The 55,258-nt window shown below is 69.7% G+C and carries 61 protein-coding genes and 1 tRNA gene (2 of these 62 only partly in view); 35 read left to right on the top strand and 27 right to left on the bottom strand.

The window, feature by feature from the left end:
• Positions 1–523, bottom strand: the 5' end (the start) of a protein-coding gene (locus OG259_RS28775; protein WP_328944890.1) for a helix-turn-helix domain-containing protein. It extends 533 nt beyond the left edge of the window; 523 of the gene's 1,056 nt are visible here — the first part of the coding sequence; its start codon is at positions 521–523; the stop codon falls past the left edge of the window.
• A 159-nt stretch (positions 524–682) separates the two neighbouring features.
• Positions 683–1,840 carry a serpin family protein gene (locus tag OG259_RS28770; protein WP_328944889.1) on the bottom strand — a complete coding sequence of 386 codons (1,158 nt, stop codon included), beginning with the start codon at positions 1,838–1,840 and terminating at the stop codon, positions 683–685.
• A 12-nt stretch (positions 1,841–1,852) separates the two neighbouring features.
• On the opposite strand from OG259_RS28770, the gene OG259_RS28765 reads away from it, so the two are divergent.
• Both OG259_RS28765 and OG259_RS28760 read left to right on the top strand, forming a co-directional pair.
• Complete coding sequence (locus OG259_RS28765; RefSeq protein WP_328944888.1) at positions 1,853–2,179, top strand: antibiotic biosynthesis monooxygenase family protein; 327 nt, start codon at positions 1,853–1,855, stop codon at positions 2,177–2,179.
• Between the two features lie 98 nt (positions 2,180–2,277).
• Entirely contained in the window at positions 2,278–2,763 is a 486-nt protein-coding gene (locus OG259_RS28760) for a GNAT family N-acetyltransferase (protein ID WP_443052034.1), read from the top strand.
• Between the two features lie 32 nt (positions 2,764–2,795).
• On the opposite strand, the gene OG259_RS28755 is transcribed toward OG259_RS28760, so the two are convergent.
• Both OG259_RS28755 and OG259_RS28750 read right to left on the bottom strand, forming a co-directional pair.
• Positions 2,796–3,605, bottom strand: coding sequence for a hypothetical protein (locus tag OG259_RS28755; protein WP_328944886.1), 810 nt, complete (start codon positions 3,603–3,605; stop codon positions 2,796–2,798).
• Positions 3,606–3,694: 89 nt separating this feature from the next.
• Positions 3,695–5,800, bottom strand: a complete 2,106-nt coding sequence (locus tag OG259_RS28750) for an MFS transporter (protein ID WP_328944885.1) — start codon at positions 5,798–5,800, stop codon at positions 3,695–3,697.
• A 172-nt stretch (positions 5,801–5,972) separates the two neighbouring features.
• Between OG259_RS28750 and OG259_RS28745 the strand changes: the two genes are divergently transcribed.
• The 5 genes from OG259_RS28745 (at position 5,973) to OG259_RS28725 (ending at position 10,586) form a co-directional block, all read left to right on the top strand.
• Entirely contained in the window at positions 5,973–7,124 is a 1,152-nt protein-coding gene (locus OG259_RS28745; protein ID WP_328944884.1) for a peptidoglycan-binding domain-containing protein, read from the top strand.
• Positions 7,125–7,292: 168 nt separating this feature from the next.
• Positions 7,293–7,961: an HAD-IA family hydrolase gene (locus OG259_RS28740; RefSeq protein ID WP_328944883.1), complete on the top strand. Its 669-nt coding sequence runs from the start codon at positions 7,293–7,295 to the stop codon at positions 7,959–7,961.
• A gap of 289 nt (positions 7,962–8,250) precedes the next feature.
• On the top strand, positions 8,251–8,901 hold the full coding sequence (locus OG259_RS28735) for an HNH endonuclease family protein (protein WP_328944882.1): 651 nt from the start codon (positions 8,251–8,253) through the stop codon (positions 8,899–8,901).
• 313 nt (positions 8,902–9,214) lie between these two features.
• Complete coding sequence (locus OG259_RS28730) at positions 9,215–9,625, top strand: DoxX family protein (RefSeq protein WP_328947204.1); 411 nt, start codon at positions 9,215–9,217, stop codon at positions 9,623–9,625.
• Between the two features lie 331 nt (positions 9,626–9,956).
• Positions 9,957–10,586 carry a DedA family protein gene (locus tag OG259_RS28725; protein ID WP_443052033.1) on the top strand — a complete coding sequence of 210 codons (630 nt, stop codon included), beginning with the start codon at positions 9,957–9,959 and terminating at the stop codon, positions 10,584–10,586.
• On the opposite strand, the gene OG259_RS28720 is transcribed toward OG259_RS28725, so the two are convergent.
• Together OG259_RS28720 and OG259_RS28715 are read right to left on the bottom strand one after the other, a co-directional pair.
• Positions 10,546–10,806 carry a DUF2277 domain-containing protein gene (locus OG259_RS28720; RefSeq protein ID WP_328944881.1) on the bottom strand — a complete coding sequence of 87 codons (261 nt, stop codon included), beginning with the start codon at positions 10,804–10,806 and terminating at the stop codon, positions 10,546–10,548. The two genes, OG259_RS28725 and OG259_RS28720, sit on opposite strands and share 41 nt — an antisense overlap.
• A 380-nt stretch (positions 10,807–11,186) precedes the next feature.
• Positions 11,187–11,411 (bottom strand): hypothetical protein, encoded by a 225-nt coding sequence (locus OG259_RS28715; protein WP_328944880.1) that lies wholly within the window; start codon positions 11,409–11,411, stop codon positions 11,187–11,189.
• A gap of 210 nt (positions 11,412–11,621) precedes the next feature.
• Between OG259_RS28715 and OG259_RS28710 the strand changes: the two genes are divergently transcribed.
• A complete protein-coding gene (locus OG259_RS28710) occupies positions 11,622–12,380 on the top strand; it encodes a GntR family transcriptional regulator (RefSeq protein WP_328944879.1) in 759 nt (252 codons plus the stop codon).
• Here the strand turns inward: OG259_RS28710 and OG259_RS28705 are convergent.
• Positions 12,322–13,128 carry an MBL fold metallo-hydrolase gene (locus OG259_RS28705; protein ID WP_328944878.1) on the bottom strand — a complete coding sequence of 269 codons (807 nt, stop codon included), beginning with the start codon at positions 13,126–13,128 and terminating at the stop codon, positions 12,322–12,324. The genes OG259_RS28710 and OG259_RS28705 overlap by 59 nt on opposite strands.
• Before the next feature lie 126 nt (positions 13,129–13,254).
• Here OG259_RS28705 and OG259_RS28700 point away from each other — a divergent pair, with 126 nt between their 5' ends.
• Positions 13,255–13,704, top strand: coding sequence for a lamin tail domain-containing protein (locus OG259_RS28700; RefSeq protein ID WP_328944877.1), 450 nt, complete (start codon positions 13,255–13,257; stop codon positions 13,702–13,704).
• A 54-nt stretch (positions 13,705–13,758) separates the two neighbouring features.
• On the opposite strand, the gene OG259_RS28695 is transcribed toward OG259_RS28700, so the two are convergent.
• Entirely contained in the window at positions 13,759–14,358 is a 600-nt protein-coding gene (locus OG259_RS28695; RefSeq protein ID WP_328944876.1) for a DUF4231 domain-containing protein, read from the bottom strand.
• A 125-nt stretch (positions 14,359–14,483) separates the two neighbouring features.
• Here OG259_RS28695 and OG259_RS28690 point away from each other — a divergent pair, with 125 nt between their 5' ends.
• On the top strand, positions 14,484–14,678 hold the full coding sequence (locus OG259_RS28690) for a hypothetical protein (RefSeq protein ID WP_328944875.1): 195 nt from the start codon (positions 14,484–14,486) through the stop codon (positions 14,676–14,678).
• An 84-nt stretch (positions 14,679–14,762) separates the two neighbouring features.
• Here OG259_RS28690 and OG259_RS28685 read toward each other — a convergent pair whose 3' ends face one another.
• Positions 14,763–15,563 carry a hypothetical protein gene (locus tag OG259_RS28685; RefSeq protein WP_328944874.1) on the bottom strand — a complete coding sequence of 267 codons (801 nt, stop codon included), beginning with the start codon at positions 15,561–15,563 and terminating at the stop codon, positions 14,763–14,765.
• Positions 15,564–16,356: 793 nt separating this feature from the next.
• Between OG259_RS28685 and OG259_RS28680 the strand changes: the two genes are divergently transcribed.
• Positions 16,357–16,668: a hypothetical protein gene (locus OG259_RS28680; RefSeq protein WP_328944873.1), complete on the top strand. Its 312-nt coding sequence runs from the start codon at positions 16,357–16,359 to the stop codon at positions 16,666–16,668.
• A gap of 526 nt (positions 16,669–17,194) precedes the next feature.
• Here OG259_RS28680 and OG259_RS28670 read toward each other — a convergent pair.
• From OG259_RS28670 to OG259_RS28655, 4 genes are all read right to left on the bottom strand, one after another.
• Positions 17,195–17,683, bottom strand: a complete 489-nt coding sequence (locus OG259_RS28670) for a hypothetical protein (RefSeq protein ID WP_328944872.1) — start codon at positions 17,681–17,683, stop codon at positions 17,195–17,197.
• Positions 17,684–17,811: 128 nt separating this feature from the next.
• The gene (fxsT, locus tag OG259_RS28665; protein WP_328944871.1) at positions 17,812–20,601 is read right to left on the bottom strand and encodes an FxSxx-COOH system tetratricopeptide repeat protein; all 2,790 of its coding nucleotides are present in this window, start codon (positions 20,599–20,601) and stop codon (positions 17,812–17,814) included.
• A complete protein-coding gene (locus OG259_RS28660; RefSeq protein ID WP_328944870.1) occupies positions 20,598–20,834 on the bottom strand; it encodes a hypothetical protein in 237 nt (78 codons plus the stop codon). The genes fxsT and OG259_RS28660 overlap by 4 nt, the downstream gene beginning before the upstream one ends.
• 405 nt (positions 20,835–21,239) lie before the next feature.
• Complete coding sequence (locus tag OG259_RS28655; protein ID WP_328944869.1) at positions 21,240–22,001, bottom strand: GntR family transcriptional regulator; 762 nt, start codon at positions 21,999–22,001, stop codon at positions 21,240–21,242.
• A gap of 79 nt (positions 22,002–22,080) precedes the next feature.
• Between OG259_RS28655 and OG259_RS28650 the strand changes: the two genes are divergently transcribed.
• From OG259_RS28650 to OG259_RS28625, 6 genes are all read left to right on the top strand, one after another.
• Positions 22,081–22,359 carry a hypothetical protein gene (locus OG259_RS28650; protein ID WP_328944868.1) on the top strand — a complete coding sequence of 93 codons (279 nt, stop codon included), beginning with the start codon at positions 22,081–22,083 and terminating at the stop codon, positions 22,357–22,359.
• A gap of 271 nt (positions 22,360–22,630) precedes the next feature.
• Positions 22,631–22,894 (top strand): hypothetical protein, encoded by a 264-nt coding sequence (locus OG259_RS28645; protein ID WP_328944867.1) that lies wholly within the window; start codon positions 22,631–22,633, stop codon positions 22,892–22,894.
• Positions 22,863–23,558 (top strand): GntR family transcriptional regulator, encoded by a 696-nt coding sequence (locus tag OG259_RS28640; RefSeq protein ID WP_328944866.1) that lies wholly within the window; start codon positions 22,863–22,865, stop codon positions 23,556–23,558. The genes OG259_RS28645 and OG259_RS28640 overlap by 32 nt, the downstream gene beginning before the upstream one ends.
• A complete protein-coding gene (locus OG259_RS28635) occupies positions 23,555–23,902 on the top strand; it encodes a hypothetical protein (protein ID WP_328944865.1) in 348 nt (115 codons plus the stop codon). The genes OG259_RS28640 and OG259_RS28635 overlap by 4 nt, the downstream gene beginning before the upstream one ends.
• Positions 23,903–24,376: 474 nt before the next feature.
• Entirely contained in the window at positions 24,377–24,730 is a 354-nt protein-coding gene (locus OG259_RS28630) for a hypothetical protein (RefSeq protein ID WP_328947202.1), read from the top strand.
• A gap of 267 nt (positions 24,731–24,997) precedes the next feature.
• Positions 24,998–25,336: a hypothetical protein gene (locus OG259_RS28625; RefSeq protein ID WP_328944864.1), complete on the top strand. Its 339-nt coding sequence runs from the start codon at positions 24,998–25,000 to the stop codon at positions 25,334–25,336.
• A 1,138-nt stretch (positions 25,337–26,474) separates the two neighbouring features.
• On the opposite strand, the gene OG259_RS28620 is transcribed toward OG259_RS28625, so the two are convergent.
• Together OG259_RS28620 and OG259_RS28615 are read right to left on the bottom strand one after the other, a co-directional pair.
• The gene (locus OG259_RS28620) at positions 26,475–26,642 is read right to left on the bottom strand and encodes an e9imm peptide (RefSeq protein ID WP_328944863.1); all 168 of its coding nucleotides are present in this window, start codon (positions 26,640–26,642) and stop codon (positions 26,475–26,477) included.
• Between the two features lie 59 nt (positions 26,643–26,701).
• Positions 26,702–27,169: an NUDIX hydrolase gene (locus OG259_RS28615; protein WP_328944862.1), complete on the bottom strand. Its 468-nt coding sequence runs from the start codon at positions 27,167–27,169 to the stop codon at positions 26,702–26,704.
• Positions 27,170–27,229: 60 nt separating this feature from the next.
• On the opposite strand from OG259_RS28615, the gene OG259_RS28610 reads away from it, so the two are divergent.
• The 10 genes from OG259_RS28610 to OG259_RS28565 all read left to right on the top strand — a co-directional run bounded on the left by OG259_RS28610 (position 27,230) and on the right by OG259_RS28565 (position 34,152).
• A complete protein-coding gene (locus OG259_RS28610) occupies positions 27,230–27,967 on the top strand; it encodes a GntR family transcriptional regulator (protein ID WP_443052145.1) in 738 nt (245 codons plus the stop codon).
• A 138-nt stretch (positions 27,968–28,105) separates the two neighbouring features.
• Positions 28,106–28,450, top strand: a complete 345-nt coding sequence (locus OG259_RS28605; RefSeq protein WP_030688073.1) for an SCO3933 family regulatory protein — start codon at positions 28,106–28,108, stop codon at positions 28,448–28,450.
• A gap of 3 nt (positions 28,451–28,453) precedes the next feature.
• The gene (locus OG259_RS28600) at positions 28,454–29,809 is read left to right on the top strand and encodes an FtsK/SpoIIIE domain-containing protein (protein ID WP_328944860.1); all 1,356 of its coding nucleotides are present in this window, start codon (positions 28,454–28,456) and stop codon (positions 29,807–29,809) included.
• 82 nt (positions 29,810–29,891) lie between these two features.
• Positions 29,892–30,593 (top strand): DUF2637 domain-containing protein, encoded by a 702-nt coding sequence (locus OG259_RS28595; protein WP_328944859.1) that lies wholly within the window; start codon positions 29,892–29,894, stop codon positions 30,591–30,593.
• Between the two features lie 13 nt (positions 30,594–30,606).
• Positions 30,607–30,798 (top strand): mobile element transfer protein, encoded by a 192-nt coding sequence (locus OG259_RS28590; RefSeq protein ID WP_328944858.1) that lies wholly within the window; start codon positions 30,607–30,609, stop codon positions 30,796–30,798.
• A gap of 20 nt (positions 30,799–30,818) precedes the next feature.
• Complete coding sequence (locus OG259_RS28585; protein ID WP_189835534.1) at positions 30,819–30,977, top strand: hypothetical protein; 159 nt, start codon at positions 30,819–30,821, stop codon at positions 30,975–30,977.
• A gap of 11 nt (positions 30,978–30,988) precedes the next feature.
• Entirely contained in the window at positions 30,989–31,324 is a 336-nt protein-coding gene (locus tag OG259_RS28580) for a SpdD-like protein (protein WP_328944857.1), read from the top strand.
• 88 nt (positions 31,325–31,412) lie between these two features.
• Positions 31,413–32,810, top strand: coding sequence for a replication initiator protein RepSA (repSA, locus tag OG259_RS28575; RefSeq protein WP_328944856.1), 1,398 nt, complete (start codon positions 31,413–31,415; stop codon positions 32,808–32,810).
• Positions 32,807–33,016 carry an excisionase family DNA-binding protein gene (locus tag OG259_RS28570; protein WP_328944855.1) on the top strand — a complete coding sequence of 70 codons (210 nt, stop codon included), beginning with the start codon at positions 32,807–32,809 and terminating at the stop codon, positions 33,014–33,016. Before repSA ends, OG259_RS28570 begins: the two co-directional genes overlap by 4 nt.
• Positions 33,016–34,152: a tyrosine-type recombinase/integrase gene (locus OG259_RS28565; RefSeq protein WP_328944854.1), complete on the top strand. Its 1,137-nt coding sequence runs from the start codon at positions 33,016–33,018 to the stop codon at positions 34,150–34,152. Before OG259_RS28570 ends, OG259_RS28565 begins: the two co-directional genes overlap by 1 nt.
• Positions 34,153–34,252: 100 nt before the next feature.
• Here the strand turns inward: OG259_RS28565 and OG259_RS28560 are convergent.
• Positions 34,253–34,327 (bottom strand) — tRNA-Val (locus tag OG259_RS28560).
• A 285-nt stretch (positions 34,328–34,612) separates the two neighbouring features.
• Here OG259_RS28560 and OG259_RS28555 point away from each other — a divergent pair.
• From OG259_RS28555 to OG259_RS28545, 3 genes are all read left to right on the top strand, one after another.
• Positions 34,613–35,275, top strand: a complete 663-nt coding sequence (locus OG259_RS28555) for a DUF4097 family beta strand repeat-containing protein (RefSeq protein ID WP_328944853.1) — start codon at positions 34,613–34,615, stop codon at positions 35,273–35,275.
• A gap of 173 nt (positions 35,276–35,448) precedes the next feature.
• Positions 35,449–36,762, top strand: a complete 1,314-nt coding sequence (locus OG259_RS28550; RefSeq protein ID WP_328947201.1) for a hypothetical protein — start codon at positions 35,449–35,451, stop codon at positions 36,760–36,762.
• Positions 36,763–36,953: 191 nt separating this feature from the next.
• Positions 36,954–37,175 (top strand): FmdB family zinc ribbon protein, encoded by a 222-nt coding sequence (locus OG259_RS28545; protein WP_266891432.1) that lies wholly within the window; start codon positions 36,954–36,956, stop codon positions 37,173–37,175.
• 6 nt (positions 37,176–37,181) lie between these two features.
• On the opposite strand, the gene OG259_RS28540 is transcribed toward OG259_RS28545, so the two are convergent.
• From OG259_RS28540 to OG259_RS28530, 3 genes are read right to left on the bottom strand one after another with little or no spacing between them, the layout of a single operon-like run.
• Positions 37,182–38,039 carry an HAD family hydrolase gene (locus OG259_RS28540; RefSeq protein ID WP_328944852.1) on the bottom strand — a complete coding sequence of 286 codons (858 nt, stop codon included), beginning with the start codon at positions 38,037–38,039 and terminating at the stop codon, positions 37,182–37,184.
• Positions 38,036–40,768, bottom strand: a complete 2,733-nt coding sequence (locus tag OG259_RS28535) for a phosphoribosyltransferase (protein ID WP_328944851.1) — start codon at positions 40,766–40,768, stop codon at positions 38,036–38,038. Before OG259_RS28535 ends, OG259_RS28540 begins: the two co-directional genes overlap by 4 nt.
• Before the next feature lie 18 nt (positions 40,769–40,786).
• A complete protein-coding gene (locus tag OG259_RS28530) occupies positions 40,787–41,983 on the bottom strand; it encodes an HpcH/HpaI aldolase/citrate lyase family protein (RefSeq protein ID WP_328944850.1) in 1,197 nt (398 codons plus the stop codon).
• A 177-nt stretch (positions 41,984–42,160) separates the two neighbouring features.
• On the opposite strand from OG259_RS28530, the gene OG259_RS28525 reads away from it, so the two are divergent.
• On the top strand, positions 42,161–43,072 hold the full coding sequence (locus tag OG259_RS28525) for a TerD family protein (protein ID WP_328947200.1): 912 nt from the start codon (positions 42,161–42,163) through the stop codon (positions 43,070–43,072).
• A gap of 51 nt (positions 43,073–43,123) precedes the next feature.
• On the opposite strand, the gene OG259_RS28520 is transcribed toward OG259_RS28525, so the two are convergent.
• The 6 genes from OG259_RS28520 to OG259_RS28495 form a co-directional block, all read right to left on the bottom strand.
• A complete protein-coding gene (locus OG259_RS28520) occupies positions 43,124–43,864 on the bottom strand; it encodes a TerD family protein (protein ID WP_266891437.1) in 741 nt (246 codons plus the stop codon).
• Between the two features lie 132 nt (positions 43,865–43,996).
• Positions 43,997–45,145, bottom strand: coding sequence for a DUF475 domain-containing protein (locus OG259_RS28515; protein WP_328944849.1), 1,149 nt, complete (start codon positions 45,143–45,145; stop codon positions 43,997–43,999).
• Between the two features lie 29 nt (positions 45,146–45,174).
• On the bottom strand, positions 45,175–45,750 hold the full coding sequence (locus OG259_RS28510; protein ID WP_266965648.1) for a TerD family protein: 576 nt from the start codon (positions 45,748–45,750) through the stop codon (positions 45,175–45,177).
• 84 nt (positions 45,751–45,834) lie between these two features.
• Positions 45,835–46,410 (bottom strand): TerD family protein, encoded by a 576-nt coding sequence (locus tag OG259_RS28505; RefSeq protein WP_015033386.1) that lies wholly within the window; start codon positions 46,408–46,410, stop codon positions 45,835–45,837.
• 127 nt (positions 46,411–46,537) lie between these two features.
• A complete protein-coding gene (locus tag OG259_RS28500) occupies positions 46,538–47,032 on the bottom strand; it encodes a peroxiredoxin (RefSeq protein ID WP_328944848.1) in 495 nt (164 codons plus the stop codon).
• Between the two features lie 155 nt (positions 47,033–47,187).
• Positions 47,188–47,610, bottom strand: a complete 423-nt coding sequence (locus OG259_RS28495; protein ID WP_266891447.1) for a DUF3052 domain-containing protein — start codon at positions 47,608–47,610, stop codon at positions 47,188–47,190.
• 419 nt (positions 47,611–48,029) lie between these two features.
• Between OG259_RS28495 and aceE the strand changes: the two genes are divergently transcribed.
• Positions 48,030–50,762: a pyruvate dehydrogenase (acetyl-transferring), homodimeric type gene (aceE, locus tag OG259_RS28490; RefSeq protein WP_328944847.1), complete on the top strand. Its 2,733-nt coding sequence runs from the start codon at positions 48,030–48,032 to the stop codon at positions 50,760–50,762.
• 101 nt (positions 50,763–50,863) lie between these two features.
• Positions 50,864–51,709: a potassium channel family protein gene (locus OG259_RS28485; protein ID WP_328944846.1), complete on the top strand. Its 846-nt coding sequence runs from the start codon at positions 50,864–50,866 to the stop codon at positions 51,707–51,709.
• Here OG259_RS28485 and OG259_RS28480 read toward each other — a convergent pair.
• Together OG259_RS28480 and OG259_RS28475 are read right to left on the bottom strand one after the other, a co-directional pair.
• Positions 51,690–52,082, bottom strand: coding sequence for a peptidase inhibitor family I36 protein (locus OG259_RS28480; protein ID WP_328944845.1), 393 nt, complete (start codon positions 52,080–52,082; stop codon positions 51,690–51,692). The genes OG259_RS28485 and OG259_RS28480 overlap by 20 nt on opposite strands.
• A 128-nt stretch (positions 52,083–52,210) precedes the next feature.
• Positions 52,211–53,704, bottom strand: a complete 1,494-nt coding sequence (locus OG259_RS28475) for an MFS transporter (RefSeq protein ID WP_443052144.1) — start codon at positions 53,702–53,704, stop codon at positions 52,211–52,213.
• Positions 53,705–53,950: 246 nt separating this feature from the next.
• Here OG259_RS28475 and OG259_RS28470 point away from each other — a divergent pair, with 246 nt between their 5' ends.
• Positions 53,951–54,610, top strand: a complete 660-nt coding sequence (locus OG259_RS28470) for a TetR/AcrR family transcriptional regulator (RefSeq protein ID WP_328944843.1) — start codon at positions 53,951–53,953, stop codon at positions 54,608–54,610.
• Positions 54,611–54,762: 152 nt separating this feature from the next.
• On the top strand, positions 54,763–55,258 hold the 5' portion of the coding sequence (locus tag OG259_RS28465; RefSeq protein WP_328944842.1) for an alpha/beta hydrolase. Its footprint extends 728 nt past the window's final position; the window shows 496 of its 1,224 coding nt (coding positions 1–496); the start codon lies at positions 54,763–54,765; its stop codon lies beyond the right edge, outside the window.

The following is a 55,258-nucleotide window of genomic DNA, read 5'->3' as shown; positions in this document are numbered from 1 at the left end:
GGCAGTGCGGGCCGCGCGCGCGGAGGGTCCTCAGGAAGTCGGCGAAGATCGCCCCGGCCCCCGCGTCCGCGGCCAGGCCCCGTGCGAGGAGCCGGTCCACCCGGTCCGGGCCCAGTGCCAGGGCCTGACGGGGAATCTGCAGGACCACCGACTCGACCTGCCCGCCTATGCATTCCCCCTCGCTCGGCCGTGAGGTGTCCGTGAGTACGAGTCCCCCGGCGACCACCGCGTCATTGCCCCGCTGGGAGATCCTGACGGCACCTTGTGTGACGAGTGCCAGCTGCAGATGCTCGGGGTCGCCCCGCCGGACATGAACCGAGGTGCGACGCGAGACCACCGGTGAGCAGGCCAGCGCGGACAGCCGCACGACGCCGAGATCCAGGTCCGTGACACTCGCCCGGAAGTCGGCCGCATGCCGGGTGCTGAGCATGACGGGCATGACCTCGTTGTCCACGGTCTGGCAGAACCAGGCGAACGTGTCCTCACGCGCCCCGACAGCCTCCGACTCGACCAGCGATCCCATGCGGCCCCCCACACCTCGACGCGGCAGCGATCCAGCCCCGTAACTGGTTGCCGCACGGCCGTGCGTCACGCCCCCTGCCGCATGGTCGATTATTTCAGGCATGCATTTTCGGCCACCGACCGGCACGTTCGAAGCCACTCCCCGGCGTCGTACCCCGGATCAGGTCGTCGGCGCGCTCTGCCGCCAGCCGGTGAAGAGGGGGACCTCGCCCGTGGTGTCCATGACGGCCACGCCGAAGGGCCGGTCGAAGGCGATGCGTTCCACCACCTTGTGGCGGAACGGGGCCGCACCCCGGGTCATCGTCACCGCGGTGGCAGAAGCCGCCTCCACTCCCTCCTCGGCGACCTCGACCCTCACCTCCTGCACCACCTTGGAGAGGACGAGGTCGGCAGCGGAGAGGCCGAGGAAGTCGGCCTCGTGACGGCTCATCGCCCGGCGGACGCCGAGCGTCGGCAGGTGGTCGTGGACATCGGTCCTCGTACGGAGGGTGAAACGCGGCAGGAGGAGTTCGGCCGAGTCCGCGACGAGCCCCGTACGCGCACCGGGCCCCGCCCAGGCGGCGGGCAGCACCTCGGCCGGCCCGGCGCCCTCGGGGCCGAGCAGGAACCGCACCCGGGCGCCCGCGTCCCCCTCGCAGGGCAGTTCGACGACGGTGACCCCGCCCGCGTACCAGACCCAGGCCGCCGGAATCCGCTGCCGCATCGTCGGTACGGGCAGGGTGACGCCGTAGCCGTCGGTGAAGGGCTCGTCGTGGGTGAGGTGCCCGGGGAAGGCGGTCAGCCAGGAGGCCTTCAGGGCGAGGGCGTCGACCAGAACGAGGTCCTCGGAACCGTCGAGTCGGAGCGGCAACCGCTGGATCCGTCCGCCGGTCGACTCCCGTACCCAGGCGTCGATTTCGTCCTGGGCGTCGGGGATCTCACCCAGGGACATGTCGTCCGTCGCCCCGAACACCTCGTCGGGCAGAGCGAACCAGGCCGCTCCGGGCAGCACCCCGAACCGCACCCCGGGCAGCCCGCGCCGGAAGGCGTCGAGCACCGGCATCGTGCTCCACACACCGGTCGCCAGCGCCACCCCGCCCGTCGCCCCGAGCCGCCGCCCGGCGCCCGTCACCGCCTCGGCGGCCGCGTCCCCGTCGACCCCGAGCAGCTCCCGCAACTCCTCGGCGGTCCGCCCCCGCGCCCCGGAGGCCACGGCGCCGAGCGCCAGCCACAGCCCGGCCGGAGAGCAGACGAAGTCGTCGTCACCGAGAAGGGGCAACCAACGCACGGCGAGGGCCTGTACGGCGTCCGCCTCGAAGGCGGTGGGACCGGGAGTCATATCCTGCCTTTCATGAGCATCGTGAAGATCAACGTCCTGACCGTGCCGGCCGAGCAGCGTGAGGTCCTGGAGCAGCGGTTCGCCTCCCGGGCCGGGGCGGTGGAGGGCTCCGACGGCTTCGAGTGGTTCGAGCTGCTGCGTCCCGTCGAGGGCACCGACCAGTACCTGGTGTACACGCGGTGGCGCAGCGAGGAAGACTTCCAGGCCTGGATGAACGGTTCCATGAAGGCCGCCCACGGAGGCGGCGGCGAGGGCGGCGGCGAGCGGCCGAAGCCCGCGGCCTCCGGCTCCACGCTCTGGTCCTTCGAGGTCGTCCAGCAGGCGTCCCCGAAGAACTGACCGTCCGAGTCGGGCACCGGAAGCCAGGGCGGCCTCAAGGTCCGGGCGCCGCCAGGCGCCGAAAACCCGGCTGCGTCCCAGGTCGTGCGCGCCGCACAATGGCACGCATGACCTGGACCTTCTCCCCGGAGCGCGTCGACACCCCGGACGCCACCACCCTGCGCCGCGACTACTACGGCGACGTCGCCGGCCGCTACTGGAAGCGCCCCGCGACGAAGGCGGAGATCGACCAGGGCCTGACCGACGACGGGGTCGAACTGCTGACCCCGCCGACCGGACAGTTCCTCGTCGCGCGGTACGAGGGCGAGCCGGCCGGCTGCGGCGGGGTCCTCCTCCTCGACGAGGACCGCGCCGAACTGACCCGCGTCTTCCTCCGCCACGCCTTCCGCGGCCTGGGCGGCGCGTCCGAGCTCCTGACGAACCTGGAGAACGCGGCACGCGAGCTCGGCGCCCGCCGCATGGTCCTCAACACCCGCCTGGACCTGGTCGAGGCCCGCGCCCTGTACACCCGGCACGGGTACGCGGAGATCCCGGCGTACTGCACGGGCCCTTACATGGACATCTGGTACGGCAAGGGCCTCTGAGCCGTCCCGGGGCGGGGCCGTGGCGGCTCCGGTCAGCGGCTCCAGACGACGACGTCGAAGATGACGCGCGTGTCGGAGGACAGGCCGGCCAGTTCCTTGACGGTCAGGCGGGCGAGGCGGCCGTCGTTCGTGGCGGCGCAGACGACCATGCCGGTCTTCAGCTCCGTCGCCGTCGAGGTGCCCAGGGTGTCGATGTCACGCGCGCAGTCCTCGTACGCGGGCGTCTTGTTCGTCGAGTCCTTCCACACCAGCGCCTTGACCTCGTCCCCGGGCTGCAGCATGTGCCCGCCGAACGGGTAGACGGAGAAGTCGTTCTCGTCGCGGATCTCGGACTCCGCGGGGGGTGCGGAGTCCAGGTCCTTGTCCTCCGCGAACGTGATCACCAGAGGGCCCTGCCACTCGACCGTGCCGGCCGGCTTCGCGGGCGGGGTCGGCGTGGCCGCCGTCTCCGGGGGCGCCGAGGACTCCCCGCTCTCGGTGGCCCCGTCGCTCTGCGTGGTCTCCGGGCTCTGCGAGGAGTCCGAGGGGGCGTCGTCGCCGCCCCGGCTCTCCCCTCCGGACGGGGTCGCCGAGGTCGTCGCCGAGCTCTGCGCCGCGGGCGGGGTGCCGTTCCCGTCGTTGTTGCTGCTCACCAGGTACGTGCCGACGACGCCGATCACCGCCGCCACCAGAGTGGCTCCCGCACCGATCCAGGCGCCCCGGTGCGAGGACGTACGCGCCACGACGATCGGCGCCGGGGCGCCGTAGCCACCGCCGTACCCGTCGTATCCGCCGTTCGCCGGACCGGTCGGCGGGTGTCCCGGAGGTGCCGGCCAGCCCTGACGTGGCTCTTCGCTGTTCATGCTGCCCATCCCCCTGTGATGCGATCTTGAAGGGGACAGCGTACTGACGGGTCCTGAGTGATGGTCATACAGGGCGTACGGCCGCCCAGTCATGCCTGCCGACCGCGAGGCGGATCCGGATCGTGGGGCGGATCCGGATCGTGGGGCGGATCCGGATCGTGGGGGCGCTCCGCGTCCGATCCGCTCAGTTCGGCGGTCAGTTCCTCCACCAGCTTCACCAGGTCGGTCGGCCGGTCCGGCCCCCACCAGCCGCCGAGCAGCTCGGCGAGCGACTCCTCGCGCGCCGTGGCGAGCCGGGTCGCCGCCTGTACGCCCTCCTCGGTGAGGATCAGCTGGAGCCCCTCCCGGGCGACCAGGCGCCGTTCCTCCACCTGCCGGGAGGCCTCCGTGATCACCCGCAGCGGCACGGGCACGTGCTCGGCGAGCCGGGTGGGCTCGACGGTGCCGTGGCGGCGGATGCGGAGCAGCAGCCAGCTCGAAGCGGGCAGCAGGTCGAGCCCGGCGCGGGCGGTGATCTTCTCGTAGATCGCCTTGCGGCCCGCACGGGACCCGAGGACGGGCAGGGCGCGGGCGCATTCCTCGTACGAGGAACGCTCGACGGGGTCGGAGGCGAGCGTCCGGCTGGTGTCGGGTGCGGTGACCGAGGACCGCAGCTTGTCCTCCTTGAGGAACCAGGCGAAGACGAAGGCGACGAGGACGACGGGCGCCGCGTACAGGAAGACGTCGGCGATGGACGTGGCGTACGCGTGCAGGACGTCGGGGCGCAGGTCGGCCGGGAGCGAGGCGACGGTGCGCGGGTCGGCGGCGACCTGCTCGGGGCCGATGCCGGGCGGGAGGTCCTGTCCTGAGGCGGTGGCGGCGGCGAACACCTCGTCGAGCGAGTGGGTGAGCCGGGTGGTGAAGATCGTGCCGAAGACGGCGACGCCGAAGGAGGCCCCGATGGAGCGGAAGAAGGTGGCTCCGGAGGTGGCGACGCCGAGGTCCCCGTACGGGACGGCGTTCTGCACGACCAGGACGAGGACCTGCATGACCAGGCCGAGGCCGACACCGAAGACGAAGAAGTAGACACTCATCTCGCCGGTGGAGCTGGTCTCCGTCAGCCCGTGGAGCAGGAGCAGTCCGAGGCAGGTGACGGCGGTGCCGGCGATCGGGAAGACCTTCCAGCGGCCCGTACGGGAGACGATCTGGCCGGTGACCGTCGAGGTGATCAGGATGCCGGCGACCATCGGCAGCATGTGCACGCCGGACTTGGTCGGAGTGACGCCCTGCACGACCTGGAGGAAGGTCGGCAGATAGGTCATCGCGCCGAACATCGCGAAGCCGATGACGAAGCTGATGACCACGACCAGGCTGAACGTCCGGACCCTGAACAGCTTGAGCGGCAGCACGGGTTCGGCCGCCCGCCGCTCGACCTGTACGAACAGGACGAGGAGTACGGTTCCGAGGACGGCGAGGCCGATGATCTGCGCCGAACCCCACGCCCAGGTGGTGCCGCCGAGCGAGGCCACGAGGACCAGACAGGTGGCGACGGAGGCGATGAGAAGGGTGCCGAGGTAGTCGATGGTGTGCCGGGTGGAACGCACCGGGACGTGCAGGACGGCGGCGATCACGAAGAGGGCGACGATGCCGATCGGCAGGTTGATGTAGAAGACCCAGCGCCAGGAGAGCTGCTGGGTGACGACCCCGCCGAGCAGCGGACCGAGGACGCTGGTGGTGGCGAAGACGGCGCCGAAGAGCCCCTGGTACCTGCCGCGCTCCCGCGGCGGCACGAGGTCGCCGACGATCGCCATCGACAGCACGATGAGACCGCCGCCGCCGAGGCCCTGGATCGCGCGGAAGGCGATGAGCTGCGGCATGTTCTGGGCGATGCCGCAGAGCGCGGAGCCGATGAGGAAGAGGACGATCGCCGCCTGGAAGAGCCTTTTGCGCCCGTACTGGTCGCCGAGCTTGCCCCAGAGGGGGGTCCCGGCGGTGGACGCCAGCATGTAGGCGGTGACCACCCAGGACAGGTGCTCCATGCCGCCGAGCTCGCTGACGATGGTCGGCAGGGCGGTGGAGACGATGGTCTGGTCGAGGGCGGCCAGCAGCATGCCGAGCAGGAGCGCACCGATCGCGACGAGCACGGTGCGGCGGCTCTGCCCCTCCCCGGGCACGGGGGCGCCACCGAGCTCGGAGGGGCTGACTTCCTGGGCCATGGGCGTCTCCTCGGGGCGTCTCGTCGGGCGTCCCGCCGGACGGCCCATGGGACGGCTTCTCCATCCTGGTCCGAATGTCCGGATATGGCCTGCGGAGGGGCACGCCTGTTCGCCCACCGGAAGGGGGTGGGCTGCATAATCGCCAGCAGTTGTCTCGGGGAGGGGACCCATCATGACCGGACACGTCTGTCCTGAATGCGGTGTACAGAGACCTGGCTGCGCCTGCGCCCAGGCGGAGCTGGCGGCGGCCGAGGACTTCGATCCGCTCCGGATCAGGCCGTACGTGACGCTGGACGCGGCGGAGGGCGGGGCGGGGGGCCCCGGCGCGTACGCGACGGACGTTCCGTACGAGTCCCCCGGCGCGTACGCGACGGACGACCCGCCGACGGCCCGGCTGGCGGCGATCCGGGACGACGGGGGGCCGAGCGGGGGGCCGGGCGGGGATGCCGTCACGGTGCAGGCGCCGGGTGCTGGGGCTGGAGCAGGTGCTGGGGCTGGGGCCTACGGGACCGAGACGTACGGAACTGAGGCGTACGGGACCGAGGCCTACCGGACCGAGGTCCTTCCGGCCGTGTCGCACGCGGGCGGCGACCTCTCCGAGACCATGCCGCTCCGGCTGCACGGCGTCGGTGACATTCCCCCGCCGCCCGGCCACGAGCGAGGGCACGGGCGGGGGCAGGGGCGCAGGCGCGGCATGGTCGTCGCGGCCGTGGCCGCCGTCGCCGTGGCGGGTACCGCCGCCCTGGCGGCGGCCGTGCTCGGCGGCGGGGACGAGCCCGTCGACCGGGCGGCCGTACCCGAGGTGACCACGAGCGCGTCCCTGAACCTCGCCGTGTCGGAAGCTCCGTCCCCTTCCTCCTCGTCGGAGAGTCCCGAGCCGACGTCGTCCTCCCCGACCCCGCGCAAGACGTCCGCGTCCCCGTCGGCCACCCCTTCCGCGAGCAGCACGGCCACGCCGCCGAGCGCCTCGGCGAGCACGACCGGCGCGGCGCCGCCCCCGGCCGCCACCTCCTCGGCAACACCGGCCACCGCCTCGCCGACGACGGCACCGGCCACGACGTCACCCCCGACGGAGTCGCCGGGGAAGGGCGAGGAGGAGCCGGAGACCCTGAGCTTCGGCTCCAGCGGGCACGAGGTGCGGGAGCTCCAGCGACGGCTGACCGACGTGGGGGTCTACGAGGGCCGGATCAACGGCAGGTACGACGACGAGGTCTGGGAGGCGGTCTCCCTCTACCAGTCGTACATGTACATCCAGGACGACCCCGAGGGCGTGTACGGCCCGAACACCCGCGAGGTCCTGGAGCGGTACACCCCTCACATCTGACCTCCCCGGTCCGTGCGCCCCGCGAGTCCCGTGAGTCCCGGCATACGGACCGGTTGGCCAAGACGGCCCCCGGTTTTGTATCGTAGAAAAACAAAGTGGCCCCGCCCGCAATCCCTGACCGGTGGGCGGGACCGCTTCGTTCTCCGCACCACCCCCTCTGGAGACCCGATGCCTGCCACCACCCCGGCAACGCTCACCGCCCGCGCCCTCCTCCTCGACATGGACGGCACCCTCGTCAACTCGGACGCCGTCGTCGAGCGCTGCTGGCGACGCTGGGCGGAACGGCAGGGCCTCGACGGGGAAGCCGTGCTCAAGGTGGTCCACGGCCGCCAGGGGTACGCGACGATGGCCGTCCTCCTCCCGGACCGCCCGATGGACGAGAACTACGCCGACAACCGGGTCATGCTCGCCGAGGAGACCGCGGACCTCGACGGTGTCGTGCCCGTCCCCGGCGCCCCCGCCTTCATGGCCGCGCTCGCGCAGCTGCCGCACGCCCTGGTGACCTCGGCGGACGAGGCCCTCGCGCAGGCCCGGATGGGGGCCGCGGCGCTCCCGATGCCGGAGACCCGGGTCACGGCCGAGGGCGTCGGGGCCAGCAAGCCGGACCCCGAGGGCTTCCTGAAGGGCGCGGCCGAGCTGGGCTTCGACCCGGCGGACTGCATCGTCTTCGAGGACTCCGAGGCCGGCATCCAGGCGGGCCGCGCGGCCGGCATGCGGATCGTGGGCGTGGGCCCGCGCGCGGCGGCCTTCGCGCCGGACGTACACATCGCCGACCTCACCCAGCTGCGGGTCGAGGCCGCGGCCGACGGTTCGATCACGCTGACCGTCCTTCCGTAGGCCCCACCACCCCAGACTCCACACCTCACCCTCAGCGGAACGAGACCCCGGACCGAACACGGTCCGGGGTCTCGTTCCGTCCGCGCGCACCCACCCCCGTGACACCGGGCGGAACCTGGCGCTCCATCAGAACACGTCCCACCCCTTGATGTGACGTGTTCATGTCGCAACCCTGTTACCTGGCGCACCCCCCACCGAAACCTGGCGCCGCCACGATGACCGGGCCATCGCCCGGCACCCCCACGGGGACGGCACCCAGCCACGGTCCCCCCATCCCAAGGGAGCTCACATGCCCGTCGGCAACGTCTACGCGCGTCGACTCGCTGTACTCGCCACCTCCGCCGCCCTCACCGTCACCGGTCTCCTCGCCACGGCCCCGGCCGCCCAGGCCGCCATGCCCACCCCGGTCAGCGCCGCCACCGCCCGCACCTACCTGGCCGCCCTCACCGTGAAGGCGGAAGGTTCCTCCTCGGGCTACAGCCGGGACCTCTTCCCGCACTGGATCACCCAGTCCGGTGCCTGCAACACGCGCGAGACCGTCCTCAAGCGCGACGGCGTGAACGTCGTGACGGACTCCAGCTGTGCCTCGATCAGCGGCAGTTGGTACTCGCAGTACGACGGCGCCACCTGGACCGTGGCCTCCGACCTCGACATCGACCACATGGTCCCGCTCGCCGAGGCCTGGCGCTCGGGCGCCAACGCGTGGACCACCTCGCAGCGCCAGTCGTTCGCGAACGACCTCACCCGGCCGCAGCTGATAGCCGTGACGGACAACGTCAACCAGTCGAAGGGCGACCAGGACCCGGCGGAGTGGCTGCCCTCGCGGACCGCCTACCGCTGCACGTACGCCCGCGCGTGGGTGCACGTGAAGTACCACTGGAACCTCAGCGTCGACTCCGCCGAGAAGAGCGCCCTCCAGTCCGTCCTCAACGGCTGCTGACCGCCCCACCGCTGACATCACATCAACAACGGACACCGGGAAGTGAACCTCACCACACACTTCCCGGTGGCCGAATGTTGAACTTGCAAGCACTACTGAGGGGTGCCTAACCTTACGGCCTCATCGGTTTCCGTCCCCCCGCTCCCCGTCCACCCCACGGACGAGGCCAGGCCGAAGGAGTCCCCCCATGAACACCCCGAACACCCTGAACACCCCACGCAATTCGAACGACGCGAAGAGCCCCGGCGGCGGCGCGAGCACCCTCTCGGGCCGCCTCGACCAGGCCCAGCCGTACGCGCTCGGCCTCTTCCGCATGGTCGTCGGCCTGCTCTTCGCCTGCCACGGCGCGGCCTCGCTCTTCGGAGTCCTCGGCGGCGCGATGGGCGGCGGCACGGTCCCGGCCGGCACCTGGCCGAGCTGGTACGCGGCCGTGATCCAGCTCGGCGCCGGTGGCCTGGTCCTGGCGGGTCTGGGCACCCGGAGCGCCGCGTTCCTCGCCTCGGGCTCGATGGCGTACGCGTACTTCAAGGTCCACCAGCCGGAGTCCCTCTTCCCGCTGCAGAACGGCGGCGAGACCGCGGCCCTGTTCTGCTGGGCCTTCGCACTGCTCGTCTTCACCGGCCCGGGCGCGCTCGCTCTCGACCGGCTCTTCGGCAGCCGGGTCGGCGCGGGCTCCACGACCCGCAGGACGAGCGAGGAGCAGGCCGCCCCGGTCACGGCCTGAGCGACGACGCCGGCCGGGGTGAGGCCCAGCGGCCCCACGGCCGGCGTCACCGCCGTACAGAAAGGGCCGTACAGAACTGCCGTACAGGAAAGGGCCGGGATACGCAGCACGCGTTCCGGCCCTTTCCCGTGCCCCGACCGCCCGGAACCGGCCCCTCGGGTCGGCCGCTTTCCCGCAGAGCCGCACAGGTTCGAACGGGGAGGGCCGGGCCCTCGGCCCTCCCCGGGCCGGGCCCTCGGCACCACCCGGGCGGGCCCCGGCACCCACCCAGGCTGGACCCCCGGCACCCACCCGGCAGACGGCCTCACGCCCCCGCGTAGGCTCTGCCCCTGTGAATCTGCTCGACAGCCTGGGCTCGCTGCGGTCGCTCACCGCCGGTCCATGGATCTACCCGGTGGTGGCGACGTCGATCCTGCTCGACGTCTTCCTGCCCGTGCTGCCGAGCGGCTTCCTGGTGATCACCGCAGCCACGGCGGCGGCATCGGCCACCGCGGCCACCCCCGACGTACCGTCCCTCATCCCGCTGCTCCTGTGCGCGGCCACGGCCTCGGTGCTCGGCGACTTCCTCGCGTACCGGCTGGCCCTGCGGGGCGGCGCCCGCCTGGACCGTACGATCGCCCGGTCGAGGCGCCTGTCCATGGCGCAGGAACGTCTCGGCACCGCACTGGCCCGGGGCGGCGGACTGCTCGTGGTCCTCGCGCGCTTCGCGCCCGCGGGCCGCTCGGTGGTCTCGCTCGGCGCGGGCGCGGCGAAGCGGCGCGTCGAGGAGTTCCTGCCGTGGTCGGCCCTGGCGGGCATCACCTGGGCCTCGTACAGCGTGGGACTCGGCTGGCTCGGCGGACAGTGGCTGGGCGCGACCTGGTTCAGCGCGGGGGTGTCGACCCTCGCGCTCTTCCTGGTCGGCGGGCTCGCCGCCTATCTCATACGGCGTCCGCCTGAGGCTCCCGCGCCTGCCTCCTGACGGCGGGATGCGCCCCGCGCACCTCCAGGCCGTCGAGAAGTCTCGCGGTCGCGTCGGCGATCTCGTCCACGGCCCGCTCGAAGACCTCACGGTTGTGGGCGGCGGGGTGGTGGAAGCCGGAGACCTTGCGGACGTACTGCAGGGCGGCGGCCCGGATGTCGGCCTCGGTCGCCTCCTCGGGCAGCGCGGGCGGTCGGAGCGTCTTGATGCTGCGGCACATGCCTCCAGTGTGGCGCGCCCCACTGACAACCGCCGCGAACAGGGCACCGGGCCCCCGGCCGGGGAACATGAGGAGCGGTCCGGCACAGGCCACGAGGCAGCCCGGCACAACCCAGCCCGTCCAGCGAAGCAGCCCGGCACAACCCAGCCCGTCCAGCGAAGCAGCCCGGCACAACCCAGCCCGTCCAGCGAAGCAGCCCGGCACAACCCAGCCCGTCCAGCGAAGCAGCCCGGCACAACCCAGCCCGTCCAGCGAAGCAGCCCGGCACAGCCCGGCCCGTCCAGCGAAGCAGCCCATCAGGAACCGGGAGCGGCCCGGCGCAGCCCGCAAGGCAGCCCATCAGGGACCGGAGCGGCCCGGCACGGCCGGGAGCGGGGTGCTCAGGCCCCGAGACCCCGTCGGCTGCGCGCGTTGATCTCGGCGGCTCGGGCGCGCAGCTCCCGCAGGGGCGTGGCGAGCTGGACGTCGGCGGGCTCGGCCTCCCACTCGGCGCCGCCGTGGACGGCCCGGATGAGAAAGCGCCCGGAGACGCTCTCCACATAGAAACCGACCCGCCCGGTGGCGGTGTCGCGGACGAGGTCACCGACCTCGGGCAGTGGCTGCACGCATCCCCTCCGTCCCGATTCCTGAAGCATTCCCGGAGTACTCCTGAAGCATGGGGACACCCAGAGAAGCGGCGCGGACCCGCCCTGTCAACGTATCTCTAGAGATGTCCCCCGATGGATGGATCGACCGGGCGGGACGGCGTACAGGTGTGCACCCTGGCCGCGGGGTGCGCCGTAGGGTGTCCCGCAGATGAAGGGAGTGGTCCACCCGTGACTGACCAGGACAGCGCTCGTCGGCCCAAGTACCAGCGCATCGCCGACGAGTTGAGAACCGCGATCCAGTCAGGCGCCTTCGCGCCGGGTGACCGGCTCCCCGGCGAGAACGACCTCATGACGACCTACGCCGTGGCCCGGATGACGGCCCGCCAGGCCCTCTCCGTGCTGCGCACCGAGGGGCTCGCCGAGGCCCGCAAGGGCGCCGGGGTCTTCGTCCGCGTCTTCCGCCCGTTGCGCCGCCGGGGCATCCCGCGCCTGTCGGGCGAGCAGTGGGGCAACGGTCGTTCGGTCTGGTCGGCGGACGTGGAGGACCGGGAGCTGGTGGTCGACCAGATCGAGGTCGGCGAGACGGAGGCCGGCGCGCGGGTGGCCGGTGCGCTGAACCTGACGCCGGGCGCACCCGTGTGCGTCCGCAGCCGCCGGTTCGTGCTCGACGCGAAGCCGGTGCTGCTCTCGGTCTCGTACCTCTCGGCGGAGCTGGTCCGCGGTACGCCGATCGCCGAGCCGGACACGGGGCCGGGCGGGACCTACGCCCGGCTGACCGAGCTGGGCCACCGGCCGGTGCGGTTCCGCGAGGAGATCCGCTGCCGGATGCCGACGGCGGACGAGTCGGACCGGCTGGCCCTGGAGTTCGGGACGCCGGTGGTCCTCATCGGTCGTACGGCGTTCACCGGGCCGGGGATGGCGGTGGAGCTCAACGAGATGACGCTGGACTCGTCGTCGTACGTCCTGGAGTACGACTTCGACGCGTGACGTCGCACCGCAGTCCCGGGTCGGCGTGGACGACCTCCCCTTCGTACGCGGCGGCGGCCAGCGCGACGGCCTCCGCGGCCGTCACCGCCGCCCCCACATGGGTCACGACGAGCCGCCCTGCACCGGCCTCGGCGGCGCTCCGGCCGGCCTGCGCGGCCGAGTGGTGCCCGGGTGCGCCTCCGTCCGCCTCGCACACGAACAGGTCGCAGTCGCGGGCGAGTTCGACGAGGGAGGGGCAGGGCTCGCAGTCGCCGGAGTAGACGAGCGAGCGTCCGCGCTCGTCCTCCACGCGCAGCGCGAAGGCGGGGAGCCCGTGCTCGACGGCCCGGGACGTCAGGGTCAGCCCACCGATCCGAGCGACATGCCCGTCGTGCAACTCCTCGACGGCGAAAGCCCTTCCGACGGGACTGCGCTCGCTCCCGTTGGTGAGGAACCCGGCGAGCCGATCCGCGATGCCGGCGGGTCCGAACAGCGGTACGGGCAACGGGAGCTCACGTCCCGAGTAGAGCAAGGCGTAGTAGTAGGTGAGCAGGTCGGCGGAGTGGTCGGCGTGGAGATGGGAGATCCAGACGGCGTCGACGTCGCCGAGAGCGACGTACCGCTGGAGCTCGGCGAGGGTGCCGCTCCCGGCGTCCACCCAGACCCGGACACCACCGCCCTCGACGAGATAGCCGGAACAGGCGTTGCCCGGCCGGGCGAAGGGGGTGGCGGACCCGAGCACGGTGATCCGCAAGGACGCGTCGAACATGAGCCAAGATTAAATTACCTCGACGCCAACTCACGCGAAGTTGTGCGGATGAGGTGAAGAGCGTGCGTATTCTGTGTGCTCGTCGGGACCCATCGGCGGGCTTCCGGCAGAAACTGAGGGACATTCATGCTTCGCGCACGCACGTTCGCGGCCGTGACCGCGGCCGCCGCCTCCGGCATCCTGCTGCTGCCCACGCAGGCACAGGCCGCCGGATCCGTCCACCTGTACAAGATCTACTACGACAGCCCGGGCACGGACCGTCGCTCGAACACGAGCCTCAACGCCGAGTACGTGCAGATACGCAACACGACCGGCGCGGCGGTCAACCTGCGCGGCTGGACGCTGACGGACACGGCGAACCACAAGTACACGTTCGGCAACTTCACCCTCGGCAAGGGCAAGATCGTGACGGTCCGCACGGGCCGCGGCACGAACTCGGCGGCGAACGTCTACCAGAACCGCGGCGCGTACGTCTGGAACAACGACCGCGACACCGCGACGCTGAAGAAGTCGAACGGCACGCGGGTCGACACGTGCTCGTACAACTCGACGCGGGTCGACTACAAGTGGTGCTGACCCCGCACCGCACGTGACGAAGGACGGGCCCCGGGAATCCCCCGGGGCCCGTGCTCACTTCCGGCCCGACTCCCCCGCCTCGGCGGCCTTGGAGGACTCCGAGGACCCTGAGGACTCCGAGGGCTCCGGGGACTCGGCCGCTCGGGCGGCCGGGATCCCGTGCTGCTGCACGTCGGAGTTGACCTGCCCGCCGAGGGTCATGACGTTCAGGGTCGCGGAGTTCTCGTTGGCGATGGCCTTCTCGACCCGGGCGACGAGCGTCGAGAACGCCTCCCGCTTGGGCAGGTGGTGGTACGGCCCGACCTTGGCCTCGAAGTAGACCCGCTCGTGCCCGAGCAGTTGCTCGGTGGACCGGTAGTTCTTCCACTGCTCGCGGTACCGGTACACGCTCTCCAGCGAGACGGCGGCGACGACCACGACGCTCAACACGGTGGCGGTGACCCGCGCGAAGACCAGATCCAGGTTCACGAACACGGGCACGAGCGCGCCACCGACGACGGAGACGGTCCGCATCCGCAGATGCATCGCCTTCATCCGGGTCGCCTTGGAGTCGTACCACTCCTGGTACTGCGAGAGCCTCGTCTCGATGTACCGCTGCGGCGTCATCTCGCCGCCCTGCACCACGGGTTCGGGCGCGTCTCCCACCTCAGCCATACGGCGAGTACATCCGTCCTGCCAGGTCCCCGTCAACTCTCCGCCCATTCCCCCACAGCCCGCCACAAGGTACTTTCAACCGACCGTCAACACCCCTTCGGCCACCGAAACTTCAGGGAGGAACCGTGGCGCAGCACCACCTCACCCACCCGACCACCGCCACCAAGGTCGGCATCACCCTCGGCATCCTCGCCGCCGCTCTGATAGCCCTGGCGGGCCACACGACCACCGGCACGACCGAGGCCAGCAACCGCGAGACGGGCACGGTCAAGGTGGAGGCGAGCGCGGGCGACAAGAAGGTCGAAGTGATCAAGGCCTGACGCCACCACGGACCGTGAAAGCCCCCTCGCCATGACGGCGAGGGGGCTGTCACGCTCATGCTGTGCTCCAACGGCGAAGGGAATTCAACCTGTACAGCCGGGGACGGGAACGGCCCCGCCGCAGTTGTTCGGGCGGTTGTCGCGCACCGCGGAGCCGATCAGCGTGACCGTGCTGCCGGCGTGGTTGTAGACGCCGCCGCCGTCGTTGCCCGCCGTGTTGCCGTGCACCGAGGAACCGGCCAGGGTCACGGTGGAGTCGAGGTCGTTCCAGATGCCGCCGCCGTCGGCACCCGCCGTGTTGCCACGCACCGAGGAACCGACCAGCGCCACCGCGCTGTCGAAGATGTTGTAGACGCCGCCACCGGACCTTGCCGCCGTGTTGTCGCGCACCGTGGAGGCGGTCAGCGTGAGCGTGGCGTCGAAGTTGTTGTAGAGGCCGCCGCCGTCGATCGTCGACGTGTTGCGCTCCACGGTGGAGCCGGTCAGCCTCACGGTGCCGAAGTTGATGAGGCCGCCGCCGGAGTGACCGGTGTTGTCGCTCACCGTGGAGCCGGTCAGCCTCACCGTGCTGCCGGCGTGGTTGTAGATGCCGCCGCCACCGCCCGCGGTGTTGTGCTCCACCGAGGAGCCGGTCAGTTCCAGCGTGCCGCCGTCGTTGCGGATGCCGCCACCGTTGCCTCCCGCGCCGTTGGTGACGGTCAGCTCATGCAGCCGCACCCGGACGGCCCCGGTCACCGTCACCACGGAACCGGCCTGGTTGCCGTCGAGCACAGCACCCCCGAGGCCGATCAGGGTCAGGTCCTCGTCGATCGCGAAGGGCCCGGTGCAGGTCCCCCTCACCAGGAGCGTCGCCCCCGGGGCGGCACCACCGATGGCGGTCTGCAAGGCCGCAGGGTTGCCGCGACAGTCCACCGAAGCGACCGCCGCGGCCACAGCCGTCACGGCCCCGCCCAACCCGACCGCCCCCGATGTCGCCACCAGCACCGTCGCCGACAGCAGTGCACGAGCAGATCCCTTGAGCATCCGGCTTCTCCGTTCTCCACACGAGGCACACCGGAGACCCGGCCCCGCTGCCGTAGACGGGCATGGACACCCCACGCACCCGCACCCGCACCCGAGAACAACCGATCCCCCACCCACCCGCAAGCCACGCCGCAACCAGCCCGAACACCGCCCGAACGGCCCGCGAGAACACCCCGTGTGGCCGACGACCCACCCAGGCCACGGAGGGAACTTCGAACGAAGGACGCCACGGGAGCGAGAGACCAAGCCCCATGAGGCACCCGTCCTCGGACGGCCTACCGACCTCCCCACGACGACCGAGGCCCCGCGCCAAGATCGACTGGGGGTCCTCACACCGATGGGAGCGGACGCTTTCGAACCGCCGACATCGCCTGTGCAAGTTCGGTTGTGCGGTCACGGCCACGGGTCGGCCGCTGGTGACGGCTGCTACGGACAGCCGGGCAGGACCGCTGACATCCACCGTCGTCGATGCCAGCCGTGGATGTCAGATCCGCTGGGGCGGAGAAGGAGTCGGTACGGGCGCAAGCAGTGGGAACTCCCGGTGAACCACTGCCCGATCGCCCGTCTTTGCAGCACCGGGATCGCAGCCGGGACGGACGATACCCGAGCCGAAAGGCACCGGCGACTCCCGGCTCGTCGGGGCTACCGTGCGGACATGACGAGTAAGCGGAAGCACTGGCGGGACGACTTGGGGTCCCCGGCAACGATCGCCCTGTTCCGCACACCCGACCGCTGGCGCTACGCCCTGTACTTCTCGGAACCCCGCGGTGCCGCGGACGGCTACCTAGCCCGTCCCGGTGCCGAAGGCGAACCCGGCGAAGCTCAGACAGCCGCGCACGCCAAGGCCGAGGAGATAGCCGGCCAATCGCTGACGATCTCCTGGCAGGCGAGCGAGGAACCGGGTTGGTGGACGGGAGCCATCACGACCGGCACGTCGGAGCCGACGCCTATCCCTGCTGCCGGTTGACGGGGATCTCGTAGACGATCTCGCACAGGGCAGCCGGGACGACGATGTCCGCCGCCTCCACGGGCCGCCCTTCGGTGCTGTAGTACGTCCGCCGGATGCGCGTTCCGCCCCACGGCCTCCGTGTCCGCCGGGAACCGCGACCCCTCGGGCTGCTCGCGCGCCGCGGACCGAACCATCCACACCCGATGCCGCGGCTTCGACGGAACCGCAGCCCTGACGCTCATCATGATCAGCCGAGCAGGCCCCAGAGCCCAGGTGGCCATGGACGTTGATGTCAGATGTAGATGTCAAAGGCCCCCAGATGATCAACTGGGAGCCTTTGCACTGGTGGGCGCGGACGGTTTCGAACCGCCGACATCTGCTTTGTAAGCCTGGCACCACGCGTGGATACGTCCTCGCTGGTCGTCGCGCGTGCCACGCGACGAGTCTCTCGACGGGCGTTCACCCCGCGACGGGCTCCGGGTGTCCGTGGTTGACCGCTCGATCTGGCACGGATCTGGCACGAGAGCGCGCCGAGGCCAGGGGGTCAGTCGTGCCGCGAAGCTGGTACGCGGATGCCGGAACCAAGGTCGGTAGAAGCCGCCAACAACTGGGCTGCCGCTTGCAGCTCGCGTTCCCATGCCGGAAGATCATCCGGTCCGATCCATTCGCTGTACTCCGCCGCGATGGAGAGGAACTGTGTCTCCTCCTCAGTGTGTGCCGCGACGGTCATCGAGAGGCTGTTGCCCACTTCCTTGGGACTCAGATCGCCTTGCACAAGACCGAACGCGAGGCTCACGAGGAGACGTCGGCCAGCCGTCTCCTCATCAGGCAAAGGCACGCCGAGTTCGCTCAGCGCCTGGACGTACAGCTCGCGGACCTCGGTCACATCGCTCCGGCGCGGCAGGCCGGCCAGCTCACGCAGGGCAGGAGAGTCGTGCCCGTCAACTAGCGCGTGCGCAGCGAGCATCGGGAGATCCTCTGGGCGGAGTACCTCCGCCACGTACTGCCAAGCACTGTCCTGCAACCGGTCCATGACGGCCATCGTGAAGGGCGCGAGGCGTTTTGACCAGCAGATTGCCATTGGTTCAGAGGCCTCAGCGGCTTGCCTGCAAACGGCTCTGGAGGCCTCGTGCGTCTCGCCTATTTCAGCAGCTCAAAGGTTCATTCCTCCCTCGCTACAGGCTCTATTTCCACGAATAGGCCGCGAGCCGCGAAGACCGCCTTGTAGGCCTGGGTCAAGTTGTGGTGGAGGATCAGGGTGTTTGGGTGACTGTCACCCAGCACTTGCTGGCACTGAGTAAGGGTCAGCTCAAGCAGGGGTACGGCTCGGTTCAGGTCTCCCGCAGCGAACAACGCGCCGGCGAGGTTGTGGCGGGTGGTCAGAGTATCGGGGTGGGACTCCCCAAGGGCCTTCTCGCGCTGAGCAAGGGTGGCCTCGTATACGGGAATGGCCCGCTCGAAGTCTCCTGCTGAGTCGTATGCGTGGGCGAGGTTGTGCTGGCTGGTCAGTGTGGACGGGTGGTTGTCCCCAAGGATCTGCCTACTCTGGTTAACGGTCATCTCGAGCAACGAGGCAGCGCGTAGGGGGTCGCCCACCGAGTAAGCGCTAGCGAGGTTGTTGCGGCTGGTCAGGGTGTCAGGATGAGTTTCTCCGAGAACCTGCTCGCGCTGGGTGAAGGTGGCCTCATACAAGGGGATGGAAAGCTCGATGTTTCCGGCCCCTTGATACGCGAAGGCGAGGTTGTTGCGGCTGTTCAGCGTTTCGGGGTGGTTTTCACCAAGAATCTGTTCACGCTCGGCAAGGGTGGCCTTGAGCATGGGAATGGCACGCGTGAAATCTCCGACCTCTTGATAGGCGAAGGCAAGGTTGTTGCGGCTAATCAGAGTATCGGGGTGGGTTTCGCCAAGGACCTGCTCACGTTGGGCAAGAGTGGCCTCAAAAATAAGGATGGCGCGCGCCAGGTCGCCCGCCTTCTGATATGCGCGGGCGAGGTGGTTTCGGCCTTGCAGAGTCTCGGGGTGCATGTCCCCCAGGATCCGTTCGCGATCGACCAGATTGGTTTCGTACAAGGCGGTCGCTCGCGCCAGATCCCCGGCGGACTCGTAGGCATGGGCGAGGTTGTTGCGACTGTAGAGCGTCTGGCGATGAGTGTCGCCCAGGGCCTGCTCATGCTGGGCAAGGGTGGTCTCGAAGAGGGGAATGGCATGCCTGAGGTCCCCTACGGCCTCGTAGGCGTACGCCAGATTGTTGCGGCTGGTCAACGTGTCGGGGTGGGTTTCACCGAGGACCTGCTCGCGCTGAGCGAGGGTGGCTTCGAATAGGGGCATGGCGCGCCTCCAGTCGCCTGCAGCCGCGTATGCGCCGGCGAGGTTGTTGCAGGTGACCAAGGTGTCAGGATGTGTGGCGCGCATAGCGCGCTTGCGCTGATCGAGGGTGGTTTCGTACAGCTTGATGGCCCGATGTAGGTCTCCGGCAGCCTGGTAGGCATAGGCGAGGTTGCTGCGGCTGGCCAGTGTGGATGGGTGCGTGTCGCCCAGGAGACGTTCGCATTGGGCCACGGTGGCTTCGCGGAGAGGGATTGCGCGTGCGTCCTGACCCTGCTCATACAGGTAGGTCATCACAGGCTCGTAAAAGTCAGGAGGTAGGTCGCTGTTGTGGTTAATGGGGCTGCTGGCAGCAAGAGCAGACACATGGTCGATGTGTGGTATCCAGTGGTTTTCGGGTGCCGCTTCCTCGGCTCCGTCCGGGTACAGGACCTGTGCCACGACTTGCTCAGCCTCACCTCTCCCTGCAGGCGAACCCTGCTCCGTCAGTGCGGCGTTGCGCAGCACAGTTTGTACCAAGCGGTGGATGGCTAGCTCACCTGGGGAGGAGAAAGCGATCATGCTGTAGGCGTGCAGCATGCCCAGCGCCTCATCCAAAGCGAGAGGATCGGGTGATATGTGGCTCAGTATGGTGCGTGAGATGCCTTCGGGAGCGAGCCAAGCAAGCGTGTTCAGCACGGTGACGGCAAATGGGTTGCGGATGGTCAATGTGGCAAGCGTCTGATCCCAAATGCGCGCGATCGTGCGTTCGGGGTCGACGCTGTCAGGAGCGCGGTCTAGCAGCAGCCCAAGCTTCTGTCGATAAACGTTTATGGCAATGCCGGTCTGCTGGAGATACGCGCCAGCCTGTTCCAGGGCCAAGGGCAGGTAGCCCAGATCACGAGCCAGCCCTTCGGCCTGGCGGCGCTGTTCATTGGATGGAGCGCGGCCTTCGAGCGCGATCGCGCACAGTAGGTCGGCAGCGGCGACTTGGTCGAGCAGCCCCAGTGGCAGGGTCGGGGCGATGGAGTGCCATCCAGTGGCTCTGCGGCTGGTGGCGACATGGTGCCCATTGGGCAAAGCTCCCAGATACCGGCGCAGATCCCGAGGATCTTCGACGTTGTCGAAGATCAGAAGCCATCCGGGGTGCCACTGCAGCCATTGGATCGCCCAGGCGGTTCGTTCTTCCAGTTGGGCGGATGCCGCCCACTGCGGACACAGGCGTAGGGCGAGGGCGGCCAACTCTGCGCTGATTTGATCAGGTGACTCTGCAGTGATCCACCAGACGAGGGTGTACTCCGCACGGTAGCGGTGGGCGTAATGCAGCGCCAGTGCGGATTTGCCGATGCCTCCCAGGCCGTGAATGGCATGCGTCTGTGTCACCGCGGCCTCGCGCCGACCCGTCAGCAGTCGCCGTAACTGCAGCAACTCGTCTTCCCTGCCCAGGAACACCCCTGTTGCTGGCGCGGGGAGATTCCCCAGTCCGGTTGGTGCGGCAACATTCATAGCCCAGTCGATTGCGTCAGGAGGCAGCGTCACTACGTTGGCGCCATCCCCGGAGATTGCCACTCCGATCCTGCCTGCCGCGATCGCTCGGTCTCCTGAGGCGGTTGCCTTCGAGGGCGTCAGCGGGTCGTTGGTGGTCACGGCTGGGTGGTCGCGTTGTCCCCGGTCACCGCGGTGGTGATCGTCTGTGCCGCGATCGCACGCTGACCCGACGCAATCACAGTCATCGGGGCGTGCACAGCTGGCAGCAACCTGGTGAGCTCCAGCAGTAGTTCTCGGTCCTCGCGCAATGCGCGCTTGATTTGCTGACGCAGTGCCGCTGCGGCATCGTCGTCTTCTGGCTCACTGGACGCATCATGTACCGCAGCCTCCAATGCTGCGCGACCCTCCTCGTTGCGGCGTCGCCACACTGCTTGTAGCAGGCGCCGGCCCACGTTCGCCGTAGCCTCGACGGCTGCACCTTCGGTCCGAGTAAGTACTCCTGCTCCGTAAGCTCCCAGAGCAGCCGTCAGGTACGGGGCCGCTTGGCCCAAGAACTGAACGATCTCCGCACTCATCCTCAACCTCGCTTCTAGAGCGCAACTGACGCCCGCCTTCCAGCCTAGGAACCAATTACGCCTCGGGGAGCGCAGAATGAAGAATCCCCATGTTTGGTCCTCGGAACGGCTGAGAGGAGGCGGGCGCTCCTTACTCGCCGTTCGTAGATGCGAAACAGCCTATTTCGTGGCGAGATAGGAGGATCCGACGCCTGACAGCACTGAAGGCGCGACGCTGCTGCCTCAGCGTCGACTGATGGGTACCTCGTAGACGATCTCGCAGAGAGCGGCGGGGATGATGATGTCCGCAGTCTCCACGGGGCGACCCTCGCTGCTGTAGTACGTCCGCCGGATGTGGGTGACGAGGGCGGCCTTCTGGATCCCGAGCAGTGACGCCTCTTCGGCAGTCGCCAGCCGCGGCTCCGGCTGCTCGACGGAGTGGCTGACGGTGATGCCGATCGCGGCCATTCGGATGACGACGCCCGCCCCGGCGTGCGGACCGCCCTCGGGGAGCACGATTAGGGTGCCAGCAGTAAGGTCGTACGGCTCCCAGCTCGTCGAGAGCTGTACGGGCCTGCCATTGGCGAGGAACTCGTACACCGTGCGGACGCACAAGTCACCCTCGGCGATACCGAGCCGCGTCGCGATCTCCGCCAGCGCCGGAACCTTGGCCTCGGTCCGGCTCTCCCAGTCCCCCTGCTTACCCAAGGCCCTCATGTCGGCCCGGAACGGCGAACCGCCACCCTGCTCGCGCGCTGACGAACGAACAACGCGCACACGCTGACGCGGCTCCGCGACGTACGTACCGGATCCCGCCCGCCCCTCCAGGACTCCTTGCGAGATCAGCAGCTCCTGCGCTCGACGGACGACGTTCTCGCCGACACCGCACTCCTGGCCGATCTGGGCACGCGAAGGGAGACGGTCTCCGGGCTCCCACTCGTGCTCCGCGATCCTCCGCCGGAGTTCGTCAGCGATGCGGAGATACGGCGGCTGCTGCTCAAGCATATGGAAAATCTAGTCCACTAGCTCTAATCTAGTTAACTAGCTTCACGCAAAGTGACCCCATGGCGACGGAGGCTCTCCTGTGCCCGCTTCGGCAGCAAGCGCAGAGGACATCGCCGCCCGGCTGTCCGCCCTAGGACTCACCACACGCATGGAGGAGAACGCCCGTCACACATCGATCGAAGCGGAGGTACCGGAGTCACTCCCCGCCGAGACATGGCGGGAGGCCTTGGAAGTGGTGGCGGAGGCCGATCGATTCGGACTCCAGGCCAGCAGCCTGAACGGCCGCACCTTATGGGCCGCCGTACACAGAAGGGTCCACGCGACGGGCGACGTCCGGGGACCTGGCCATCAGCGATAGGAGCTGATCAGCATGTTGAACCGTATCCGCCGCGCAGTTGGACGCACCAGAGTCCACCCTTTAAGGCCGACGCGCTTCGTGCCGCCTGAGGTCAACTGATGCCCCCGCAAGCCACCCCGTACCGGTCGAGCTCGTGCCGGATCGGCACGCACAACGAGTGCGCGCAGTCCTCACCTTCGCTGGCGCCGGTCGGCGTCCCCGTGATCTACGAGGCGTGTGACTGCCCCTGCCACCCGGCGGCCGGCCGGAAAGCGCCAAAGGAGGCAACGCCATGAGGAGCTGGACGCCCAGCGGCGCGCTGGCCTCCAACGTCGAGATCACCTCCGCCAATGTCCAGCGGGGCGACGTCATCCAGATCGGCGGCCAGGCATGCCGCGTAGCCGATCTCATCCAACTCCCAGGCGGGGCAAAGCGCCTCCTCTTCGAGTCGGGCGAACTGCTCACCATGCACTCCCGAACCCGGCTCATCGCCCTGCGGATGCAGAGAGTTGGTGATCAGCTCCGTGGCTTCTCGCCGTCACGTCATCGCCGATGACCTCAGGGCCCAGATCTCGACCGGCCGCATCAAGGCCGGCGAGCGGCTCCCCTCCGAAACCCAACTCGCCGCCCGCTACACGGTCAGCACACCGACCCTGCGGAGCGCCCTCGCACTCCTCCAGGCCGAAGGGCTCGTCGAAAAGGTCCACGGCAAGGGCAACTTCGTCCGTCGCCCTGTTCAGAGGATCACGTACCGCGGCGGCAGCCCGACACCGCCGACTCCCGCCCTGCAGAGCAGCATCCGCGTCACCAGGATCCGGGCGCGCGGCCACCTGTGCACCTTGCTGCGAGTACCGGTCGGGACTCCCCTCACCGAATTCCATTGCCTGAGCCACGACGGCACCTCGCCCTACGGCCTGGCCCGCGTCTACATCCCGCGCGATCTGGCGCCGGCCGTCACACCCGACGAGTCGCCCTGGCCCGCAAAAGAGGCGACGCCACTGGCCGAGATTGAGGAAACGCTCTGCGCTCGCCTCCCAACCGCATTGGAGGCGGCAACTCTCCGCATCAGCCCGACTCTCGCCGTCCTGGCCATCACCCGCGTAGCGACCGACACCGCCGGCCGCGTCGTGGAGGCAGCAGTGCTGGCCATCCCCGGCGACCGTGCGGAAGCCATCTTCACCACCCACCACACGGCCGACGACAGGAGAACCGAAGGATGACACCCCACAACGAACTCCGCCTTCTGCCGTGGTCGGGACCCGACGGCAAGCCCTGCTTCCTGAGCACCGACACCGCTGGCGGCCCCCTGTCCCGTCTGGCCAACCACGCCGAATCCGCTCAACTCTCCGCCGGCGCGGAGCTCCTGGAGCACGCCCATGAAGTGCTCGTCGACGAGACGTCGGATCCGGAGGAGCTCCGCCTCCTGGCGGCGGACCTCGCCGGCGCCCTGCGAGACGCACTCCGCGTAGCAACAAGCCGCGGCCACCGTCTCCCGCGCCCTGACTCCTCCGGCCACGGAGGCAGCAACGAGGACCCCCGCCTGCCGGCAGGCGCCTTCGGCTAGCAACCGCTCGACGCAGCGACACGAAGCCCCGGACCAAAGTCCGGGGCTTCGTGCACACGGCTCCGGAGGCCGCGTGTGCCCAGCGCGCATCTGCTGGTCAGAGGCTTGAGCCGTGGCGCCAGGGAAGCCCCCGTCCACAAATAGGCCGCGGGCTCGACGCCAGTTCCGGAACGTGGTGAGGGCGCCCCTTAACGGGGCCACCCCCACTACTCCGCTCCTGGCGCTACGGGAGCAGGCCCGTATCCGTCGCGGCTGGCTGCTGCCGACCTTCTGCGCAGCCATGGCAAGCAGGTGCCTGAGTGAGCCCGGCACCCACGCCGTCGGGCATGCCTTCTGATCCGTAGCTCTAGCCGGATCGGTCAGTGACGGCCATTCCGGCCGCTACCAGGCTCCGGAAGGACGCTACCGGACGGGGGCAGTTGCTGGGGTTGCGGTACCTGGCTGCTGTACCGCAGGATCCCGGCGGGGGTGACCATGGAACGGCATTCGCTGGAGAAGCTGTTGGCCGGTGACGACGAGGCGTCCGCGGCTGCTCTGGCCGCCCTCCGCAGCGGCGCCACCTACCGCGTGTGGGATACGACGCATCCCACAGAACAGCACGCCGGGATCTTTGCACGCCGACTTCGGCGCATGCGGCTGCACGGAGTCGAACCTCTCGGGCTCGAACGAATGGTGCGGCTCCTCCGCGAGCATGGCCGGCCGGTGCGCGGAGGGCTGATCGATTCTGCCGATCAGCAATGGACCTTCCTGATCTACTTCACCGAAGACGGCAGCGCACTGGTGGCCTGCGCCCGCCTGCAGCGGCGGGTCGAGCGGTCACCGCTTTAGGAGTTCGATCACCCTACGGCACGGCGTGCCGAGACAGGGCTCGCTGGCCGCTCTTCGATCCACCTGCGGAGACCTCGGTTGCCGTTGATGTCAGCTGCTGATGTCGCTGGGTCCACGCGCGCAGCTTAAGGGTGAGGCAGTCCGGTCGGCGCCGAAGCCATTCGCTCGAAGCCGCACCGCAATAACGATCCCCTAGATGGCGGATTGTGCCCGACAGTTCGAATGCCGAAAGAATGATGGAAGCAGTCACGCGGAAGGAGAATCACGTTGACATCGTATTTCGGCAGGTCTCCAGGGAATCCCTATCGGGGTACCGAGGCGGCCATTGAGAGCGGCTTCGGTATTGGAGAGCGGCTTGCGAACGAATACGGATACAACGTAGAAATGGCCGCCACCGAGGTGCAAGCGGCGAAATCGCTCACCCTGGAGCTAGCCAAAGATTGGAGCGGGGGCCTTTCCCTCAACTTTCTGGAGCTGACAAGTCAGCTTGTAGCGGTGGCGGCTGTCGCCCGTTCTAGCAACGGGGAGGGCGAGGTAGCCAGTGATCTACTTAGAGACTACCTACAGGCATCACTTGAGCTCGCAAATCACTTTGGAGAGCCCTAAACGCCCCTCCAGCTAAGGCACCCTAAAGGACTCGCCATGGGCGTGAAGAAACACATCAAGGCGGCACTGCAGCACCGGCAGGCAGAGGCCCTGGGGCTTCCCTACAGCTACGAAACAAAAGCCAAGAACCATTCTCCTCAGGAGAGGGAAGAGTCATACTCGAATCGCACACATATGATCACGTGGGTCGCAGTGGGGCTCGCCGCCTTTATTGCTCTGGCGGGTGGAGACTTTAGCGCTCAGCTGCTTTCGGGCGTGCCGCTCGTATTGAAATCCTTGCTAGTAACACTGATTGGCGTGAGCGGCTTCTGCCTCGCCCACGCACGGATCAACTTTGAGTTTGCCGTACGAAGCATTCAAAGGCGATGGCCTACAGGCCATTCAGCGCGGAACCAGCAGTGCGATTGGAACACAAGCGAAGACGCGAAATGGCCTCGCAATGGGGAGAGGTATTGGCATCTCGGGAGGTACGCTTTCGCCCTTGCAGGAATCTGTTATCTAGTCGGTGCCTGGTGGGGCTGCCCTTAAGGAGATGGCGGAAGGGCCTCGTCGATCTGGCCCGACGACTCCTCATCCTCCATTCCCGAGTGCTGAGGTCGCGCAAATCAGATACTGCTTCGGGCAAGGGAAACGCAAGGTGGTGTGGACCTGCGCTGGAGATTTCACGGGGAACCTGTCAGCCTTCCTTGCCCGCGGCTCGCGCTGGCTCCCATCCCGTCTGCCGTCGACCCACACGCATGTGGAGCGGGCGCGGGTCCTGGCGTCCAGGTGGAGCGCGCCACTGTACGAACGACCTGGACGCCAGGGCCCGTGTCTGCTCGGCTCTGCCTGGGTCGATGGCAGGCGGGATGGGAGCCCCCACCTCCATCACGACGCTGCCCGCAGTCGTCCACGGGCCCCCTCGATCCCGGAGCCTGAGCGCCCCCGCCGGAGGCATTGTCCTGGCCGGCACCTCGCACACTCGCCCCGGCCACACCGTGGTTGTTCCCGCCCATCAACCCGAGCCGTCAGGCGTGCGGACGGCGGCCGGGCTGGAGCGGGGCGGAGACAGGAGCGCAGGCCCGGGCGACGGGCCGCACGCGCCGCGCGTGCGCGGCGGGTGCCTTGATGAAGTAGAGAAAGTCTTACCGCGCTGCCCTCAGAGGACGATTGGCTTGTAGGCCAGGGCTCTGTCGACGACCTTCTCGGGCGTCAGCTTGGGGTCGGGGTCCCAGCAGATGTAGTCGCTGATGTGCGGGCAGGCCAAGCCCCGTTCAAGGGTGGCCAGGATCTGGGAGGACTCTTCCTCGGGAGTCTCTGGGTTCATAAGGCGTTCGGCCAGGGGGATCGCTTCCTCGCGAGTCATCCGCCATGCCGGTTGCGGGCTCATGGGTGCGTAATCAGGTGGCGGCCGTCGTGGCTGCGGACGTGGGGGCCGTTTCCGTCCAGGGCATCCAGGAGGCGGATCGCGTAGACCTCCGCCATGCGCTCCTCGACCTCAACCGGTGTCAGCCAGTCGACCGCGGTGGACTCGTCCGAGGTTCGTTCGGTGCCGCCTGAGGGCTTGCAGCGGAAGACCAGGGCCACGATGCCGCGGGTGGTGTTCTTGTAGACGCCGGTCAGCTCGTCCACCTCGACGTGGATGCCCGTCTCCTCCAGGACCTCGCGGGCGACGCCTGCTTCCGGGGCCTCGGTGAGTTCGAGGACTCCGCCCGGGAGTTCCCACGTGCCGTTGTCCGCTCGGCGGATTGCCAGGAGGCGGCCGTCTTCGCGCACTACCGCTCCGGCCACGGACACCGAGTGGAGTGGCGTTGACTTTGTTCCCGCGCTCCCGTTACTCATGTACAGGAGCATAGGAGAGTGGGTAGGACCGTGGGAACTCCAGCAGGAGCCGGCAGGGCCGTACCTCGGTACGTGCAGATCGCCGACGAGATCGTTCAGCAGATCCGGTCCGGCGTACTCAAGGCTGGTGAGATGGTGCCCAGCGAGTCCGAGCTCGTCGAGCGGTACGGGGTCGCCGGCGGGACCATCCGTAAGGCCATGGTCGAGGTGCGGGCCAGTGGGCTCGTCGAGACCCGGCACGGCAAGGGCTCCATCGTGAAGGACCGGCCTCCCGTGCGGCTTCGGTCTTCGGATCGGTTCCGTGCTTCTCATCGGCGGGGCGGTAAGGCTGCCTACCTCGCCGAGTCCGAACAGTCCGGCGCCACGGCCAAGGTGAGCGTCCTCTACATCGGGCCCATGGAAGCATCCGCAGACATCGCCGAACGGCTTGGTGTCGAGGTGGGGACGCAGGTGCTCGCGCGACGGCGTCTGTACTTCCGGAACGGGACTCCCGTCGAGACCGCCTCGTCGTACCTGCCGTGGGACGTGGTCAAGGACATCCCTGAGCTGTTCGCCGAGAACCCTGGCCCCGGCGGCATCTACGCCCGGCTCGAAGACCAGGGTCACATCTTCGCCGAGTTCGTCGAGACACTTCAGGCTCGGCCGGCCGCGAAGGCGGAAGCGTCAGAGCTCGCTCTCAGCCCTGGGGCGCCTGTAGTGCACCTCTTGCGGGACGCCGTGACGAAGGAGGGGCGGGTCGTGGAGGTCTGCGACACCCTCATGGCTGCTGACCAGTTCGTCTTCCAGTACCGGATCCCCGCGACCGACTGACGCTCGCTCAACTCCCCTCAACCCGCTGCGGTTTCCATCCGTGGCGGGTTGACTCATGTACAGGAGTGGTGCACTCTTCTTCATGTCACTCCTATACAGGAGTGAATGAGTCCAGCCTCTATAGAGGAGTGATCCACTGTGCGTCAGATCCCTGTCGACACGTCCGCCGCGATGGTGATGGTGGCCCAGCCCCCGGCCCCGAAGATCGCGAACCGTCAGACCGGTGAGATCGCCACCGACCGGGACACCGGTGCCCCGCTGATGACGGTCGACGTCATGTTCGTCATGGACGGCAACGCCGAGATCCTGAACCTGACCGTGCCCAAGACCGGCATCTCCGAGGAGCTGTCCATGGGCACCCCGGTCGCCCTGACCGGTGTCGTAGCACGGCCGTGGGAGAACGAGTTCAACGGCCAGAAGCGCCACGGCATCAGCTTCCGCGCCGTCGCCGTCACCTCGCTCGCCGCAGCGAAGGTCGGCTGACCCATGACCGCCTTAACGGTCACCCTCGCGCTGGTCGCCACGGTCGCACTGCTGCTGCGGTGGCAGCGTCCGGCCTGGTACTGGATGAGCTTTGGCGTCGTCTTCGCCGTGGTGCGGATCCTGGCCCGGTACGCGTCGGTCATGGACGCGTGTGGGCTGACCGTGCCGCCCTCGCGCTGGCGCCTGGCGTTGGCCCGGATGACCGGCCGACCCGTCCCCGATTCGCGGGCGCCCCGGATCCTGCGGCTGCGGCCGACTCGGACTGGGCTCACACTGCGGCTGAAGCTGCGGCCCGGCCAGGACGCGTTCGACTTCTCCGCCGCCTCGGACCGGCTCCGCCACTCGTTCGTCATGCAGAACGTCACCGCCCGGGAGGTCCGCTCGGGTGTCGTCGAGCTGCGGATGACCGGGTACGACGTCCTCAAGCGGGTTCACATGCCCGCGGCTGCCCGTGGTGGGGTGATGCGCGTTCCGGTCGCCATGCGGGAGGACGGAGAGGTCTACTACCGCGACTATCGCCAGACCCCTCATGCCTTGAACGTTGGTGCCACGCAGTCTGGGAAGTCCGTCTATCAGCGCAACCTCGTCACTGCGCTCGCCGCGCTGGACGTTGCTTTGGTCGGCATCGATTGCAAGCAGGGAGTCGAACTCGCTCCGCTCGCCCGGCGGTTCAGCGCTCTGGCCGATGACCCTGATGCCGCCGCCGACCTCCTCGACGCGCTCATCGAGCACATGGAGGGCGTCTATCAACTGATCCGTCGCGAACAGAGGTTGAGCGCGGATACACCAGATGCGGAGATCACCGCCGATATCTGGGACCTGCCCGACCACCTGCGACCGACTCCCATCGTGCTCCTGGTCGACGAGGTTGCCGAGCTCGCGCTCTACGCCACGAAGGAGGAAGAGAAGCGCCGCGACCGGATCATTACCGCTCTCGTCCGGCTCTCCCAGCTCGGCCGCGCCGCCGGGATCTACCTGGAGATCTGCGGGCAGCGCTTCGGCTCCGAGCTCGGCAAGGGCATCACCATGCTTCGTGCCCAGCTCACCGGCCGGACCGCTCACCGCGTCAACGATGAGACCTCCGCCAACATGGCCTTCGGCGACATCGCCCCGGACGCCGTGCTCGCCACGGTCCAGATCCGCACCGACCGACCCGGCACCGCTGTCGCCGGCGACTCCTCTGGTGGGTGGGTCCGCATCCGTACTCCCCACCTCACGCTCCGGCGGGCCGTGAACATCGCGAACTCCCACGCCCACCGCACGCCCGAGATCCCCGCGCTGGACGCCTTCCGGCCCGTCCTGCCGCCCCTGGGCAAAGCCGCGGCCCCGTCGACCGTCACGGCTCCCGCGATCGCCTGAATCCCCTCGCTCCACGGCGGCGTGACCGCTTCACGCCAGGTCCCTACCCCGCCCATGCCCGAAACCGAAAGGAGGACCCACGATGCGTCCCATCCGCCGACCGGACGCCGTCCTCGTACAAGCCGTGATCGCTGGCGCCCTGTCCTTCGCTCACCTCCACGACCTGGCTGCGGCTGCCGGACAGTCCGGTTGGAAGGCTTGGGCCTACCCGGTATCCGTGGATCTCCTGCTCGTCGCCGCCTGGCATCGGTTGCGGACCTCGCGGGCTGCCGGTGTACCTGCTCGCTCGGCCTGGACATGGTTCATGGTCGCCCTGGCCGCGTCGCTCGGTGCGAACGTTGCCACCGCCGGGCTCCTCGACCTCGGCCACGTTCCCGCCTGGCTGCGCATCCTCGTCGCGGGCTGGCCTGCCCTCGCGTTCCTCGGCGGCACGCTCCTCGTCCACTCCCCCGGACATCCGGCGGTCGCCGCGCCGACGGAACCCGACACGGCCATCGAGCAGCCCTCGGCCATGGAAGCGGTCATCACGCGAGATGACGTCGCCGAGCCGGAGATCACCGCCGCATCGCCCCTCTCCTCCCCGGAACCGGAGCCGGTCCCGGAACCCGCACCGGAGCCCGAACTCTCCCCCGTCGCTGTACCGCCGGCCCTCGTCGCTCACGCCCGCAAGGTCGCTGACGACTACCGCGCCCGCACCGGCTACCCGATCGACGCCGACACCTTGCGCGCCCGCCTCGGCGTCCCGCCCCTGATGGCCAACGCCATCGCCGCCCAGCTCGCCTGACGGGAGACCCCCCATGGCCGCTCGCGACCGCTTCCACTCCGTGATGCGGATCGGTCCGGTGCAGATCGGCACCCACCGCGACCGCCACGGCCGCACCAAGTACGCCGCCGTGTGCACGTCCGATGGCTGCGGCTGGTCCACCGAGTACTCCAGCTCCTCGGCCGCCCAGCTCGCCGCCCGAACCCACCGCTGCAGGCCCCGCTGACCTCGAAGGAGAACCGCGTCATGGACGTCCCGCTCTGGCTCGCCCTGATCGTCGTCGGCGGTCTCGGCATCAAGCTCATCCGCCCGCCCTGGTGGCTCGTCGCCGTGATCCTCCTCGGCGGCTTCCTCCTCGCCGACAGCGTCCTCGCCCCGCTCATCGACAACACGATCAACAGGTAGGGAGAACCGTCATGTTCCAGCCGCGGATCCCGGTCAACCCGCTTCCGACCGGCATCGTCACCCCGCTCGTCCAGCCGGCCGTTATCGCCGACATCGCGCCCCGCCACACCGACCACGCGGCGGCCTGCAACCACCACCACGCCCCGACCCCTGCTCCGGTCCCGGCGCCATCCTCCGCTGTGCGCCTCACCCCGGCCGGCCTGGCCCTTGTCGTCGTCGGAGGCGTCCTGGTCGTCGGCGCGGTCCTGGTCTCCATGCTCCTGGCCGTCGCCGTCAGCACCGCCTCGGTCGCTGTCTGCGCCGTCGTCCTGCGCTCGCTCCTCAACGGCCAGCAGCGGCGGCGCTAGTCGGGCCTCCGGGTGGCTCAACCGCCAAGTCTCCGCCGCCCGGAAGCCCCGCCCCAATCCAGCTCGCAGAACCAGAAGGACGCACTCCATGATGACCGTCCCAGCCGCCTCGTCGGCGGGGTTCGACACCGCCACCCTGGGCGACATGCTCCGGGTGGCCGGGTCCCCCGGCTTCGACCGCTGGAAGGAGCAGATCCACCGCACCGGCGGCTGCTCCCACCCCATCCACCTCACTGGCTGGACTCTCACCCGGGACAAGACCACCGGTGAGACCCTCCATCGGTACTCCACCGACACCGAACCGGGCGCACGGCTCCGGATCGCATGCGGCAACCGCCGGGCCTCCCGCTGCCCCGCCTGCGCGTGGACGTACGCGGGCGACACGTACCACCTCATCCGCGCTGGCCTCGCCGGAGACAGTGCCCGGGCCATCCCCGCCGCCGTCCGCGAGCACCCCCGCGTCTTCCTCACCCTCACCGCCCCGTCCTTCGGACCGGTCCACAACCGCCCCGGCACCCGGCCCTGCCGCTGCGGTATCCGCCACGCCGAGGACGACGCCGCCGTCGGCACGCCACTCGACCCCAATTCGTACGACTACGCCGCCGCCGTCCTCTTCAACAACCATGCCGGGCAGCTCTGGCAGAGGTTCACGAACCGCCTCCGCCGGGAGATCGCCGCCACGGCCGGCCTCTCGCAGCGGGAGCTGAAGGAGGTCGCCCGGATCTCGTACGGGAAGGTCGCCGAGTTCCAGAAGCGGGGCGCCGTCCACTTCCACGCCGTAATCCGCATCGACGGCCCGGGCGGTCCCGACTCCCCGCCACCGTCGTGGGCGACCACCGAACGCCTCACCGACACCATCCGCGCCGCCACCACCCACGCGTACACGACCGTCGCCGTCCCTGCCATCGGCGACCACCCCACCCGCCGCCTCCGCTGGGGCACCCAGCTCGACATCCGCCCCGTGAAAGCGTTCGGAGACGGCTCGGACATCACCGAACAGGCCGTCGCCTCCTACATCGCCAAGTACGCCACCAAGGCTGCGGAGACGACCGGCAGTCTCGACCGCCGCGTCGGCAACCGTGAGGCCCTGGTCCTCCTCGGCGTCCCCGACCACACCCGCCGCCTTGTCGAAGCCTGCTTCGACCTCGACCCGCTCTACCCGGATCGCCGCCTCCTCGCCTGGGCCCACATGCTCGGCTTCCGGGGCCACTTCTCTACCAAGTCCCGGCAGTACTCCACCACCCTTGGCGAGCTCCGCCAGACCCGCGCCGACTACCGCGCCACCCAAGAACGCGCCGCCCGCGGCCTCGACGACATCAAGCCGGACACCGTCCTCGTCCTCACCTCCTGGTCCTACGCCGGCCAGGGCCACTCCCCCGGTGAAGCCGCCCTCGCCGCCTCCATCGCCCGGAACATCCAGCTCAACCGTGAGACCGCACGCGAAGCCCTACGCGACCAACTCGCCCTGGAAGGAGCACCCGCATGACCGACCGACTGCTGACCGTGGGCCAGGCCGCCGAACTCCTTGGCACCACCGAGAGGTTCCCGCGTCGGCTCATCGCCGAACGCCGGATCGTCTTCGTCAAGGTGGGGCGGCATGTCCGCATCCCTGAGCGGGCCTTAGAGGAATTCGTCGTCGCCCACACCGTCCAACCGATCGCCAATCGCCGACGATTCGCGGCGGTGGCCTGATGGCGAACAGCAAGGGCAAGCGTCGCCGCTTCGGTGCGGTGCGCAAGCTGCCCTCAGGGCGTTTCCAGGCTCGCTATCAGGGGCCCGACGGAATCACACGATCGGCCCCCGAGACGTTCGCCTCGCAGACCGATGCCGATCGCTGGCTCGTCCGCCAGGAAGCGGAGATCATCGACGGCAAATGGAAGAGCCCAGACGACAAGGTTCTCTTCGGGGTGTACGCCGACGCCTGGTTCAAGGAACGCGACTACGCGGCGACCACCCGCGAACGCAGCGGCAGCGCGCTGCGCCTCCATGTCCTGCCGACCTTCACGGACGTGGTCCTGAGTGAGATCACCACGCCTCAGATCCGCCGCTGGCGTGCCAGCCTCCTGGAATCGGGTGTCGGTGAGCCGACGGTCGCCAAGGCGTACCAGATCCTCCGCGCCATCATGAACACCGCAGTCGACGACGAGCTGATCCAGCGCAACCCCTGCCGAATCAAGGGCGCCGGGGCAGCCAAGACGGCCGAGCGGCCCTTCCTCGACGTCAGCGAGGTCTTTCAGCTCGCCGACGCTGTGCCGGCGCGCTTTCGGGTGTTCATCCTGCTGGCGGCCTTCACCGGGCTCCGCTTCGGTGAGCTTGCCGCGCTCCAGCGCCATGACATCGACCTCGACCGGCGAACCGTCACCGTACGGCGGGCTTTGGCCGAGACCCGGACGGACGGCATCCTGGTCAAGACGCCCAAGAGCGCGGCCGGTGTACGCACCGTCGCCTTCCCGGCCTCTCTGGCGGAGAGCCTGGCCACTCATCTCGCCGTCTACGCCAAGCCGGGTCGGACCGGGCTGGTCTTCACCGGAGCCCGCGGCGGGCAGCTGCGCCGGAACAATTTCCGCCGGCTGTGGCTGCGGGCCTTGAAGGCCACCGACCTTGGAGACGTCCACTTCCACGATCTGCGCCACACCGGGAACACCCTCGCCGCGACCGGTGGCGCCACGACGCGTGAGCTGATGCAGCGGATGGGGCACTCGTCGGTGCGGGCCGCGTTGATCTATCAGCACCTGGTGAACGGTCGTGACCAGGCCATCGCCGCCCATGTCGACGAGCAGATCAGGAAGGTCCGGCCGACAGAGCCCGGCGAGGCATCTGGCACGTAAGTGGCACGACGCCTCTCCACCGCTCTCGCAGCTGGGGAAAGAACAAGGCCCAGGCTCCCGGTTCAGTACCGGTGACCTGGGCCTTTGTCGTGCTACCTGCTGGTGGGCGCGGACGGTTTCGAACCGCCGACATCTGCTTTGTAAGAGCAGCGCTCTACCCCTGAGCTACGCACCCGTGGAAGAGGCAACAGCCTACATGGCGCACGGGTGGGTGCTGCAAACCGATACCTCCCGGTGGGGGGGTATCCCCACCCTGGGGACGGTGGGTCGCCGGATCGTGACGGCGGGTGGTGGGGTCGTACGGTCGGGGGACTGTTCGCGTTTCCGGGTTTCTTGTGGGGGTCTTGGCGTCATGGGTGTTGCACGTCGTCCGTTCCGGGTCTTGTTCGCCTCCGGTGGAGTGCTGGTCGCCTCTCTCGCGCTCGTCGGGTGCGGATCGACCGATGTCGAGGGGGCGCCCGTGGAGCGGAAGACGTTCGCCTTCGGCGGGACCGCGCTCACCGTCGACTCCGACGACTCCGAGCTCGTCATCACTCCCGCCGACATCGACGACGTGCGCGTCGAGCGGCAGGTGGACGGGTGGGTGTTCATGGGGTCGGGGCCCGATCCCGAGTGGAAGCTCGTCGACGGGAAGCTGACCCTGCGGGTCGACTGCGACGGTGTCTCCGCCAACTGCGACGCCGTCCACCGGATCCAGGTCCCCCGCGACGTCGCCGTCACCGTCGAGAGCGACAACGGGCGCGTCACCGCCGAGGGCTTCACCACCCCGATGAAGGTGCGCTCCGACAACGGGGACGTCCGTGTGCGCAAGGCCGGCGGCGCTCTGGACCTCGGCACCGAGAACGGTGACGTCGCCGTCGAGCCCGGGGCCACCGCGCCCGAGGTCGTCGCCCGGTCCGACAACGGCGACGTACGCATCGTCCTCGGCTCCGTCCCCCGCCGCGTCGACGTCGTCACCGACAACGGCGACGTCCACGTCTCCGTCCCCACCGCCGAGTACGAGGTGACCGGCGCCAGCGACAACGGCGACGTCCGGATCGACGTCCCACGCCGTGACAAGAGCGAGCACTCCGTGAGCGTCCGCAGCGACAACGGTGACGTATCCGTCCTCACGGCGAACTGACCGGCCCGTGTGTTCGTCCTTACCGGGTGGGAGAATGAACCGGACCGGGCACGGCGGACACAGCACGGGAGAGGTACGTGGCGGCGAGCGACGCGAGGGGGGCGGGCGGCGTTCGGCGTCGTGATGCGCCAAGCCGAGGGCAGACCCACTCCGAGGACGGCCCGAGGGCAGGGATTTCCGGGCTTCGGCTTGCCCTTGCCCTTCCGCTGCTCCTCGGTGCCATGCTGCCGCACGCCTTCGCCGGTGGCGGTACCCGCCGCTGGTTCGGTGGGCGCGGTGAGAGCCAACGGGCCGAGGCGCAGGCCGCCAAGGACGCCGCCGCCGCTGCCTTCTACGAGCTCGACACCGCCCAGCGCGGGCTGCGCATCTCCATCGAGACCATCACCGCCGTCGACAGCTCCCCCGAGACGCGCCGCGCCGTCGAGGGCTTCGAGGCCCTCGGGCGCCGGATCGACGAGGTCAGCCACACCTACATCAGCGCCGTCGACGCCCACGATCTCGACCGCGACGAGCTCGACGCCGCGACCGCCGACCGGGCCCGGGCCGAACTGACCCGTGCCAAGGACGAGCTGGACCGGGTCAAGGGGGAGCTCGACCGGTTCGAGGCGGGCCTCGCTCCGTTGCTCGGGCAGGCCGAGACCCAGCTCGCCCGGCTCGCCCCGGCCGTCGAGCGCGCCCGCCAGGCCCTGCGCGGTGCGAGCGGCGCCCTCGACTCCGTACGGGAGAGCGGGCTGCGCGCGGACGACCTCGCCGCCCGGCTCGCCGCCCTCGGGCCCGAGCTCACCCGGCTCAACGAGGGCGCCGGCCGGCACGGCGTCCCCGAGACCCTCCAGCGTGCCGACAAGGTGCTGCGCGACGCCGAGGCCGTACGGGCCGAGGCCGAGCGACTGCCCGCGCGGGCCGCCGAGATCGACCGGCGCCTCGTCTCCCTCCGTACCCGCACCGAAGCGCTCACCACCCGCGCCGAGAAGGTCGAGCCGGTCCTCTCCGAGCTGCGGCGGCGTTTCACCGCGCCCTGCTGGCAGGACCTCCAGCACGTGCCCGAGCAGGCCGCCGCCACCCTCCGGCAGGCCGAGGAGCGGCTCGCCGAGGCCGGAAGGGCACGCGCCGAGCAGCGCTGGCCCGACGCGACCTCGCTGCTCTCCACCGTCCGCGCGCTGCTCGACTCCACCGACGAGGCGGTCTCCGCCGCCGGCGACCGGTTGCGTCGCCTCGACGCCGTCGCCAAGGACCCCAAGGCGGAGATCGACCGCGCCCGGTTCGCGGTACGGGACGCCCAGCGCCTCGCGATGGCCGGGCGGAACACCCCCGACCCGCGCCACGCCCGGCCCCTCGACGAGGCCGTCGCCCGGCTGGACCGCGCGGTCGACGGCCTGGAGGGCCGCCACCCGGACTACTGGCACTTCCTGACCGAGCTGGAGGGCGTACGGGCCACGGCCGCGCACGTCGTCGGGCAGATCCGGGAGGACCGGGGCTCCGGGCATTGAGCCGCGGCCGCCGACCCGAGCGCGGGGCCGGGACCGGAGGACCGGGGTACCCCGGGGTACCTGCCCGTGACCCCCGGGCGCGGAGCCGGGACCGGAGGACCGAGGCACCTGCCCGGCGCTCCCGGAGCGCGCGCCCCGGTGCGAGGCCGGGGCACCTGCCCCTGGCCGGGCGCAGGCTCTAGCCTGTTCCCATGCCTCGTTACGAATTCCGCTGCCGTACCTGCGGCGACACCTTCGAGCTCAGCCGTCCCATGGCCGAGTCCTCCGATCCGGCCTCCTGCCCCGCCGGGCACGACGACACCGTGAAGCTGCTCTCGGCCGTGGCCGTCGGCGGCTCGTCCTCCGCCCCCGCGCCGAGCGGCGGCGGGGGCGGAGGCGGGGGTGGCTGCTGCGGTGGGGGTTGCTGCGGCTGAGACGCCTCAGACGGCGGCCGCCGCCCTGAAGCGGCGCAGGATCTCCTCCCCCGCCGCGACCCCGCGTTCCGCGAGGACGTCGAGGTGGGGGGCGGTCCAGTCGCTGTCGGCCAGTTCGCCGTGGCCCGGGCGCCAGGCCCGGTCCGCGGCGAGCAGCAGGTCGGCGTCGAGGAGGGAGTCGCCCGCGGCCAGGGTGAGCGTGGCGCCGATGCGGCGGGCGACCTCGCGGACGGCCGCGCTCTTGGTGAGCGGCTTCGGTACGGCGTACACCTTGCGGCCCTGGAGCGAGACCGTCCAGCCGCGCTCCCCCGCCCAGTCGCCGAAGCGTCCCAGCCAGTCCTCGGGGAGCCGTTCCCGCTCGACGACGAGGTAGGCGAACAGGTCCTCGGCGACGCGGTGCTTGCGTACCCAGGACAGGTCCGTGGTGGCGGTGAGGTAGGCGCGGATCTCGGAGAGCGGCGCGCATTCCTCGGCGAGCCTGCGCAGTACGGAGGCGTGCCAGTCGGCGTCGGTGACGCCGTCGACGAGGATGTGGCCGCCGTTGGCGCAGATCGCGTACTTCGGTGCGGTGCCGGGGAGTTGGATGCGCTGGTACTGCTTGCGCGTCCGGGTGGTGGTGGGGACGAAGACGGTTTCGGCGGTCAGCCGCGCGAGCAGGTCGGCCGCGTCCTCGGTCATGTAGGAGAGCGGCTTGGACTCGTGGACCTCGACGCAGAGCAGCCGGGGCGCCTGGGCGTCGGGCATGCCGAGGGCGAGGGCCGCGGACGAGTAGATGAGGGTGCGGTCGAGGTCGCTCGCGACCAGTACGGGGACCTGAGCCGTCGTCGCACTCACCGAGTCCGTGCTCACTGGAGTCGTACTCACTGGGACACCACCGCCCTGCCGTCGGCGCCTGTCGCACCCCTGGTGTACTGAGGGTGTATCAGACCGACGCAGCTGTACGGGAGTTCGTCGACGATCTCGACCGGTACGCCGCGCTGCTCGGCGAGCAGCCGGACGTGCGCGAGGTCGGCGTCGGCGCCCCGCTTGGCGAGGATCTTCCAGGGGACGCGGCGGAGCAGGACGCGGGTGGTCTCGCCGACGCCCGGCTTGACCAGGTTGACGTCGTGGATGCCGTACTCCTCGCTGATCCGCTCCACGGCGGCCCAGCCCTCCCAGGTGGGAGTGCGGTCGGCGGCCAGGAGTTCCTTGGTGTCGGTGTCGACGGCTCCGCCGACCTCGTCGAAGCGGGCGGCGACGGCGTCGAGGAAGTCGTTGGAGACATCGGCGCCGGCCAGTTCGCGGTAGAACTTCCCGCCGTGGAAGTCGTCCGGTCCGACGAGGTCGGCACGGAGGACCGTACGGGATATCAGGCCGGAGACCGTGGAGTTGAGGCAGGCGGAGGGGATGAGGAAGTCCTCGCGCGTGCCGTACGTACGGACACAGGAACCGGGGTCGGCGAGGACCGCGATCTCCGGGTCGAAGCCCGTGACGCCCTCGGCCGCCTCGAACTCCTTGATGGCGTCGGCGAGTTCGCGGGTGATGGCGCCCTTGCCGGTCCAGCCGTCGACGAACACGACGTCCGCCGGGTCGTGGTGGGCGGCCAGCCAGCGCAGGGCGTTGGCGTCGATGCCGCGGCCGCGCACGATGGAGACGGCGTAGTGCGGGAGTTCGAGGCCGTGGCGGGCCTGCGCCCAGCGGCGCATGAGGACGCCGACGGGGGTACCGGCCCGCGCGAGCGAGACGAGCACGGGTCGGCGGCCCGGCCGTTCGGCGAGGACGGTCTCGGTGACGGTGCCGACGGCGCGGGCGATCCGGGCGGCGGACGTCTCCAGGGCCGTGTGGAACAGCTCCTGGTAGCGGTCGCTGGGCTGGTACTCGACGGGGAGCGACTCGGCGTAGTGCGCGCCGCCGCTCTGGATGGCTTCCTCGCGTTCCTCGGTGGGCGCCTCCAACTCGACGTCCGAGAGGTCCTGGAGCAGCCAGCCGACCTCCTCGGGTGCGTACGACGAGAAGGCGGGGCCGCGGAGGGGCTCGGGCAGCATGGAGCTCCTTTCGGGAGCTTCGGTGACCTGGGGCGGGTACGGAGAGGCGTTCGGCGTGGTCGCGTGCGCTTCGTGTGCCTCGTGTACTTCGTGTGCTTCGTGTGCCTCGTACGGGGGGTGCGGCGCGGGCGCCGGGGTGTACGAAGGAACGACGGCGAGCACGACGCGCGGGATGTGCGCGGCGAGCTGGGCGAGCAAGCCGTCCGGGGCGTGCAGGGCCGGGGTGTCGGCGGTGGAGTCGACGACGAGGACGACGGCGTCGAAGCCCGCGCCGGCCACGTTGTAGGCGTAGCGCTCGCCGGGGCCGTCGGCGGGGTCGTCGTGGGCGGGGAAGACGAGCCGGGTGCGTATCGCGTAGCCGGGGTCGTCCACGGCGAGGACGGGCGAGCGGGTGGTGGTGGAGTAGCGGACGTCGAGTCCGGCGTCCTCCAGGGCGGTACCGAGGCGCAGCGGCGCGTACATCAGCTCCTCGAAGCCGAGGACGAGGACGCGGGGTCCTGCGGTGCGGGGTCCTGCGGACGGCGTGGCCACGGGACCGGTCCGGTCCTCCGCGGCCGGACCGCCCAGCGCCTCGGCGATCCTGCGCGCCATGGCGGGCAGTGCCGTCTCCAGGCGATCGCGCTGGTCGGGCGTGAAGCCGTGCCGTCCGCCGTCGGGTACGTCCTCCGGCCAGTCCAGCGCCACGCGCACGGGCTCGTGCCGATGCGGGGCCGTGGCGGATTCGGCAGCGAGCCCGGACTCGGAGCCTGAAGCGGACGCCGCTCCGTGGGCGGGCCCGGAGCCGGATGCGGACGCCGATCCATGGGCGGGCCCGGAGCCGGATGCGGGGCCGGCGGCGGACGAACCTCCCGTGCTCGGCGGCTCGTACGCCCGCTCGTGTTCCGCCACCAGTGCCTGGCCCTTCTCCAGGACCCCTTCCGGGAGGCGTACGGTCCCGGCGGCGCCGGATATCAGGTCGACCCGGGCGCCTATCTCCGTGGCGAAGGCGTCCAGGCGGCCGAGGTCGGCGGCCGAGCGCATGTCGACCAGGGCGACGACGACGTACCGGTCGCGGGGGTAGCGCTCGTGCAGGGCACGCACGGTGTTGAGGACGGTGTTGCCGGTGGAGAACTCGTCGTCGACGAGAACCAGCGGCCCGTCGCCCGCGAGGAGCTTGGGGTCCTCGGGCAGCAGCAGGTGCGAGGTGGCGTGCGAGTGGGACTCCTCGAAGCCGCCCGCGCGGGCGACCCCGTCCACCGGCCGTCGGGTGGAGTGGAGGTACGGGGCGAGGCCGAGGCCGTCGGCGACGGCGTGACCCAGGGCCGTGGCGGTCTCGGCGTACCCGAGGACGACGGAGCGCGCGGCCTCCTCGTCACCGAGGAGCGCGCGGACGCGCCGGCCGAGGTCGAGGCCGGAGCCGTACACCACGGAGGGGCGCTGGGGCACGTGCTTGCCCAGCACACTGGAGACCAGCAGATGCGCGCGCTTGGGGTTGCGACGCAGTGCGAGGCCCAACAGGGCCGGTAGCGCCTCGTCGCCGATCAGTTCGACGCCCAGTCGCTCCGCGACCCACGTTCCGGTCCACACCACGTCGTCGACGTCCCTTCGTCAGCCGGCAAGTCCGGCGGTGAGCAGATCCACGAAGCCGACGTCCTCGTTGGCGACGCCGAAGACCTCGGCGCGCAGGAGGGTGCGCTCGGCCCACGCGCGATGCGGCTTCACTTCGTTCATCTTGTTCGTGTAGGCGGAGCGGAGGACTCCGCCGCCGCCCTGTTCGGGCCGCAGGATGTCCTGGGCGTCGCTCCACTCCTCGTGGCTGACCACGGAGAGGGCGTGCACCGGCACCACATGGGTGGGGTGGATGCAGGTCTTGCCGAGCAGTCCGTTGGCGCGGTCGAGTTCGATCTCGCGCAGCAGGCCGTCGAGGTCGTGCTCGATGAGGGCGGTGCGCAGGTCCTCGGCGCGGCCCTCCAGGAAGGGGCTGCGGCGCAGCTGGGGCTTGAACATGCGCTCGCCGAGCCGGAAGTACTCCCAGACGGGGCCGGTGACGGTGAAGCCGGTGCCGTCGGAGCGGCCGAGGACGTTGACGACGTCGGCGATGACGTTGGCGACGATCTTGACGTCGTAGGCGGTCATGTCGGGCGAGCGGCGGAGCCCGTACGCGGAGCAGAAGTCGGTGACGCCGAGGCGCAGGGCGAGGACGCGGTCGCGGTACTTGTCGGTGATCGAGGCGATGCCGGCGAGGGTCTCGGCCCGGGTCTCCAGGTGGAGGAGCTCGGGGGACTCCAGGACGGGCATGGCGAAGAGGCGCCGGCCGCTCGTCCGCTCGGCGTGGGTGAGCGCTTCGAGGAAGGCGTGGCCACGCGTCTCGGTGAACTTGGGGAGTACGAATCCGGACAGCAGGCGGACCGTTTCTCCGAGCCGGTCGACGAGGTCGGTGATCTGGCGCGGATCGCGGACCCGGATGAAGAGCAGGGGTACGTCGGTGGCGGTGTCCGTGGCGGTGTCGGCGTCCGTCACGGTCCCGGCGGCGAGGTCGGCGAACTGGCGGACGAGGTTGTCCTCGCCCTCCTCGACGTCGGCGTCGCTGATGGAGTCCTCCAGGCAGAGCACCATGGAGACCACTCCACGGGCCGCCTGCTTGCGCACGTCGTCGGCGAGCCGCGGCCGGGTGGCCGGGCTGTAGAGCGTGGCACCCAGGGCCACCGCGAGCGTGCGCGCGGGCGAATCTGCCGTGAACGTGGCCGGTTCCCGGTGGAAGAGACCGGCTCGTGTCGCGGACGGGATGTGCCCGAAATGACGCATATAAGTCCCCCGTCTACCTCTCTGGACCCTGTCGACATGTGGCCGGTAATAGTACGTAGGTGCGGGTGTCCGCAGTTCCCTTCGCGTATGAAATCCAGGTAACTCGTCAGCATCTGTCGTCTCGGCCCGGTATCGGTGACGCCCCCGCGTTGTCCGCGGGTCGACCGGGAGGGCAGGATTGCGGTCATGACGCACGCGATGCTGAAGGGCTCCAACGTCCCTCTCGACACCGCGGCCGTACGGGCCGTGCTCCGCTGGACCCCGGGCTCCGGGGTCCCTGACGTGGATGCCTCGGCCCTGTTGCTCGGGCCCTCCGGCCGGGTGCGGTCCGACGAGGACTTCGTCTTCTACAACCAGCCGCGCCACCCTTCGGGCCTGGTGCGACGGCTGCCGAAGAAGCGTGACTCCAAGGGTCTCACGGACACCGTGGAAGCCGACCTCGGCAGCCTCGACCCCTCCGTCGACCGGGTGGTGATCGCGGCCTCCTCCGACGGCGGCACCTTCCGCTCCGTGTCCGACCTGCGGATCCTGCTGTACGACGCGACGGCCGGGCCCGAGGCCGAGGCGCTGGCCCTGTTCTCCGTGACGGCGGAGACGGGCGAGGAGACGGCGGTCATCTGCGGCGAGCTGTACCGCCGCGGGGACGGCTGGAAGTTCCGCGCGGTGGGCCAGGGCTATCCGACCGGCCTGATCGGCCTCGCCACCGACTTCGGCATCTCCGTCGACGAGGACGCGCAGGACGCGGGGCGGGACGCTGCGGGACAGGACACGCCGGCGGGTGAGGCCCACGGCGCACAGGAGGCCCAGGACGGCCTCCAGGAGGCGCAGGGCGGCTTCCGCGAGGCCCCGGGCGGCCCGGGCGCCGGAGGAGCGGCCCAGGAGGCCACGGCGGCCGTCGTACGCGCCCCCGGCCCCGACCTCGACCTGACCGTCGCCCACAGCCCCGTACCGCCGCAGCCGACCATGCCCCCGCCCATGCCCGAGCGGGCGCCCGCGTACGGCTATCCGCAGCCGGTGACCGCCCCCGAGCAGAACCCGGCACCGGAGTTCCGGATGCCGCCCATGGGCCCCCAGTTCGTCCGGTCCTGAGGGTCCGCAGGGTCCTGAGTGTCCCGAGTGTCCTGAGGACGCGGGCAACGGCTACGCCTTGGTCTTGTAGCCGCGTCCCCACTGGAGGCCCCAGCCGTACAGCCGGTCCAGTTCGGCCTGGAAGCCGTAGACGAAGCGCACCTCGCGGCGGACCGTCAGCTCGCCCTTGGCGTTCTCCACGGAGAAGACCGCGCAGGAGCGGGCCTGCGGGGCGCGCTCGTCCAGCTCGATCTCGATCCGGGGGCCGTTGCTCGGGTAGAGCGTGATCTTGGCGTGCGTACGGTCGAAGGCCGGCGTCTGGTCGTAGATGTACACGAAGAACAGCAGGCGCTTGATCTCGTCCTTGTGGTCCAGGTTGACGAAGATCGTCTCCCCGGACGAGCCGCCGAAGCGGTCGTCGCCGCTGAGTTTCACGTACGGGGCGCCGTTCAGGTCCCCGAAGAAGCCGCCTAGCGGCTGCACGACGCCCTTGCTGCCGTCGGTGAGCTCGTAGAGGCAGCCCAGGTCCAGGTCGACGTTGACCATGCCCTGGGTGTGCGCCTGCACGACCTCGGGCTTGAAGAGCTGGGAGGGGTTGCGGAGCAGTCGGCCGCTCTGGCGGGAGCGTCCTTCGAGGTCGGAGGTCCGCATCCGCCAGGAGAGGTTCACCCGGAGGTTGCCGGTGGCGGCGCCCTGCTTGGTGAGCGAGACGGACGGACGCCGTTTCGTCAGGTCGATCGTGTTCGACGCGGCGCTGCCCGAGTCGAACTGCGTCGCCGCCCTCCCCGGAAACAGGTTGTCCCAGAAGGCCATGCCGCCTTCACCCCCCACTGATCGCAACCCCACTGATCGCCGGCGCCTGGTAGCCGGCCCCGCGCACATGCCTGCGGGGCGGCCGGGTGCACCGGCCGCCCCGCAGTGAAGCGTTCCTCATTGCCGGGGGTGTCACACCCCGGACGTCACCTCGGTCTTGTCTCCCGAGGAACCGGACCCGCCCTCGGCCTCCGCGATCGCCTTGTTCCGGCGGACGGAGGACCAGAAGGACCAGGCGATGAGGGTGACACCGATGAGACCGGTGACCACCTCGGGGATCTCGTACCGGATGGTGACCATGAGGAGCACGGCCAGCGCGCCGATCGCGTAGTGCGCGCCGTGCTCCAGGTAGACGTAGTCGTCGAGGGTGCCCTGGCGGACCAGGTAGACCGTGAGCGAACGGACGTACATGGCACCGACGCCGAGGCCGAGCGCCATCAGGACGATGTCGTTGGTGATGGCGAAGGCGCCGATGACACCGTCGAAGGAGAAGGAGGCGTCGAGGACCTCCAGGTAGAGGAACATGAAGAAGGCGGCCTTGCCGGCCAGCTGCACGACGCCGACCTTCTTGCCGCTGCGCTTGGCCTCTTCCTCGGCCTCCTGCTCGCGCTCCTCTTCCTCCTCCAGCTTGTTCTCGAAGTAACCCGAGAGACCGCCGACGATGAGGTACGTGATGAGACCGAAGACGCCCGAGAGGAGGACGGTCGCCGACTTGTCGACGTGCAGGCCGCCGTGCTGGTGGGCCTGGGTCGCGAAGGTCATGGCGCTGACCGCCAGGACGATCAGGGCGATGCAGACCGACAGCATGTCGACCTTGCCGAGCTTGGCCAGCGGGCGCTCCAGCCAGCCGAGCCACTTGATGTCACGGTCCTCGAAGATGAAGTCGAGGAAGATCATCAGGAGGAACATGCCGCCGAAGGCCGCGATCGACGGGTGGGCGTCGGTCACGAGCTGCTCGTAGCGCTCGGCGTCGTTGAGGGCGAGATCGACGGCCTCGATCGGGCCGATCTTGGCACTGATCGCCACGATCACGACGGGGAAGACCAGACGCATGCCGAAGACGGCGATGAGCACACCGACGGTGAGGAAGATCTTCTGCCAGAAGGCATTCATCTTCTTCAGGATTCCGGCGTTGACCACTGCGTTGTCGAAGGACAGCGAGATCTCGAGGATGCACAGGATCGCGACGATCCCGAACGCTTCCCACCCCCCGTAGAGCACCGCTGCGACCAGACCGAGCGCCGTGATGGCGAACGACCAGCCGAAGGTTTTCAGAACCACTGTCTACCCCATCGTGAAATTACATGGCTTTACGAAACGTTGACCCCGAAGTCTAGAGCGATGCCCCGCAGCCCCGACGCGTACCCCTGACCGACGGCGCGGAACTTCCATTCGCCGTTGTATCGGTAGAGCTCGCCGAAGATCATCGCCGTCTCTGTGGAGGCGTCCTCGGAGAGGTCGTAGCGCGCGAGTTCCTGGCCGTCCATCTGGTTCACCACGCGGATGAACGCATTGCTGACCTGGCCGAAGCTCTGACCCCGGTTGTCGGCGTCATGGATCGATACCGGGAAGACGATCTTGTCGCAGTGGGCGGGCACCTTGGAGAGGTCCACGATCAGGGACTCGTCGTCCCCGTCACCCTCGCCGGTGAGGTTGTCGCCGGTGTGCTCGACGGAGCCCTCGGGGCTGCGCAGCTGGTTGTAGAAGACGAAGTACTCGTCCCCGAGGACCCGTCCGGCCTGGCACAGCAGCGCGCTTGCGTCGAGGTCGAAGGGGGCTCCGGTGGTGGAGCGCGCGTCCCAGCCGAGCCCGACGAGGACCTGGGTGAGGTTGGGTGCGGCCTTGGAGAGGGAGACATTGCCTCCCTTGGCGAGCGTGACGCCCATGATTCGTTTCCTCCCCGGTGGTGATGAGGCACGTCCGGCGCCGCACGGGATGTGTGCGGCGCCGGACGGTTGGAACGGTTCGGCTCAGACGTTGACGCCGAAGTCCTGCGCGATGCCGCGCAGGCCCGAGGCGTAGCCCTGGCCGACGGCACGGAACTTCCACTCGTCGCCGTTGCGGTAGAGCTCGCCGAAGACCATGGCGGTCTCGGTCGAGGCGTCCTCCGAGAGGTCGTACCGCGCGATCTCGGCGCCGCCGGCCTGGTTCACCACGCGGATGAACGCGTTGCGCACCTGGCCGAAGGACTGCTGGCGGTTCTCGGCGTCGTAGATCGAGACCGGGAAGACGATCTTGGCCACGTCGGCCGGCACGGTGGCCAGGCTGACCTTGACCTGCTCGTCGTCGCCCTCGCCCTCGCCGGTGAGGTTGTCACCGGTGTGCTCGACGGAGCCGTCGGCGCTCTTCAGGTTGTTGAAGAAGACGAAGTCCTGGTCGTTGCGGACCTTGCCCTCCGCGCTCACCAGGATGGCGCTGGCGTCGAGGTCGAAGTCCGTACCGGTGGTGGTGCGGACGTCCCAGCCCAGACCGACGGTCACGGCGGTGAGGCCAGGGGCCTCCTTGGTCAGCGAGACGTTGCCGCCCTTGCTGAGGCTGACTCCCACGAGTCCCTCCATGTGGTTTCCAGGGGCAGCGCCCCCAGTCGTGCGTTGGCATCGGATCAACGAGTGGATCCTAGTGACGGGTTCCCGCTCGAAACAGTCGATTCGCCCGGTGAATCCGGGTGTCGGGTCAGATCGAGGCCTGGACCGCGGGTCGGACCGGGGATCGGATCGCGTCGAGGGCCTTGAGGTACTCGCCGAGGTCACGGGCGTCCGGCAGGGCGTTGACGACGGTCCAGCGGACGACACCCTCCTTGTCGATGATGAAGGTGCCGCGCACCGCGCAGCCCTTCTCCTCGTCGAAGACACCGTAGGCACGGGAGGCCTCGCCGTGCTTCCAGAAGTCGGAGAGCAGCGGGAATTCCAGGGACTCCTGCTCGGCGAAGACGCGCAGGGTGTGGATGGAGTCGTTGGAGACGGCGAGGAGCTGGGTGTCTTCGTCGACGAATTCCGGAAGGTTGTCGCGCAGCTCGCGGAGCTCACCCGTGCAGACGCCGGTGAAGGCGAAGGGGTAGAAGAGCAGCACCACGTTCTTCTCGCCGCGGAAGTCGGAGAGCCGCACGGTGCGCCCGTGGTTGTCCTTGAGCTCGAATTCCGGGGCCTCGGCGCCGACCTCGATCGCCATCGCGTACGCATCCCTTCGGCGGGGCCCTGACCTTGGGCCGAATCGGTGAACCCCACCCTACGGCCTGTGCGCACAGGCCCCCGCGAGGCCCGGCGGGCCGACGCGCACGAAAGCCCCCGCCGGCGGACCGGCGGGGGCTACTCGCAGCGTGGTGATCAGCGCTTGGGGGCGGTCAGGCGGGTGCCCGTCCAGTCCTTGGCGACGCTGATGCTCTTGGTCTGGGAGAGACCAGCTGTCTGCGCGGCATCGTTGATGTCGCTCGGCTCGATGTAGCCGTCGCGGCCGGTCTTCGGCGTCAGCAGCCAGATGGTGCCGCCGTCTTCCAGAAGACCGATGGCGTCCACCAGGGCGTCGGTGAGATCGCCGTCCTCGTCGCGGAACCACAGCACCACGGCGTCTGCGACGTCGTCGTACTCCTCGTCCACGAGCTCGGCCCCGATGATGGACTCGATGCCTTCACGGAGATCGTGGTCGACGTCGTCGTCGTAGCCGATCTCCTGGACCACCTGTCCGGGCTCGAACCCCAGCCTGACGGCCGGGTTGGTCCGCTCCTCCGCGTGGTCCGCGGTCGCGCTCACGGCTTGCCTCCTGCTCATTCGGTAAATGCTTGGGCCGCACGTGGGCGCGCGGCGCTGGCCGTAGTCCACACGTGCCGGGGTGGATCGCGCAAGTACCCGGCCGTGGAGACCGCCGAAACGGTGACGTTTGGGGCCGTCTCGCCGCAACTTCCGGCACCGCGAGGACCCCGTTCCGTGATCAGGCACACATGATTCATCCCGGTTTACGGACTTCTGAGGTTTCAGTCTGCCGAACGCCCGGACGAAACGCATGCGCGGGTTGAGCGTAAGGTTGCGATTTGACCCACCCGGACACGTGGAGGACACCGCTGGGGGTTACCCCTCGGTAAATGTGACGTCTGGCGCAGACGGGGTACACGATGGACATCCCGACCACTTCGTGTGGCCCCGTGGGCACCACCGAACAGCGAAGGAAGAGCGTGGCTCCCGGATCCGATCGCAACCCGATCATCATTGGCGGCCTTCCCAGCCAGGTCCCGGATTTCGACCCGGAAGAGACCCAGGAATGGCTCGACTCCCTCGACGCCGCCGTCGACGAGCGGGGCCGTGAGCGCGCCCGCTACCTCATGCTCCGGCTGATCGAGCGGGCCCGCGAGAAGCGCGTGGCCGTGCCCGAGATGCGCAGCTCGGACTACGTCAACACGATCGCGACCAGGGACGAGCCCTTCTTCCCCGGCAACGAGGAGATCGAGCGCAAGGTCCTGAACGCCACCCGGTGGAACGCGGCCGTGATGGTCTCGCGCGCCCAGCGTCCCGGGATCGGCGTCGGCGGTCACATCGCGACCTTCGCCTCCTCCGCCTCGCTGTACGACGTCGGCTTCAACCACTTCTTCCGCGGCAAGGACGAGGGCGACGGCGGCGACCAGATCTTCTTCCAGGGGCACGCCTCCCCCGGCATCTACGCCCGCGCGTACCTCCTGGACCGGCTGAACGACACGCAGCTCGACGGCTTCCGCCAGGAGAGGTCGAAGTTCCCGAACGGGCTCTCGTCGTACCCGCACCCGCGCCTGATGCCGGACTTCTGGGAGTTCCCGACCGTGTCGATGGGCCTCGGCCCGCTCGGCGCGATCTACCAGGCCCGGATGAACCGGTACATGGAGGCGCGCGGGATCGCCGACACCTCCAAGTCGCACGTCTGGGCGTTCCTCGGCGACGGCGAGATGGACGAGGTCGAGTCGCTCGGCCAGCTCTCCATCGCCGCCCGTGAGGGCCTCGACAACCTCACCTTCGTCGTCAACTGCAACCTCCAGCGGCTCGACGGCCCGGTGCGCGGCAACGGCAAGATCATCCAGGAGCTGGAGTCGATCTTCCGGGGCAACGGCTGGAACGTCATCAAGCTGATCTGGGACCGCTCCTGGGACCCGCTGCTGGCGCAGGACCGCGACGGCATCCTGGTCAACAAGCTGAACACCACCCCGGACGGCCAGTTCCAGACGTACGCCACGGAGACCGGCGGCTACATCCGCGACCACTTCTTCGGCGACGACCACCGACTGCGGGCGATGGTCGAGGGCATGACGGACCAGCAGGTCCTGCACCTGGGCCGCGGCGGTCACGACCACAAGAAGATCTACGCGGCCTACGCGGCGGCGAAGGCCCACGCCGGCCAGCCGACGGTGATCCTCGCCCAGACCGTCAAGGGCTGGACGCTGGGCCCGAACTTCGAGGGCCGCAACGCGACGCACCAGATGAAGAAGCTGACGGTCGACGACCTGAAGCGCTTCCGCGACCGGCTGCACATCCCGGTGACCGACCGGCAGTTGGAGGACGGCCTGCCGCCGTACTACCACCCGGGCCGGAACTCCGAGGAGATCCAGTACATGCACGACCGCCGCAAGGCGCTGGGCGGGTACGTCCCCACCCGGGTCGTGCGGGCGAAGCCGCTGATCCTCCCCGACGACAAGACCTACGCGGCCGCCAGGAAGGGCTCCGGGCAGCAGTCGATCGCCACCACCATGGCCTTCGTCCGCATCCTGAAGGACCTCATGCGGGACAAGGAGATCGGCAAGCGCTTCGTGCTGATCGCCCCCGACGAGTACCGCACCTTCGGCATGGACGCGTTCTTCCCGAGCGCCAAGATCTACAACCCGCTGGGCCAGCAGTACGAGGCGGTGGACCGTGAACTCCTCCTCGCCTACAAGGAGTCGCCGACCGGCCAGATGCTGCACGACGGCATCTCCGAGGCCGGCTGCACGGCCTCGCTGATCGCCGCCGGTTCGGCGTACGCCACGCACGGCGAGCCGCTGATCCCGGTGTACGTCTTCTACTCGATGTTCGGTTTCCAGCGGACCGGCGACCAGTTCTGGCAGATGGCCGACCAGCTGGCCCGCGGCTTCGTGCTCGGCGCCACCGCCGGCCGTACGACCCTGACCGGCGAGGGCCTCCAGCACGCGGACGGCCACTCCCACCTGCTCGCCTCGACCAACCCGGCCTGTATCGCCTACGACCCGGCGTACGGCTTCGAGATCGCGCACATCGTCAAGGACGGTCTGCGCCGGATGTACGGCTCCGAGGCCGAGGACGTCTTCTACTACCTGACCGTCTACAACGAGCCGATCCAGCACCCGGCCGAGCCGGCGGACGTGGACGTGGAGGGCATCCTCCAGGGCATCCACCGCTTCAAGCCGGCCGAGGCGGGCACCATCCCGGCGCAGATCATGGCCTCCGGTGTCGCCGTGCCGTGGGCGATCGAGGCGCAGCGGATCCTCGCCGAGGAGTGGAACGTACGGGCCGACGTCTGGTCCGCGACCTCCTGGACCGAGCTGCGCCGCGAGGCCGTGGCCGTCGAGGAGCACAATCTGCTCCACCCGGACGAGGAGCAGCGCGTCCCGTACGTGACGCGCAAGCTCCAGGGCTCCGAGGGCCCGTTCGTGGCGGTCTCGGACTGGATGCGGGCGGTGCCGGACCAGATCTCCCGCTGGGTGCCGGGCCCGTACGGCTCGCTGGGCGCGGACGGCTTCGGCTTCGCGGACACGCGGGGCGCGGCCCGTCGCTACTTCCACATCGACGCCCCGTCGATCGTGCTGGCCGTGCTGACCGAGCTGGCCCGCGAGGGCAAGATCGAGCGCTCGGCACTGAAGCAGGCGGTGGACCGCTACCAGCTGCTCGACGTGGCGGCCGCCGACCCGGGCCCCGCGGGCGGCGACGCCTGATCCGCTAGCCCTCGGGCGGTCGCCCGGTAGCACGGCGCACCTGGTGAGGGGCGGTGGGACCTCGGTCTCGCCGCCCTTCGGCGTTCTCTACGATTCCCCGCATGAAGGATCGCTGGGAAGAACGCACGCAGGCACCGCTGCTCGTGCTGGCCGTGGCGTTCGGCGTCGCCTACGCCGTGCCGATCGTGGCTCCCGGCGCCGCACCCTGGGTGCACCGGCTGTGCACCCATGTCGAGTGGGCGGTCTGGGCGGCCTTCGCCCTCGACTACGTGGTCCGGCTGGCGATCGCCCCGGCCCGCTGGGCCTTCGTCCGCTCCCACCCCCTCGATCTGCTCGCGGTCCTGCTGCCGATGGTGCAGCCGCTGCGGCTGCTGCGGGTCGTCTCCACGCTCCTCCTCGTCGGCCGGCGGGCCCGGATGGCCCCGCAGATAACGCTCACCACCTATGTGGCGGGGGCGGTCGTCGGGCTGATGATGTTCGGCTCGCTGGCCGTGCTGCACGTCGAGCGGGACGCCCCGAACGGCAACATCAAGACGCTGGGAGACGCCGTCTGGTGGTCGTTCACCACGATGACCACGGTCGGCTACGGCGACCACGCCCCCACCACGGGTCTGGGCCGGGTCCTCGCGGTGGGCCTGATGCTCTCGGGCATCGCCCTGCTCGGCGTCGTCACCGCCAACATCGCGGCCTGGTTCATCTCCCGCTTCGACCGCGACGACGCGGTGGAGCGCCGGCAGACCGAGCTTCTGGAGGCGCTGACCCACGAGGTCCGCGAACTGCGCGCCGAGGTCGCCCGGCTGTCGGGCCCGGCGGAGGCAGCCCCTTCGCCGGACGTGCCCGCTCCGACCGCCGCCCCGGCCGCCGCACCGACCGCCCCACCGGCCGCCCCTCCGGTCGGCGCCCCGACCGCGGCTCCGGCCACCGCCCCTACCGCTCCCACAGCTTGAACGCTCTGACCTCGTAGGGCGTCTGCGGCACCCAGGTCCCGCGCCCCGGGTAGGTCTCGAACTCCCCCGTCTCCGCGCACTCGGCGGACTGGTACGTGGTGACCGGTCGCCCCGTGCGGTTGGCGAGGGACTGGGCCGAGGTGCCCGGCGGCAGTGCGACACAGCTCTCGATGTCGGTCGTGGCCAGCTCGTGGCTCTGCGCCCTGCCCTTGAAATCGGGCTTGGACCACAGGCAGAGCCGCCCCGGACCGCAGGCCCCGAGAGCGGTCCCGGACGGCACGGCCGCCGCCGGGGCCGCCGGGAGCGCGGTCAGGAGGGCGGTCAGAACGGCCGCGACGGCGAGCGTGGTCTTCGTACACATGCTGACGTACATGCTGATCAACCCCCCGTTTGATTACTCTCTGTAATCAAAAGCATGGCGGAGGTCACCCGGTGACGGAAGAGGGGCCGCCCCCGTTCACGCGAACGGGTGACGGCCCCCTACGGGAACCCCGACGGACGTCAGATGTGACCGCCCATGCCGCCCGCCTCCGCGTTCTCGCCCCGCTTGGTGAGCGTGGCGACGAGGGCGGCGACGACGGCGACGGCACCGGCGACGGTGAAGGCCAGGCCCATGCCGTCGAGGAAGGTGTCGTGGATGACGCCGGTGATCTGCTGGAGGAGATCGGGGGTCATCCCCGGCGCCTGGGCCAGCCCCGGCGGGGCCATGCCGAACTCGGCGGCCTGTTCCAGCTGCGGGTTGACCGGGGCCGGGATCCCGGCCTCCTTCCAGTTGCCCTCGAAGGCGCCGGCGACCTTGGAGGACATGACGGCGCCGAGCACCGCCGTACCGAGCGCGCCGCCGACCTGCATCGCGGCCTGCTGCAGACCGCCGGCCACGCCGGACAGTTCGAGCGGCGCGTTGCCGACGATGACCTCGGTGGCGCCGACCATGACCGGGGCGAGCCCGAGGCCGAGCAGCGCGAACCAGAGCGACATCACGAAGGTGCCGGTGCCGGCGGAGAGCGTGATCATGCCGAACATGGCGACGGCCGTGCAGACCATGCCGCCGACCAGCGGCACCCGCGGGCCGAACTTGGTGATCAGCGCACCCGCCAGCGGCGAGGAGACGATCATCATCGCGGTCAGCGGCAGCAGGTGCAGACCGCTGTCGACCGGGCTGAGCCCCTTCACGCCCTGGAGGTAGAAGGTCACGAAGAACAGGCCGCCCATGAAGGCGAAGGCCATAAGGACCATGAGGACCACACCGGCCGAGAGCGGCACGGAGCGGAACATGGCCAGCGGGATCAGCGGCTCCTTGACCTTGGTCTCCCAGAAGGCGAAGACCGCGAAGAGCAGCACGGCGCCGAGCAGGCCGCCCCAGGTCTTGCCGCTCGACCAGCCCCAGGACTCGCCGGCCTTGATGAGGCTCCAGACGAGGGAGGCCATGGCGCCGGAGAGCAGCAGGATGCCGAGGATGTCGAAGGAGCGCGGCGCGTTCTCCGCGCGGTGGTCCTTGAGGATGACCAGGCCGAGGACGAGCGCGACGACGCCCACCGGCACGTTGATGAAGAAGACGGACTGCCAGCTGACGTGCTCGACGAGCAGGCCGCCGACGATCGGGCCGCCCGCGGTGGAGGCGCCGATGACCATGCCCCAGATGCCGATGGCCATGTTCAGCTTCTCGGCGGGGAAGGTGGCACGCAGCAGGCCGAGCGCGGCCGGCATGAGCAGGGCGCCGAAGAGGCCCTGCAGGATGCGGAAGACGATCACGGCCCCGATGGAGTCGGAGAGGCCGATGGCGCCGGAGGCGAGGGCGAAGCCGGCGATGCCGATGAGGAAGGTCTGCCGGTGGCCGAAGCGGTCACCGAGCTTGCCGGCGGTGATCAGGGCGACGGCCAGCGCGAGCAGATAGCCGTTGGTGATCCACTGGACCTGGGCGAGGGAGGCGCCGAGGTCGGTCTTGATGGCCGGGTTGGCGATGGCGACGATCGTGCCGTCGAGCGCGACCATCATCACGCCCACGGCCACGCCGAACAGGGTCAGCCAGGGGTGGCCGCGCAGTCCCTTCGCCGGGACCGGTACGGGTTCCCGGGCATCCCCCTGACCCTGCGGGGCCTTTTCCACGGTGGTCTGACTAGTCATGCGAAAGAGGCTAGTGACAGTCACTGACAATTGACAAAGCGATTCACACGTCGGTAACTGTCACGTAGCTCACAGGTACGCTGAGCTGGACGAAATGCGCGAAAAGAGGACCCCGACGTGACCCTGCCCGGCCTGCGTGAGCGGAAGAAGCAACGCACGCGCGACGCGCTGACCCGGGTGGCCCTGGAGCTCTTCACCACCCAGGGGTACGAGGGGACGACCGTCGACGAGATCGTCGACGCGGTCGAGGTCTCCCAGCGCACCTTCTTCCGGTACTTCTCCTCCAAGGAGGAGGTCGCCTTCGCCGTCCAGCAGATGGTGGAGGAGCGCTTCGTCGAGGCCCTCGGGCAGCGGCCGCCCGGCGAGGGCCCCCTCGACGCGATGCGCAACGCCGTGCTCTGCGCCTGGGACACCATCGGCGACGCCATCACCGAGGTCGTACCGGTCGAGCTGTACCTGCGCAGCTACCAGATGATCGAGTCGACGCCCGCGCTGCTCGCCGTCCATCTGCGCCGCTCCACCGAGATGGAGGAGACCATCTCCCGGATCATCGCCGAACGCGAGGGCCTCGACGTCGACCGGGACCCGCGCCCCCGGATCGCGGTGGCGGCGTTCAGCGGTGTGATGCGGGTCACCGGCCAGCTGTGGGGCCGGGGTACGGATCAGAGCCTGGAGGCCATCCGCGATCTCACCGAGGAGTACCTCGACCACCTCGGCCCGGCCCTCGCCCCGCACTGGCGCAACCGCCCGGACGAGCGGGAAACCGGGGCCCGGTAGAGCCGGATCCGCGAGGTCGCGGCGCTGCCCGCGAGCGTGGATCCGCGAGGTCACGGGGCCGCCCCGCGAAGGCCGATCCGCGGGGGTCACCGGGCCGGGCCGGCCAAACCTGATCCGCGAGAATTCACCCGCGCACCGTAGGGTGGCCGCCCGTGACCCCAGTCGAAGCCGCCTCCCCCACGCTGGTCGTCGTGCGCACCCTGCTCGCGCTCGCCGTCGTGTTCGTGCTGCTCGCGACCACCGGGTGGACGACGATCAAGCACCGTCCCGTGCCCGGCCCGTCCCGTGAGGCCGCGCTCGCGGCCTGGGCGCGCGACCGGCTCGACCAGCGTCCGCTGCCGGGCCCGGACACCCCCGCCCGGGGCATCGCCGCGTTCTTCGCCGGGCTCGGCCAGGCGCGCGCGGCCGGGCTCGCCGAGCGGCATCCGCTCGTCGTGGGCAATCTCGACGGCGCCCCCGTCGCCCTGCGCTACCGCGCCAACCGGATCACCCTCGACCGCGCGCTCTCCGCCGAACGGGGCAGGGTCCACGACACGAGGCTCTCCGCCGAGGGCCGGCACGAGGCGCAGCGCCGGCTCGACCGGTTCCGCTCGCTGCTGCGGCCCGGCCGGCAGATCCTCGCCTTCGACCCGACGGGTACGGGGCGGA

The sequence above is a fragment of the Streptomyces sp. NBC_00250 genome, assembly GCF_036192275.1.
Classification (GTDB): domain Bacteria; phylum Actinomycetota; class Actinomycetes; order Streptomycetales; family Streptomycetaceae; genus Streptomyces.
The sequence above is the reverse complement of the archived record's forward strand: the minus strand, read 5'-3'. Positions and strand labels throughout refer to the sequence as shown.

What these genes read in the sequence shown, in the direction of transcription:
- OG259_RS28740 (WP_328944883.1), top strand. Translation starts at nt 7,293, where the DNA reads ATGCCTGCCACCACCCCGGCAACGCTCACCGCCCGCGCCCTCCTCCTC.
- OG259_RS28630 (WP_328947202.1), top strand. Translation starts at nt 24,377, where the DNA reads ATGGAACGGCATTCGCTGGAGAAGCTGTTGGCCGGTGACGACGAGGCG.
- OG259_RS28500 (WP_328944848.1), bottom strand. Translation starts at nt 47,032, where the DNA reads ATGGCGATCGAGGTCGGCGCCGAGGCCCCGGAATTCGAGCTCAAGGAC.
- OG259_RS28655 (WP_328944869.1), bottom strand. Translation starts at nt 22,001, where the DNA reads ATGCTTGAGCAGCAGCCGCCGTATCTCCGCATCGCTGACGAACTCCGG.
- OG259_RS28510 (WP_266965648.1), bottom strand. Translation starts at nt 45,750, where the DNA reads ATGGGCGTCACGCTCGCCAAGGGAGGCAATGTCTCCCTCTCCAAGGCC.
- OG259_RS28530 (WP_328944850.1), bottom strand. Translation starts at nt 41,983, where the DNA reads ATGCGTCATTTCGGGCACATCCCGTCCGCGACACGAGCCGGTCTCTTC.
- OG259_RS28570 (WP_328944855.1), top strand. Translation starts at nt 32,807, where the DNA reads ATGACCGACCGACTGCTGACCGTGGGCCAGGCCGCCGAACTCCTTGGC.
- OG259_RS28545 (WP_266891432.1), top strand. Translation starts at nt 36,954, where the DNA reads ATGCCTCGTTACGAATTCCGCTGCCGTACCTGCGGCGACACCTTCGAG.
- OG259_RS28705 (WP_328944878.1), bottom strand. Translation starts at nt 13,128, where the DNA reads ATGTTCGACGCGTCCTTGCGGATCACCGTGCTCGGGTCCGCCACCCCC.
- OG259_RS28760 (WP_443052034.1), top strand. Translation starts at nt 2,278, where the DNA reads ATGGCACGCATGACCTGGACCTTCTCCCCGGAGCGCGTCGACACCCCG.
- OG259_RS28475 (WP_443052144.1), bottom strand. Translation starts at nt 53,704, where the DNA reads ATGATGGTCGCGCTCGACGGCACGATCGTCGCCATCGCCAACCCGGCC.
- OG259_RS28590 (WP_328944858.1), top strand. Translation starts at nt 30,607, where the DNA reads ATGGCCGCTCGCGACCGCTTCCACTCCGTGATGCGGATCGGTCCGGTG.
- OG259_RS28695 (WP_328944876.1), bottom strand. Translation starts at nt 14,358, where the DNA reads ATGGCTGAGGTGGGAGACGCGCCCGAACCCGTGGTGCAGGGCGGCGAG.
- OG259_RS28480 (WP_328944845.1), bottom strand. Translation starts at nt 52,082, where the DNA reads ATGTACGTCAGCATGTGTACGAAGACCACGCTCGCCGTCGCGGCCGTT.
- OG259_RS28620 (WP_328944863.1), bottom strand. Translation starts at nt 26,642, where the DNA reads ATGAACCCAGAGACTCCCGAGGAAGAGTCCTCCCAGATCCTGGCCACC.
- OG259_RS28520 (WP_266891437.1), bottom strand. Translation starts at nt 43,864, where the DNA reads ATGGCCTTCTGGGACAACCTGTTTCCGGGGAGGGCGGCGACGCAGTTC.
- OG259_RS28720 (WP_328944881.1), bottom strand. Translation starts at nt 10,806, where the DNA reads ATGTGCCGCAGCATCAAGACGCTCCGACCGCCCGCGCTGCCCGAGGAG.
- OG259_RS28745 (WP_328944884.1), top strand. Translation starts at nt 5,973, where the DNA reads ATGACCGGACACGTCTGTCCTGAATGCGGTGTACAGAGACCTGGCTGC.
- repSA (WP_328944856.1), top strand. Translation starts at nt 31,413, where the DNA reads ATGATGACCGTCCCAGCCGCCTCGTCGGCGGGGTTCGACACCGCCACC.
- OG259_RS28670 (WP_328944872.1), bottom strand. Translation starts at nt 17,683, where the DNA reads ATGGACCGGTTGCAGGACAGTGCTTGGCAGTACGTGGCGGAGGTACTC.
- OG259_RS28730 (WP_328947204.1), top strand. Translation starts at nt 9,215, where the DNA reads ATGGTCGTCGGCCTGCTCTTCGCCTGCCACGGCGCGGCCTCGCTCTTC.
- OG259_RS28765 (WP_328944888.1), top strand. Translation starts at nt 1,853, where the DNA reads ATGAGCATCGTGAAGATCAACGTCCTGACCGTGCCGGCCGAGCAGCGT.
- OG259_RS28635 (WP_328944865.1), top strand. Translation starts at nt 23,555, where the DNA reads ATGACACCCCACAACGAACTCCGCCTTCTGCCGTGGTCGGGACCCGAC.
- OG259_RS28735 (WP_328944882.1), top strand. Translation starts at nt 8,251, where the DNA reads ATGCCCGTCGGCAACGTCTACGCGCGTCGACTCGCTGTACTCGCCACC.
- OG259_RS28585 (WP_189835534.1), top strand. Translation starts at nt 30,819, where the DNA reads ATGGACGTCCCGCTCTGGCTCGCCCTGATCGTCGTCGGCGGTCTCGGC.
- OG259_RS28615 (WP_328944862.1), bottom strand. Translation starts at nt 27,169, where the DNA reads ATGCTCCTGTACATGAGTAACGGGAGCGCGGGAACAAAGTCAACGCCA.
- OG259_RS28580 (WP_328944857.1), top strand. Translation starts at nt 30,989, where the DNA reads ATGTTCCAGCCGCGGATCCCGGTCAACCCGCTTCCGACCGGCATCGTC.
- OG259_RS28700 (WP_328944877.1), top strand. Translation starts at nt 13,255, where the DNA reads ATGCTTCGCGCACGCACGTTCGCGGCCGTGACCGCGGCCGCCGCCTCC.
- OG259_RS28770 (WP_328944889.1), bottom strand. Translation starts at nt 1,840, where the DNA reads ATGACTCCCGGTCCCACCGCCTTCGAGGCGGACGCCGTACAGGCCCTC.
- OG259_RS28645 (WP_328944867.1), top strand. Translation starts at nt 22,631, where the DNA reads ATGAGGAGCTGGACGCCCAGCGGCGCGCTGGCCTCCAACGTCGAGATC.
- OG259_RS28755 (WP_328944886.1), bottom strand. Translation starts at nt 3,605, where the DNA reads ATGAACAGCGAAGAGCCACGTCAGGGCTGGCCGGCACCTCCGGGACAC.
- OG259_RS28565 (WP_328944854.1), top strand. Translation starts at nt 33,016, where the DNA reads ATGGCGAACAGCAAGGGCAAGCGTCGCCGCTTCGGTGCGGTGCGCAAG.
- OG259_RS28750 (WP_328944885.1), bottom strand. Translation starts at nt 5,800, where the DNA reads ATGGCCCAGGAAGTCAGCCCCTCCGAGCTCGGTGGCGCCCCCGTGCCC.
- OG259_RS28595 (WP_328944859.1), top strand. Translation starts at nt 29,892, where the DNA reads ATGCGTCCCATCCGCCGACCGGACGCCGTCCTCGTACAAGCCGTGATC.
- OG259_RS28680 (WP_328944873.1), top strand. Translation starts at nt 16,357, where the DNA reads ATGACGAGTAAGCGGAAGCACTGGCGGGACGACTTGGGGTCCCCGGCA.
- OG259_RS28485 (WP_328944846.1), top strand. Translation starts at nt 50,864, where the DNA reads ATGAAGGATCGCTGGGAAGAACGCACGCAGGCACCGCTGCTCGTGCTG.
- OG259_RS28600 (WP_328944860.1), top strand. Translation starts at nt 28,454, where the DNA reads ATGACCGCCTTAACGGTCACCCTCGCGCTGGTCGCCACGGTCGCACTG.